48 protein-coding genes are annotated in these 56721 nt (G+C 71.9%); 18 read left to right on the top strand and 30 right to left on the bottom strand.

All coding sequences use genetic code 11. The annotated features are described in order from the left end of the window. Positions 1-95: 95 nt before the first annotated feature. On the top strand, positions 96-701 hold the full coding sequence (locus tag ABD999_RS25900) for a TetR/AcrR family transcriptional regulator (protein ID WP_271277943.1): 606 nt from the start codon (positions 96-98) through the stop codon (positions 699-701). 8 nt (positions 702-709) lie between these two features. Here ABD999_RS25900 and ABD999_RS25895 read toward each other — a convergent pair whose 3' ends face one another. From ABD999_RS25895 to ABD999_RS25870, 6 genes are read right to left on the bottom strand one after another with little or no spacing between them, the layout of a single operon-like run. Further along, positions 710-1468, bottom strand: coding sequence for an SDR family NAD(P)-dependent oxidoreductase (locus tag ABD999_RS25895; RefSeq protein ID WP_148033529.1), 759 nt, complete (start codon positions 1466-1468; stop codon positions 710-712). 2 nt (positions 1469-1470) lie between these two features. After that, positions 1471-3747 carry a tetratricopeptide repeat protein gene (locus ABD999_RS25890; RefSeq protein ID WP_271277944.1) on the bottom strand — a complete coding sequence of 759 codons (2277 nt, stop codon included), beginning with the start codon at positions 3745-3747 and terminating at the stop codon, positions 1471-1473. Between the two features lie 19 nt (positions 3748-3766). Beyond that, positions 3767-4522 carry an SCO6745 family protein gene (locus tag ABD999_RS25885; protein WP_246639585.1) on the bottom strand — a complete coding sequence of 252 codons (756 nt, stop codon included), beginning with the start codon at positions 4520-4522 and terminating at the stop codon, positions 3767-3769. Positions 4523-4572: 50 nt separating this feature from the next. Further along, on the bottom strand, positions 4573-5379 hold the full coding sequence (gene dapF, locus ABD999_RS25880) for a diaminopimelate epimerase (RefSeq protein WP_148033531.1): 807 nt from the start codon (positions 5377-5379) through the stop codon (positions 4573-4575). Positions 5380-5397: 18 nt separating this feature from the next. Beyond that, positions 5398-6291, bottom strand: coding sequence for a tRNA (adenosine(37)-N6)-dimethylallyltransferase MiaA (miaA, locus tag ABD999_RS25875; RefSeq protein ID WP_271277945.1), 894 nt, complete (start codon positions 6289-6291; stop codon positions 5398-5400). Between the two features lie 48 nt (positions 6292-6339). Continuing rightward, positions 6340-6873 carry a methylated-DNA--[protein]-cysteine S-methyltransferase gene (locus ABD999_RS25870; RefSeq protein WP_246639586.1) on the bottom strand — a complete coding sequence of 178 codons (534 nt, stop codon included), beginning with the start codon at positions 6871-6873 and terminating at the stop codon, positions 6340-6342. Here ABD999_RS25870 and ABD999_RS25865 point away from each other — a divergent pair. Further along, positions 6851-7750, top strand: a complete 900-nt coding sequence (locus ABD999_RS25865; RefSeq protein WP_148033533.1) for a ribonuclease Z — start codon at positions 6851-6853, stop codon at positions 7748-7750. The genes ABD999_RS25870 and ABD999_RS25865 overlap by 23 nt on opposite strands. Positions 7751-7768: 18 nt before the next feature. On the opposite strand, the gene ABD999_RS25860 is transcribed toward ABD999_RS25865, so the two are convergent. The 3 genes from ABD999_RS25860 to miaB form a co-directional block, all read right to left on the bottom strand. After that, on the bottom strand, positions 7769-8515 hold the full coding sequence (locus ABD999_RS25860; RefSeq protein ID WP_271277946.1) for an isocitrate lyase/PEP mutase family protein: 747 nt from the start codon (positions 8513-8515) through the stop codon (positions 7769-7771). Between the two features lie 141 nt (positions 8516-8656). Continuing rightward, a complete protein-coding gene (locus tag ABD999_RS25855; protein WP_271277947.1) occupies positions 8657-9244 on the bottom strand; it encodes a prolipoprotein diacylglyceryl transferase in 588 nt (195 codons plus the stop codon). A gap of 898 nt (positions 9245-10142) precedes the next feature. After that, positions 10143-11627, bottom strand: a complete 1485-nt coding sequence (gene miaB, locus ABD999_RS25850) for a tRNA (N6-isopentenyl adenosine(37)-C2)-methylthiotransferase MiaB (RefSeq protein ID WP_219544155.1) — start codon at positions 11625-11627, stop codon at positions 10143-10145. 173 nt (positions 11628-11800) lie between these two features. Here miaB and ABD999_RS25845 point away from each other — a divergent pair, with 173 nt between their 5' ends. The 5 genes from ABD999_RS25845 to ABD999_RS25825 are packed head-to-tail and all read left to right on the top strand — an operon-like array spanning position 11801 to position 16924. After that, a complete protein-coding gene (locus ABD999_RS25845; protein ID WP_378525167.1) occupies positions 11801-12520 on the top strand; it encodes an amino acid ABC transporter ATP-binding protein in 720 nt (239 codons plus the stop codon). 18 nt (positions 12521-12538) lie between these two features. After that, on the top strand, positions 12539-13423 hold the full coding sequence (locus ABD999_RS25840; RefSeq protein ID WP_148033538.1) for a glutamate ABC transporter substrate-binding protein: 885 nt from the start codon (positions 12539-12541) through the stop codon (positions 13421-13423). Between the two features lie 58 nt (positions 13424-13481). Next, positions 13482-14150, top strand: a complete 669-nt coding sequence (locus tag ABD999_RS25835) for an amino acid ABC transporter permease (RefSeq protein WP_219544157.1) — start codon at positions 13482-13484, stop codon at positions 14148-14150. Continuing rightward, positions 14147-15040, top strand: a complete 894-nt coding sequence (locus tag ABD999_RS25830) for an amino acid ABC transporter permease (protein ID WP_219544158.1) — start codon at positions 14147-14149, stop codon at positions 15038-15040. The genes ABD999_RS25835 and ABD999_RS25830 overlap by 4 nt, the downstream gene beginning before the upstream one ends. Before the next feature lie 36 nt (positions 15041-15076). Further along, positions 15077-16924, top strand: coding sequence for a S9 family peptidase (locus tag ABD999_RS25825; RefSeq protein WP_271279536.1), 1848 nt, complete (start codon positions 15077-15079; stop codon positions 16922-16924). A 4-nt stretch (positions 16925-16928) separates the two neighbouring features. Here ABD999_RS25825 and rny read toward each other — a convergent pair whose 3' ends face one another. From rny to recA, 5 genes are all read right to left on the bottom strand, one after another. Continuing rightward, positions 16929-18545: a ribonuclease Y gene (rny, locus tag ABD999_RS25820; protein WP_246639587.1), complete on the bottom strand. Its 1617-nt coding sequence runs from the start codon at positions 18543-18545 to the stop codon at positions 16929-16931. A gap of 303 nt (positions 18546-18848) precedes the next feature. Further along, positions 18849-20147: a TolB family protein gene (locus ABD999_RS25815; protein WP_271279535.1), complete on the bottom strand. Its 1299-nt coding sequence runs from the start codon at positions 20145-20147 to the stop codon at positions 18849-18851. Then, a complete protein-coding gene (locus ABD999_RS25810) occupies positions 20144-20644 on the bottom strand; it encodes a SigE family RNA polymerase sigma factor (RefSeq protein WP_271279534.1) in 501 nt (166 codons plus the stop codon). Before ABD999_RS25810 ends, ABD999_RS25815 begins: the two co-directional genes overlap by 4 nt. Positions 20645-20861: 217 nt before the next feature. Beyond that, entirely contained in the window at positions 20862-21338 is a 477-nt protein-coding gene (gene recX / locus ABD999_RS25805; RefSeq protein ID WP_333485739.1) for a recombination regulator RecX, read from the bottom strand. A gap of 2420 nt (positions 21339-23758) precedes the next feature. After that, positions 23759-24856, bottom strand: coding sequence for a recombinase RecA (gene recA, locus ABD999_RS25800; RefSeq protein ID WP_148033544.1), 1098 nt, complete (start codon positions 24854-24856; stop codon positions 23759-23761). A 221-nt stretch (positions 24857-25077) separates the two neighbouring features. Between recA and ABD999_RS25795 the strand changes: the two genes are divergently transcribed. After that, a complete protein-coding gene (locus ABD999_RS25795; RefSeq protein ID WP_148033545.1) occupies positions 25078-25344 on the top strand; it encodes a hypothetical protein in 267 nt (88 codons plus the stop codon). Here the strand turns inward: ABD999_RS25795 and ABD999_RS25790 are convergent. Together ABD999_RS25790 and ABD999_RS25785 are read right to left on the bottom strand one after the other, a co-directional pair. Next, on the bottom strand, positions 25336-25530 hold the full coding sequence (locus tag ABD999_RS25790; RefSeq protein ID WP_148033546.1) for a DUF3046 domain-containing protein: 195 nt from the start codon (positions 25528-25530) through the stop codon (positions 25336-25338). The two genes, ABD999_RS25795 and ABD999_RS25790, sit on opposite strands and share 9 nt — an antisense overlap. Before the next feature lie 375 nt (positions 25531-25905). Next, complete coding sequence (locus ABD999_RS25785) at positions 25906-26394, bottom strand: VOC family protein (protein ID WP_148033547.1); 489 nt, start codon at positions 26392-26394, stop codon at positions 25906-25908. Positions 26395-26480: 86 nt separating this feature from the next. Here ABD999_RS25785 and ABD999_RS25780 point away from each other — a divergent pair, with 86 nt between their 5' ends. Then, positions 26481-30971 (top strand): ATP-dependent helicase, encoded by a 4491-nt coding sequence (locus tag ABD999_RS25780; RefSeq protein ID WP_425571067.1) that lies wholly within the window; start codon positions 26481-26483, stop codon positions 30969-30971. Between the two features lie 4 nt (positions 30972-30975). Here the strand turns inward: ABD999_RS25780 and ABD999_RS25775 are convergent, their stop codons facing one another. From ABD999_RS25775 to ABD999_RS25765, 3 genes are all read right to left on the bottom strand, one after another. Beyond that, complete coding sequence (locus ABD999_RS25775) at positions 30976-32061, bottom strand: carboxylate-amine ligase (protein ID WP_148033548.1); 1086 nt, start codon at positions 32059-32061, stop codon at positions 30976-30978. Between the two features lie 69 nt (positions 32062-32130). Next, a complete protein-coding gene (locus ABD999_RS25770; protein ID WP_271278661.1) occupies positions 32131-32787 on the bottom strand; it encodes a M15 family metallopeptidase in 657 nt (218 codons plus the stop codon). A 23-nt stretch (positions 32788-32810) separates the two neighbouring features. Beyond that, entirely contained in the window at positions 32811-33956 is a 1146-nt protein-coding gene (locus tag ABD999_RS25765) for an ROK family transcriptional regulator (protein ID WP_271278671.1), read from the bottom strand. A gap of 138 nt (positions 33957-34094) precedes the next feature. Between ABD999_RS25765 and ABD999_RS25760 the strand changes: the two genes are divergently transcribed. The 4 genes from ABD999_RS25760 to ABD999_RS25745 are packed head-to-tail and all read left to right on the top strand — an operon-like array spanning position 34095 to position 38788. Beyond that, a complete protein-coding gene (locus tag ABD999_RS25760; RefSeq protein ID WP_148033550.1) occupies positions 34095-35420 on the top strand; it encodes an extracellular solute-binding protein in 1326 nt (441 codons plus the stop codon). Positions 35421-35426: 6 nt separating this feature from the next. Next, positions 35427-36431, top strand: coding sequence for a carbohydrate ABC transporter permease (locus ABD999_RS25755; protein ID WP_271278662.1), 1005 nt, complete (start codon positions 35427-35429; stop codon positions 36429-36431). Then, positions 36431-37282, top strand: coding sequence for a carbohydrate ABC transporter permease (locus ABD999_RS25750; protein WP_148033552.1), 852 nt, complete (start codon positions 36431-36433; stop codon positions 37280-37282). Before ABD999_RS25755 ends, ABD999_RS25750 begins: the two co-directional genes overlap by 1 nt. Before the next feature lie 60 nt (positions 37283-37342). Beyond that, positions 37343-38788 (top strand): glycoside hydrolase family 3 protein, encoded by a 1446-nt coding sequence (locus tag ABD999_RS25745; protein WP_271278663.1) that lies wholly within the window; start codon positions 37343-37345, stop codon positions 38786-38788. A 15-nt stretch (positions 38789-38803) separates the two neighbouring features. Here the strand turns inward: ABD999_RS25745 and ABD999_RS25740 are convergent, their stop codons facing one another. Then, positions 38804-39985, bottom strand: a complete 1182-nt coding sequence (locus ABD999_RS25740) for an ROK family transcriptional regulator (protein WP_148034846.1) — start codon at positions 39983-39985, stop codon at positions 38804-38806. Positions 39986-40075: 90 nt separating this feature from the next. On the opposite strand from ABD999_RS25740, the gene ABD999_RS25735 reads away from it, so the two are divergent. Next, complete coding sequence (locus tag ABD999_RS25735) at positions 40076-42028, top strand: endonuclease/exonuclease/phosphatase family protein (protein WP_271278664.1); 1953 nt, start codon at positions 40076-40078, stop codon at positions 42026-42028. An 8-nt stretch (positions 42029-42036) separates the two neighbouring features. Beyond that, positions 42037-42486 (top strand): RrF2 family transcriptional regulator, encoded by a 450-nt coding sequence (locus ABD999_RS25730; RefSeq protein ID WP_148033555.1) that lies wholly within the window; start codon positions 42037-42039, stop codon positions 42484-42486. 45 nt (positions 42487-42531) lie between these two features. Here ABD999_RS25730 and ABD999_RS25725 read toward each other — a convergent pair whose 3' ends face one another. Beyond that, a complete protein-coding gene (locus ABD999_RS25725; protein ID WP_271278665.1) occupies positions 42532-43734 on the bottom strand; it encodes an MFS transporter in 1203 nt (400 codons plus the stop codon). Between the two features lie 81 nt (positions 43735-43815). Between ABD999_RS25725 and ABD999_RS25720 the strand changes: the two genes are divergently transcribed. Next, positions 43816-44400 (top strand): TetR/AcrR family transcriptional regulator, encoded by a 585-nt coding sequence (locus tag ABD999_RS25720; protein ID WP_271278666.1) that lies wholly within the window; start codon positions 43816-43818, stop codon positions 44398-44400. 7 nt (positions 44401-44407) lie between these two features. Here ABD999_RS25720 and ABD999_RS25715 read toward each other — a convergent pair whose 3' ends face one another. Further along, entirely contained in the window at positions 44408-44545 is a 138-nt protein-coding gene (locus ABD999_RS25715) for a hypothetical protein (protein WP_271278667.1), read from the bottom strand. Between the two features lie 193 nt (positions 44546-44738). Here ABD999_RS25715 and ABD999_RS25710 point away from each other — a divergent pair, with 193 nt between their 5' ends. Beyond that, positions 44739-45518 carry a DNA-formamidopyrimidine glycosylase family protein gene (locus tag ABD999_RS25710; protein WP_271278668.1) on the top strand — a complete coding sequence of 260 codons (780 nt, stop codon included), beginning with the start codon at positions 44739-44741 and terminating at the stop codon, positions 45516-45518. Here ABD999_RS25710 and ABD999_RS25705 read toward each other — a convergent pair. The 6 genes from ABD999_RS25705 to ABD999_RS25680 all read right to left on the bottom strand — a co-directional run bounded on the left by ABD999_RS25705 (position 45515) and on the right by ABD999_RS25680 (position 52004). After that, positions 45515-45871, bottom strand: coding sequence for a helix-turn-helix domain-containing protein (locus ABD999_RS25705; RefSeq protein WP_148034847.1), 357 nt, complete (start codon positions 45869-45871; stop codon positions 45515-45517). The genes ABD999_RS25710 and ABD999_RS25705 overlap by 4 nt on opposite strands. Before the next feature lie 274 nt (positions 45872-46145). Continuing rightward, the gene (locus ABD999_RS25700; protein WP_148033560.1) at positions 46146-46637 is read right to left on the bottom strand and encodes a CinA family protein; all 492 of its coding nucleotides are present in this window, start codon (positions 46635-46637) and stop codon (positions 46146-46148) included. A 5-nt stretch (positions 46638-46642) separates the two neighbouring features. Continuing rightward, entirely contained in the window at positions 46643-47215 is a 573-nt protein-coding gene (pgsA, locus tag ABD999_RS25695) for a CDP-diacylglycerol--glycerol-3-phosphate 3-phosphatidyltransferase (protein ID WP_148033561.1), read from the bottom strand. Continuing rightward, positions 47212-48624, bottom strand: coding sequence for a 30S ribosomal protein S12 methylthiotransferase RimO (gene rimO, locus ABD999_RS25690; RefSeq protein ID WP_148033562.1), 1413 nt, complete (start codon positions 48622-48624; stop codon positions 47212-47214). The genes pgsA and rimO overlap by 4 nt, the downstream gene beginning before the upstream one ends. Positions 48625-48669: 45 nt before the next feature. Next, positions 48670-49419 (bottom strand): helix-turn-helix domain-containing protein, encoded by a 750-nt coding sequence (locus tag ABD999_RS25685; protein WP_261808763.1) that lies wholly within the window; start codon positions 49417-49419, stop codon positions 48670-48672. Between the two features lie 74 nt (positions 49420-49493). After that, on the bottom strand, positions 49494-52004 hold the full coding sequence (locus ABD999_RS25680) for an FtsK/SpoIIIE family DNA translocase (RefSeq protein ID WP_219544176.1): 2511 nt from the start codon (positions 52002-52004) through the stop codon (positions 49494-49496). Positions 52005-52206: 202 nt separating this feature from the next. Here ABD999_RS25680 and ABD999_RS25675 point away from each other — a divergent pair, with 202 nt between their 5' ends. Continuing rightward, positions 52207-54633, top strand: a complete 2427-nt coding sequence (locus tag ABD999_RS25675; protein ID WP_271278669.1) for a SpoIIE family protein phosphatase — start codon at positions 52207-52209, stop codon at positions 54631-54633. On the opposite strand, the gene ABD999_RS25670 is transcribed toward ABD999_RS25675, so the two are convergent. Together ABD999_RS25670 and ABD999_RS25665 are read right to left on the bottom strand one after the other, a co-directional pair. Further along, positions 54634-55575, bottom strand: a complete 942-nt coding sequence (locus tag ABD999_RS25670; RefSeq protein ID WP_271278670.1) for an aldose epimerase family protein — start codon at positions 55573-55575, stop codon at positions 54634-54636. Beyond that, the gene (locus ABD999_RS25665) at positions 55572-56543 is read right to left on the bottom strand and encodes a LacI family DNA-binding transcriptional regulator (protein WP_148033567.1); all 972 of its coding nucleotides are present in this window, start codon (positions 56541-56543) and stop codon (positions 55572-55574) included. Before ABD999_RS25665 ends, ABD999_RS25670 begins: the two co-directional genes overlap by 4 nt. Between the last annotated feature and the right edge of the window lie 178 nt (positions 56544-56721).

The raw sequence follows: 56721 nt of genomic DNA, 5'->3' as shown, positions 1-56721 counted from the left end.
CCGGACTACGCAACGAACATAAAGCCCAGCGATCGGCAGGACAAGAGCGTCTCTCAGCAGAGACGGACCGTCTCGTCTCCTGCTAGGATCGGCCCGTGCAGCGCAGAACCACACCTGACACGGGCCGCCGCAGCGAGGCCTCCCGCCGCGCCATCCTCGACGCCGCCTTCGCGCTGGCCGGCGAGGTCGGCTACGCCAAGCTCAGCATCGAGGGCATCGCCGCCCGCGCGGGCGTCGGCAAGCAGACGATCTACCGCTGGTGGCCGTCCAAGGGCGCGGTGCTCTTCGACGCCGTGCTGAGCCTGACCGAGGGGCGGGAGGGCGCTGAGGGCATGGCGCTGCCCGACACCGGCGACCTGGAGGCCGACCTCAAGCTGGTGCTGCGCGCCACCGTCGACGAGTTCGCCGACCCGGCCTACGACCGGCCGCTGCGCGCGCTCTCCATCGAGATCACGAACGACCCCGCGCTGGCCGCCCTCTACGCCGAGCGCCTGGAGGGGCCGATGAACGAGCTGAAGAAGGCCCGCCTGCGCGCCGCCCAGGAGGCCGGGCAGCTGCCCGCGGATCTCGACCTGGACGTGGCGGTCGACCTGATCTGGAGCCCGCTGCTCAGCCGCTGGCTGCACCGCTCCGGCCCGCTCACCCACGCCTACGCCGACGCCGTGGTCGAGACGGCGCTGCGCGGCATCTACGCGCGCTGACGGGCGCGTCAGGTGATGAGCACGCCGCCGTCGACCGGCAGCGCGACGCCGGTGATGTAGGAGGCCGCGTCGCTCGCCAGGAACACCGCCGCCGCCACGAGCTCGGCCGGGTCGCCCGCCCGGCCCATCGGCACCCGCTGCTCCAGGACCCGCTCCAGATAGCCGGGCGGATACTGATCGGTCATCTCGGAGGCGAAGAACCCCGGCACCAGGCAGTTGACCCGGATGCCGCGCCGCCCGGTCCACTGCTGCGCGAGGTCTCTGGTGAGGCCCTCCACGCCCGCCTTGGACGCGCTGTAGGCGGCCTGCGGGAGCCCGGCGGTGGTGCCGCCGAGCACGCTGCCGATGTTGACCACCGACGAGCCGGGCCGCATCACCCGCGCGCACGCCTGCGCCATCCAATAGGTGCCGAGCAGGTTGACGTCGATCACCTGCCGGAACTCCTCCGGCGTCTCACGCAGCGCGGGCACGGCGGTGCCGACCCCGGCGTTGTTGATCAGCACGTCGACCGCGCCGAACTCGGCCATCGCGGCCTCGGCCAGCGCGCCGCAGTCTTCGGCCCTGGCCACGTCGGTGGCCACCGCCAGGCACCGGCGGCCGGTCTCCTCGACCAGCCGCCGCGTCTCTCCCAGCCGGTCGGCGCGGCGAGCGCCGATCACGACGTCGGCCCCGGCCTCGGCGAACCCTCTGGCGAAGGCCACGCCGAGCCCCGAGGACGCGCCGGTGACGATGGCGACCTTGCCGTCGAGCCCGAAACGCCGCAGCATGACTAGAGTCCGTACTCCTTGACGATGCGCTCGTGCCGCTCGACCTCGACGTCGACCTCGCGGGCCAGGTCGAGCCAGGCCAGCGGGTGGGACCAGCGCTCCGTGGCGTCGTCGAGCAGGGCGTCGACCTCGACCGGTGAGACGCCGGGCGGCACCGCCACCCAGCCGAACACGCCGGGGAGCTGCTCGCCGCTCGTCGGGTGGTTGACCTGGTAGTTCTCGTCGCTGTAGACCCACATGGGCCAGCCGCGCTCGGCCATGACCTCGGTGAACTCGGCCCAGTCGCTCTCGCTCGGCGCGGCGCCGTCGAAGAAGTAGCTCGTGTAGCCGCCCGGCCGCAGGATGCTCACCGCCGCGAACGGCGGCACGAAGTTCTGCTGCTCCTCGGGGTCTTCGGGGAGCGGCTCCAGCAGCTGCGGGTCGAACACCACGAGGTCGCCGGCGTTGTAGTCCATGCCGCGCGGCTGCGGCAGCGCCAGCCGGGCGGTGGCGGGGCCGGTGCGGATGGACAGCACCTGGCGGCGGCCGCCGTCGGGCGCGGGGAGGATGACCCGGATCAGGCCCATCTCCTCCTCGATCGGCCCTTCGGTGGACTTGATCGGCATGCCGATCCTGGCGGCGCCCTTGCGGACGGCCGCCCAGTCCTCGGCGGCCGTGGCCATGACGATCATGCGCCAGACGTCCTCGTCGGCGAGCTCGTCGAGCACCTCCAGCAGCGCCTTGGCGCCCTTGACGTTGTCGTCGAGCTGCTGGGCGGCGGTGGCGACGATGCGGCGGGCGTCGACCCCGGCGCCGGCGGCGACGGCGTGCTCGGCGTTGTCGAGGGCCTCGGGCCAGCGCTCGCGGGCGGTGTGGAGGCGGGCCAGCGCGAGGTGCTTGGCGGCGTGCGGCAGCATGCCGGCCAGCTGCTCGAGGCGCTCGTCCTGGCGGGCCTCGATGAGGAGCGTGGTGAGGTAGCCGATGTCGTCGGGCTCGGCGGTGGCGATGTCGCCGGAGTCGACGAGCATCTTCCAGTAGATGTCGGCGCCGGACGCGGGGTAGCCGAGGAAGCCGAGGGTGGTGGTGTGGCGGCGGGTGGCCTCGAGGTCCTCGCCGGACAGCGGGGCGAGCCAGCCGATCCAGCGCTCGGGGTCGGCGTTGTAACCGTCGGCGGCGTCGAAGTAGGCGACGCGCTCCTCCAGCGGGCCTGGCGCCTCGGGCTCGGCGGTGGCGTCGGCGGCGGCGCGCAGCGCGGCGACGCGCTCGGCCACGCCGGCGTCGGCGCGCAGCTCGGCGGCGGCGGACTCGGCCAGGTCGGCCAGTGCCCTGGCCTGCCAGACGCCCTGCCGGGCGACGGCCAGGTCGCCCGCCACGAGGGCGAGCTCGACGCGGGAGCGGTAGCCGCCCATCATGCCGAAGTAGTCGATCCACTGGCGCAGCACGCGGCCGAGCTGCCAGGTGTTGGTGATCTGGGCGGAGCCGGAGAGCTTGTAGACCGCCTGGGCCCACTCGACGAACACTCGCGGGTGCTCGCCCACCACGTCGAGGTCGGGCAGCGCGTCGACGGCCTCGGCGAGGCGGTCGAGCTGCGCCAGGACGAGCGCGCGGCGCACGCCGTCGCGGTGGTCCTTGGCGACCGGGTCGTCGGCCTGGAAGCCGGCGGCGGCCTGCAGCGCGGTGAGCGCGTCCTCGGCGCGGCCCGCGGCGAGGAGCGCGCGGGCGCTCTCGGCGCCGAGCTCCCAGCTCGCCTCGCGGCCGGCGGCACGCAGCCGCTCGACGGCGGACTCGATGTAGGTGACGGCCTCCCCGGCGCGGCCGGCGTCGACGAGCGCGGCGGCGTACTGGGTCACCAGTCCGGAGAAGGCGGGCCCGGCGGGGTCGGCGCCCTCGATGGCCGGGGCCAGCAGCTCCAGCCGCCGGTCGGCGTAGCCGGGACCGTCGGTGTTGGCCCACGCCACGGCGAGCGCCTCGACGGCCGCCGGGGTGGCCGGGCAGTCACGGACGTCTTCGCGCTGGGCGAACGCGAGCAGCTGCTCGGCGTCCTCGATCGCGACCGCGCCCTGGACGCGGTCGCCGATGCGGCCGACGAGGTGCCAGTAGCGGGAGTAGAACTCCAGCCAGGGCTGCCCCAGGGCCTCCGCCTGCTGAGCGATGGCCGGGGCCATCACGTCGAGCTGCGGATATCGCCCTTCGTAGGCCTGCGCGGGCAGGTCTCCCAGAGCCATGGCGAGGCCCACGTTGCCCGCCTCGGAAAGCTGCTGCTGGGTTTCGCCGACCCACGCCCAGATGTCCACGTCCATGGGCAGTCAGTCTGCCAGGTCAACGAGCGTCCCCCAAACGCAGAAGCGCGATGAGCTCGTCCGATTCGTCGTCGTTTAGCACGGAAAATACCGGTGCCATCAGGTCGTCGGTGGCGTCCTCGGCGGCGGCCCGGCGTGCGACGACGTCAGGTCCGGGGGTCGGATAGGGCTCCGGCCACTGGAAGAACTGGGCGATCATCTCGCCGCTCCGGTGGCCGAACGGCGTCGCGTCGTGGTCGGCGGCCAGCGTGGCCTCCAGAGGGCTCAGCCCGGCGGCGAGCACCGCGTTGGCGTGCAGCCCGCCCCGCAGCTCGCGGACCACGTGCATGAGCTGGACGGCCCGCGCGGGCGGATCGCCGGCGAGCGGCACGGCCCGCCACCCGGCGAACAGCGGCGCCCCGACCGGTGAGGCCGCCTCGACGACCTTCTCCAGCAGCTCGGCGATCCTGGCGCAGCCGTCGTAGCCGCCGAGCTTGCGCCGCCCCCAGTCCTGGCAGGCCCCGGCGGCCAGCTCGACGGCCTGGTCCACGGGCATCTTGCGGCCGCCCTCCCAGCTCTGCCTGACGTGCTCGGGCGGGAAGAAGACGGCCACCGAGGTGACCACGTCGGCCTCGCACTCGCCGAGCACCCCGCAGCGGCCGCGGAAGTAGAACTCGCGAGGCCCCAGGCCGTGCTCGTCGCAGACGGCCTTGGCCTCTCGGGAGATCATGAAGCCGCCGCCGTACTGCCCGATGGGCGCCTTGACCTGGACGGCTGTGGTGCGCGGGTCTGCCATCTCCACCCCTCTCGGTTCGGGAAACAGACCCAGCATCCCCTAGGAGAACATCATTCTGCAAGCATCAGCTCGCCGGAGGCCACGATGACCGCCGGGCCCCGCAGATAGCTGGTCTCCTCGTCGAGCACCACGGTGAGCGTGCCGCCCGTCACCTCGATCGTCCACGTGCCGGTGGTCTCGCCGGACAGCGCGGCGGCCGCGACCGCGGTGGCGACCGCGCCGGTGCCGCAGGAACGGGTCTCGCCGGAGCCCCGCTCGAAGACCCGCATCACCGCGCGGCTGGGGCCGACCGCGTTGAACAGCTCGATGTTGACGCCGGCCGGGAACACCGCGGGGTCGAAGGTGGGCTGGTGGGTGAGGTCGAGCTGGACGACCGGGTCGCCGATCGAGCAGGCGAGGTGCGGGTTGCCCACGTCGACGTGGACGCCCTCGTACTCGTGGCCGCCCACCGTGGTGACGCTGGAGCCCAGCACGGCGGGCTTGCCCATCTCGACGGTGATCTCACCGTCGGGCTCCACCCGGACCAGGCGGGTGCCGCCCCGGGTCGCGATGGCGAACTCGCCCGGACCCTCCAGCCCCGCGTCGACCAGGTAGCGGGCGAAGACCCGGCTGCCGTTGCCGCACATCTCGGCCATGCCGCCGTCGGCGTTGCGATAGTCCATGAACCACTCGGCCTGCTGCCCCGCCACCTCGGGAACCTGCTTGGTGCGCACCACGCGGAGCACGCCGTCGGCCCCGACGCCGGCCCGCCTGTCGCAGATGCGGGCCACGAGTGTGGCGGGCAGGTCGAGCTCCCCATCGGGATCGGGAAGGATGACGAAGTCGTTCTCGGTGCCGTGCCCCTTGAGAAAGCGCATTACCCGATTTTATCCGGACTACTGTCCGGCTATCAGCGCCAGGGACCGGTCGAGCAGGCCGGGATCGTCGTACGGGAGCCAGCGCACCCGCGGATCGCGCCGGAACCACGACTCCTGCCGCCTGGCGAACCGCCGCGTCGCCCGCACCGTCTCGGCGAACGCCTCCTCCTCGCTCCACTCTCCCTCCAGGTGGCGGATCACCTGGGCGTAGCCGAGCGCCCGGCCGGCCGTGCGGCCCTCCGCCAGGCCCCGCCCGAGCAGCTCGCGCACCTCGCCGACCAGCCCCGCCGCCCACATCCGCCCGACCCTGGTCTCGATCCGCTCGTCGAGCACCGGCCTGGGCACCTCCAGCCCGATCTGCACGCTGGGGTAGATGGCCTCGTAGGACGGCATGGTGGCGGAGAACGGCCGGCCGGAGTGCTCGATCACCTCCAGCGCCCGCACGATGCGCCGGCCGTTGCTCGGCAGGATCGCGGCGGCGGCGGCCGGGTCGAGCTCGCGCAGCCGCGCGTACAGCGGCCCGGCGCCGCGCTCGGCCAGCTCGGCCTCCAGGCGGGCCCTGATCTCCGGGTCGGTGCCGGGGAACTCCAGGTCGTCGATGGCCGCGCGCACGTAGAGCCCGCTGCCGCCCACCAGCACCGGCACGGCGATGGCCTCGATCAGCGGCCTGACCAGCTTCTGGTACTCGGCCACGCTGGCCGTGACCGTCACGTCCCAGACGTCGAGCAGGTGGTGGGGCACGCCGCGCCGCTCGGCCTCGGTGAGCTTGGCGGTGCCGATGTCCATGCCGCGGTAGAGCTGCATGGAGTCGGCGTTGACGCACTCCCCGCCCAGCCGCAGCGCAATGTCGACGGCGAGGTCTGACTTACCGGCCGCGGTGGGCCCCACGACGGCGATGACTGGGTGACGCACGCCTACCAGTGTGGCCTGCCCAGGTCAGCGGTCGCGCCCGGCACCACGTCACAGGTCGAGCAGCGTGGGCTGCAGGTAGCCCTCGTGGGTGAGCAGCCAGCGCTTGGTCTCGACGCCGACCCCGCCGCTGAACCCGCCCAGCCCGTTGCCCGCGACCACCCGGTGGCACGGCACCACGATCGGCAGCGGGTTGGACCCCATGATCGAGCCGATCCCGCGCGCGGGCACGCCGGTGCCGCTGCGCGCCGCCAGCTCGCCGTAGGTCACCGCGGTGCCGTACGGGACCTCGTACAGGGCCTGCAGCACCTCGCGCCGCACGCCCGACGTCAGCCGCCAGTCGATCGGCGTCTCGAACCGCCGCGAAGCACCGGTGAAATAACCACTCAGCTCCTCGACCACGGAACCCGTACGATCCGGGTCATGGACCTCAGGCAGGCCGAGGCGGTCGCGCATCCGGTCACGGACGCCCCACCCCGACGCCACCAGCCCGTCCTCGGTGACGGCCAGCACGAAGGGCCCGACCGGCGTCGGCACCTCCGCGAACGCGACGGTGGTCGTCATGTCGTCTCGTGAACTCGTCATCCTCGGCACCTCCAGCGCGGTCCCCACCCGACACCGTAACCACAACGGCTACCTGTTGCGCTGGGACGGACAGGGTTATCTGTTCGATCCCGGCGAGGGGACCCAGCGGCAGATGCTGCACGCCGGGGTGAGCGCCAGTGACGTCCACTGGATCTGCCTGACGCACTTCCACGGCGACCACTGCCTGGGCGTGCCGGGCGTGATCCAGCGCATCGCGCGCGACAGGGTGCGCCACCCGGTGCGGGCCGTCTTCCCCGCCTCCGGCGCTGACTACTGGCGCAGGCTGCGGCACGCCGCCGTGTTCGCCGACACCGCCGTCATCGAGGAGCACCCGGTCTCCGGCGAGCTGGCCTCCACCGGCCCGCTGACCGCCCGCCGCCTGTCCCACCCGGTCGAGTCGTACGGATACCGCGTCCAGGAGCCGCCCGGCGTGCGCATGCTGCCCGAGCGGCTGGCCGCCCACGGCATCCGCGGGCCCGAGGTGGGCGAGCTGCAGCGCACCGGCTCCGTGCGCGGCGTGACGCTGGCCCGGTGCAGCGTGCCGAAGCCGGGCCAGGCCGCGGCGTTCGTCATGGACACCCGGCTGTGCGACGCGGTGTTCGAGCTGGCCGACGGGGTCGACCTGCTCGTCATCGAGGCCACGTTCCTGTCGGGCGAGCAGGCGCTGGCCAAGGAGTACGGGCACCTGACCGCGTTCGAGGCGGGGCTGGTGGCCGCCCAAGCGGGGGTGCGGCGGCTGGTGCTCACGCACTTCTCCGAGCGCTACACGTTCGCGGACGAGCCCGTTTTCCTGGAAGAGGTGCGGCGCTCCTTCGACGGGGAGGTCTTCCTGGCGCGCGACCTGATGCGGGTCCCGGTGCCGCGGCGCCGCCGCTGACACGCTCTCGTCCTGTGGTCACTCGTAGGGGCTGCGGCCCTCGCTCACGGCGCCGATCATGCCCACGGCGTACGCGTGAGCCGCCCGGTGCAGGCCGTGGCCGTAGCTGACCCGGGCCACGCCCAGCTCCGCCAGCCTGGCCAGGCTCGGCGCGCCCGGCTTGAACAGGATGTTGACCGGGCCGTCCACCTCGCCCACCAGCGCCCCGATCTCGTCCTCGGCCGACAGCCCGATCGGGTAGACGCAGTCGGCGCCCGCCTCCAGGTAACGCCGGGCCCGCGCGACCGCTTCGGCGCGCCCGCCGCCGTCGCGGACGATGTAGGTGTCGATCCTGGCGTTGACGACGAGCGCCGGTCCCGCCGCGGCGCGCACCGCCGCCAGGAAAGCGGCCTGCTCGTCCGGATCGACCAGTTCTCCGGTACGGGGGTCGGAATCCTCCAGGTTGCAGCCCGCGGCGCCGGTCTCCAGCAGCCGCCCGGCCAGCTCGGCCGGGTCCAGCCCGTATCCGCGCTCCATGTCGGCCGTCACCGGCACGTCCACCACCCGGACGACGCGGGACACGGCGGCCAGCATCTCGGCCACCGGCGTCGCCTCGCCGTCCTCGTAGCCCAGCACGCGCGCCACCGCGGCGCTCCCGGTCGCCACCGCCGGGAAGCCGGCCTCCCGGACGGCCGTCGCGGACGCGGCGTCCCAGGCGTTCGGCAGGATCAACGGCTTTCCCGGCACGTGCAGGGCACGCAGTGCCGCCGCCTTCTCAATGGTCATGGCCGGAACCATAGGAAGGCGGGGCCGGTGGCTGTAGGTCCAATGCCCGCGAGAACCGGCAAGCCACTTCAGGTTTCTCAGAAGGCGCGGGGTGCGTCCGGAGGGTGAACGGCCGCGTCCCGCGCCACCGTGCTCGTGGTGTCAGCAGCCGCTCTTGGCGCACTGGCCGCCGACGGTGCCGGCCGGGCCGTCCGCCGGGTTGTCGCCCTCGTCGGAGGGCGGCGGCTTGGCCGCGGTCGTGGGCTTCTTGCCGCTGTCGCCCTGCTTCGCGGCGGTTTCCTGCTTGGCGCCGTCGCCCTTGCTCGCGGTGCTCTTGTCCGACGAGCCGGCGCGGGTGTCGCGGGTGTCGCCCGACGTGTCGCCCGATGTGTCGCCGACGGAGGCGTCGCCCATCTCGGCGGCCTCCTCCTCGGGCAGGCCGGTGTCGGCGTCGCCCATGGTGGCCTCGTCGGCGGCCGCCTCGTCCTGCAGCGGCTCGCCCTCGCTGCCGGTCTCGCCGGCGCCCTGCTCGGGCCCCGCCTGCCGGCTCTGCTGGGTGGGCGTGCCCGTCTCTCCGGACCCGGCGGTCAGCGCGTAGCCGACGCCGCCCACGGCCATCGCCGCCACGAGTACGGACGCGGCGATGACGGTGATCTTTTTCTTCCTGCTCGGCCTGTTCCTGGCGGCCCGGCGGCCCTCGCCTGGCCCGTTGAGGATCTCAAGACGATCCGGCTCGGTCGGATCTTGCATGGTGTTACAGCTCCCTGCGGTCGTATCGGGAAAGCTCTCCGGCTTCCGCGGGCGATGGACCACACTAGCCGCAACAGCCGAATGCTCGCGCAACAATCACAAAGGAATCACGACTTGTCCCCCCAAGGTCCTATTCGCCCAGGTCGACGCCACCGCCTCGCCCCCGTCGCCGCGGTCACCGCCGTCCTGGCCATCGCCACGGCGGGAATTCTCCTCGCGTTCACCGGCCCGCGAATGCACCCTCGCAAATCCGCCCCGGAAATCGATCAGGAAAGCCCGCTTTTCGATCAATCCCGCCGCACGCCCCCACCCACGTGGACGCCCATTCCACCGCCCCATTCAGACAGCCCAGAACCCCCGGCTCCCGTGACGAGCATCACCAGCGAAACCCCCTGGCTCCACCCGATCCCCCCACCAAGGGCAACACCCTCGTCCCACCCAGGAGACGCCACCAGGCGTCCGGCAGACGTCCCAGAACGCCAGTCCCCCACCCGAGATCGCCAAGGCCCCCGTGCCCAACCCCGCACCCACCGCCCCGAACCCCGGGAACGTTCCAGCACCCACACACCGAACGACAACACCAGCACCGGCGAGGCGGTCACACTCACCACCGCCCCCTCACCCACCCCCAAGCCCCAGCCCAAGGCTCAGACCCCACCAGGACTCCCCGCCCCTGACCCCTGCGCAACCTTCCACGACTTCCGCCGCGAAGCCTGCTACGAGGCCCTCAAGAGCCTAGGAAACTGATCACCCAAGGCGAGCCCGCAACTCAGGAACTACGGCGGGCAGAGCAGGCCGAAGGCTTGCTATCGGCGCCCAGCCCGAGGGGTTTCCCAAAAAGCCCTTAAGGTCTTGATCTTTTACGGCGCGACCCACCCGAGCCAAGCCCACCCGACGATCAGCGAGCGGAACAGCCCGAAGAAGAAGGAGAAGTCGCCGGCCGGCCGATGGTAGGCATACCGAGGAGCACTCCGGACGGCTGAGGAGCCACACGCGCCTGCCAGGCGTCACCCGCCCGGGTGCGGCGCAGCTCGCGGACCGCCCCGTCGGCGACCAGGTGGTGCGGGGCCGCGTACGTGACCTCGACCGTGACCATGTCGCCCGGACGCGGCGTCTCCTCGCCCACGGCGAAGTGGACCAGGCGGTTGTCTGGCGCGCGGCCGGAAAGGCGGCGGGTGGCCTCGTCCTTGCGGCCTTCGCCCTCGGCGACCAGGATCTCCAGCGTGCGGCCGACCTGCTTCTTGTTCTCCGCCCAGGAGATCTCCTCCTGGAGGGCGACCAGCCGCTCGTAGCGCTCCTGGACGACCTCCTTGGGGATCTGGTCGTCCATGGTGGCGGCGGGGGTGCCCGGCCTGATCGAGTACTGGAAGGTGAAGGCGTTGGCGAAGCGGCTCTCCCGTACGACGTCGAGGGTCGCCTGGAAGTCGTCCTCGGTCTCGCCGGGGAAGCCGACGATGATGTCGGTGGAGATGGCCGCGTCGGGCATGGCGGCGCGGACCCGCTCGATGATGCCGAGGTAGCGCTCGGCGCGGTAGGAGCGGCGCATGGCCTTGAGCACCCGGTCGGAGCCCGACTGGAGCGGCATGTGGAGCTGGTGCATGACGTTGGGCGTCTCGGCCATGGCGGCGATGACGTCGTCGGTGAACGCGGCCGGATGCGGCGAGGTGAACCGGACCCGCTCAAGGCCCTCGACGTCGCCGCAGGCGCGCAGCAGCTTGCCGAAGGCGAGCCGGTCGCCGAACTCGACCCCGTAGGTGTTGACGTTCTGGCCGAGCAGGGTGACTTCGAGGACGCCCTGGTCGACGAGGGTGCGCACCTCGGCGAGGACGTCGCCGGGCCGGCGGTCCTTCTCCTTGCCGCGCAGCGACGGGACGATGCAGAAGGTGCAGGTGTTGTTGCAGCCGACCGAGATGGCCACCCAGGCGGCGTAGGCGGACTCGCGCCTGGTGGGGAGCGTGGAGGGGAAGACCTCCAGCGACTCCTTCAGCTCGACCTGCGCCTCGCCCTCGATGCGGGCGCGCTCCAGCAGCACGGGCAGGGAGCCGATGTTGTGGGTGCCGAACACCACGTCGACCCAGGGCGCCTTGCGGACGATCTCGCCCTGGTCCTTCTGCGCGAGGCAGCCGCCGACGGCGATCTGCATGCGCGGGTTGCGGACCTTGGCGGGCCGCAGATGGCCGAGGTTGCCGTAGAGGCGGTTGTCGGCGTTCTCGCGGACGGCGCAGGTGTTGAAGACCACGACGTCGGCGGTCTCGCCTTCGGTCACGGCGACGTAGCCGGCGCCTTCCAGCAGGCCGGACAGCCGCTCGGAGTCGTGCACGTTCATCTGGCACCCGTACGTGCGGACCTCGTACGTGCGGGGGCTCTCCTGGGTCACAGTCATGGCATGAACAAGGGTAGTCGTTATGAGCCCTGCGCCAGCCGTACGCTTTCAAAAGACCAGCTTGACTGCCTGATGTGATCGGATCGGTACCGCCTGGTTAGTGACCAGCGTCCTTCGTGCCTCTACCGTTTGGGTCCATGACGGAGAACGGGGACGCCACTCCACTCGTGCAGATGGAGCACGTCAACAAGCACTTCGGGGCGCTGCACGTCCTGAAGGACATCAACTTGACCGTCTCACGTGGCGAGGTCCTGGTCGTCATCGGCCCGTCCGGCGGCGGCAAGTCGACGCTCTGCCGGACGATCAACCGGCTGGAGACGATCGACGACGGCAGGATCGTCTTCGACGGCCAGGTGCTGCCGGCGGAGGGCAAGGCGCTGGCCAGGTTGCGCTCCGACGTCGGGATGGTGTTCCAGTCGTTCAACCTGTTCGCCCACAAGACCATCCGGGAGAACGTGACGCTGGGCCCGGTCAAGGTCCGCCGCCAGGCCAAGGACGCCGCCGACAAGCGCGCCATGGAGCTGCTGGAGCGGGTCGGCATCGCGGCCCAGGCGGACAAGTATCCCGCCCAGCTCTCCGGCGGCCAGCAGCAGCGCGTCGCCATCGCCAGGGCGCTGGCCATGGACCCGAAGATGATCCTGTTCGACGAGCCGACCTCCGCGCTGGACCCCGAGATGGTGCAGGAGGTGCTCGACGTCATGATCGGGCTGGCGCGTGACGGGATGACGATGATGGTCGTCACCCACGAGATGGGCTTCGCCCGCAGGGCCGCCAACCGGGTCGTGTTCATGGCCGACGGGCAGGTCGTCGAGGAGAACACCCCTGACGAGTTCTTCACCAACGCGCAGACCGACCGGGCGCGTGACTTCCTTTCGAAGATCCTCACGCACTGACTAACGAGGCAGGTACACATGCACATGCGTCGAATGGGAGCGGTGCTCGCCGCGTTCGCCATGGCGGGCGCGCTGACCGCTTGCGGCGGCGATGACGCTGGAGGCGGCGGCGACGGCGGCGGCTCCTACGCCACCGTGATCGACAAGATCAAGGGTGGCGGCACCGTGGTCGTCGGCACCAAGTGGGACCAGCCGAGCCTGGGTCTGAAGACCGGGCCCGAGCCGGAGGGCTTTGACGTCGACGTTGCCAAGGCCGTGCTCAAGGAGCTCAACGGCGGCACCGACGTCAAGGTCGAGTGGAAGGAGTCGGCCTCGTCCAACCGCGAGCCGTTCCTGCAGAACGGCACCGTCGACATCATCTTCGCCACCTACTCGATCACCGAGGAGCGCAAGGGCAAGGTCACCTTCGGCGGCCCGTACGTGATCTCGCACCAGGACATCATGGTGCGCAAGGACGACACGTCGATCAACACCCCGCAGGACCTCAAGGGCAAGCGCATCTGCAAGGCCGCAGGCTCCAACTCCTACAAGCGCATCACCGACCCGCCGCCGGACGGCGAGCTCGACATCGACGCCACCACCGTCGACGCGGCGAACTACTCGGAGTGCGTGCAGAAGCTCAACGGCAGCAACCTCGACGCCGTCACCACCGACGACCTGATCCTGGCGGGCTTCGCCAAGCAGGCGGGCGGCAACTTCAAGGTGCTGGGCCAGGGCTTCACCGACGAGAAGTACGGCGTCGGCCTGAAGAAGGGCGACACCGCGACCTGCGAGGCCGTCAACACCGCGATCAAGACGCTGTGGGACAACGGCCAGATGAAGACCATGCTGGACAAGTGGTTCGGCGGCATCGAGGGCCTGCCGCTCTCGACCGAGGCACCGCCGGCCGAGGGTTGCGCCTGATCATGTCGTAGGCGGCGGCCGGGATCCCGGCCGCCGCCCTCCTATGCGGTGGAGCACGATGGACGAACTAATCAAGTACGCGCCCGTCCTCGCGGAAGGCTTCCTGGAGAACGTCAAGCTCTCCCTCGTGGCCGCGGTCGCCTCCCTCATCCTGGGCACGATCCTCGTGGGGATGCGGGTCTCGCCGACGCCGGTGCTGCGTGCGGCCGCCACCGTCTACGTCAACGTGGTGCGCAACACGCCGCTGACGCTGGTGCTGGCGTTCTCCGCGCTGGGCCTGAGCGACCAGCTCGGCCTGGTGTTCTCCCAGGAGCCGAGCGTCAACTCGTTCTGGATCGTCGCGATGGGCCTGTCGTTCTACACCGCGTCGTTCGTGTGCGAGGCGCTGCGGGCCGGCATCAACACGGTGCCCCTGGGCCAGGCCGAGGCGGCGCGGTCGATCGGGTTGTCGTTCTTCCAGTCCCTGCGGCTGATCATCCTGCCGCAGGCGTTCCGGGCCGTCATCGCCCCGCTGGGCAGCGTGATGATCGCCATGATCAAGAACACCACGGTCGCGACGGCCGGCGGCTACCTCGCCGACGCGGCCGCCACCATGAAGGAGGTCTTCGACACCACCGGCGCGTCGATCCCCATCTTCATCGGGATCGTCATCGCGTTCATGGCCCTGACCATGCCCATCGGCTACTTCACCGGTTGGTTGTCCCGACGTCTGGCGGTGGCCCGATGAACCTTTCCGTCCTGTTCGACACCCCGGGCCCGCGCGGGCGGGTGCGCAACCACCTGCTCACCGCGGTCAGCGTGCTGGTCGTGGGCGGCATCGCCTACTGGGTCTATCTGGGCTTCGACGCCAAGGGCCAGTTCGAGGGGAAGATCTGGGAGCCGTTCCTCGACCCCTACACCTGGCAGACGTGGATCCTGCCCGGCCTGGCCGGCACGCTGCGGGCCGCCGCGCTGGCCGCGGTGCTCGCGCTCGCGTTCGGCGCGATCTTCGGTCTGGCGCGGCTGTCCGACCACGCCTGGATCCGGATCCCGGCCGGGCTGGTGGTCGAGGTCTTCCGGGCCATCCCGCTGCTGCTGCTGATCTTCTTCATCTTCTACTTGGCGCCGACCGTGATGGGCGGCGGCGACTACGCGTTCATGGCCGTGGTGCTCGGCCTGACCCTCTACAACGGGTCGGTGCTGGCCGAGGTCGTCCGGGCCGGCGTGCTCTCGGTGCCGAAGGGCCAGGCGGAGGCCGCGTACGCGGTCGGCATGCGCAAGAACCAGGTGATGCGGCTGGTGCTGCTGCCGCAGGCGGTCACGGCCATGATGCCGGCGATCGTCAGCCAGCTCGTGGTGCTGCTCAAGGACACCGCGCTCGGCTACATCATCGCCTACGTCGACCTGCTCAACACCGGCTTCAAGATCCTGCCGGCGGTGTTCTTCGGCTCGCTGATCCCGGCGGCCATCGTCATCGGCATCATCTACGTCGGGCTCAACATGGCGCTCAGCTACCTGGCCCACTGGCTGGAACGCCGCAGCAGGCGCAGCCGCAAGACGGCGGCGCCCCCGGTGGCGCCCCCCGGCGCGGAGGCGATCGGCCTGCGCTCCGGCGGCGGGCTCGACAGCACCGACTGACCCACGAGCGGCGGGGATTTCCGGCAGGATGCGGGTATGCCCGCCGCTCTGTGGCCCTCACCCATCTCCACCTCCGACGTCGCCCGGGCGGCGGCTCGTCCGGCCTGGCCCGTCGTGTCCGGCGGCGCCGCCTGGTGGACGGAGGACCGCCCCGGCGAGGGCGGGCGCACCACGATCGTGCGCCTCACCGCCGACGGCGCCCGGACCGAGCTGCTGCCGCCGCCGTGGAACGCCCGCACCCGCGTGCACGAGTACGGCGGCCGCCCCTACGCCGTCACGCCCGGCGGCGACGTCGTCTTCACCGAGCTGACCGACCAGCGGCTCCACACCCTCGACCGGTCGGGCGAGATCAGGCCGCTCACTGCCGAGGGCGACCGCTACGCCGACCTGATGGTCCGCGACGACCAGGTGTGGTGCGTCCGCGAACGCCACCTCGACGGCGGCAAGGTCTCACGGTCGATCGTGTCCGTCCCGCTGGCCGGGGGCGAGGCCGCCGAGCAGGTCACGGGCCACGACTTCTACGCCTTCCCCACACTCTCCCCCGACGGCCGGCTGCTCGCGTACGTGTGCTGGAACCACCCCCGGATGCCGTGGCACGGCACCGAGCTGCGCGTCACCCGCCTGTCCGACGGCGAGACGTGGACCGTGGCCGGCGGCCCCTCGGAGTCCGTCCTGGCGCCCCAGTGGTGCGACGACGGCCGTCTCTACCTGATCTCCGACCGCTCCGGCTGGTGGAACCTGTACGCGGCCGACATCGGCGGCGGCGAGCCGGAGCCGCTCTGCCCGCGCGAGGAGGAGTTCGCCTGGCCGCTGTGGTATCTGGGCGGCCTCCCGTACGCGGTCCTCGCCGACGGCCGGCTCGCCGTCCTGCACGGGCGCGGCGACCTGCGGCTCGGCGTGCTCGACCCGCTCACGGGCGTCCTCACCGACCTGGACACCCCGTTCCCGGGGTGGGCGCCGACGCTGGCCGCCGACGGCACCTCCGTCCTCGGCATCGGGTACGGCCCGGCGACCCCGATGTCCGTGACCCGGGTGACCACGGCCATCGGAACCCCCGGCGGGATCGAGGTGCTGGCTGCTGACCCCGGCGGGCTGCCAGACCCGGCCTACCTGCCGGAGCCTCGGGCGGTGACGCTGCCGGGCGAGGACGGCCGGGAGGTGTACGCGTTCCTGTATCCGCCCGCGCATCCGGACCACGCCGCCGACGGACCTCACCCGTACGTGATCTTCGTGCACGGCGGGCCGACCGCGCACGCCACCACCGCGCTCGACCTCGGCAAGGCGTTCCTGACCTCGCGCGGCATCGGCGTGCTCGACGTCAACTACGGCGGCTCCACCGGCTACGGCCGCGCCTACCGCGAGTCGCTGAAGGGGCAGTGGGGGCTGGCGGACGTCGCCGACACCGTGGCCGCCGCCCGCTGGCTGGCCGCCGAAGGGCACGCCGACCCCGGCCGGATCGCCGTCAGGGGCGGCAGCGCGGGCGGCTGGACCGTGATGGCGGCCTGCTGCCGGTCCGGCGCGTTCGCCGGCGGCGTCTCGTACTACGGGGTGAGCGCCCTGGGCCCGCTCAACGCGCACACCCACGACTTCGAATCCCGCTATGTGGAGTGGCTCGTCGGCCCCGAGGACCCCCAGCTGTACGCCGAACGCGAACCGCTCGCCCTGGCCGGCGGCGTCTCCTGCCCGATGCTGCTGCTCCAGGGGCTCGACGACCCGGTGGTGCCGCCGGAGCAGTCGGCCGCCTTCGCGGAAACGCTGTCGGAACGCGGCATCCCCTGCACCTACCTCGCCTTCGACGGCGAGGCGCACGGCTTCCGCCGCACCGAGACCCGCTCCACCGCGCTCGCCGCCGAGCTCGCCTTCTACCAGCAGATCTTCCGGTGAGAGGTCAGCGCGCGAACTCGGTCGCCCGCGACTCCCGCACCACCGTGATCCGGATCTGCCCCGGATAGGTGAGCTCCTCCTCCACCTGCTTGGCCACGTCGCGGGCGATCACCTGCGCCTGGATGTCGTCGATCGCGTCCGGCTTGACCATCACCCGGATCTCCCGCCCGGCCTGCATGGCGAAGACCTTCTCCACGCCGTCGTAGGACTGCGCGATCTCCTCCAGCCGCTCCAGCCGCTTCACGTACGCCTCCAGCGACTCGCGGCGGGCGCCGGGACGGCTGCCGCTGATGGCGTCGGCCGCCTGGGTGAGCACCGCCTCGACGGTGCGCACCTCCACCTCGTTGTGGTGCGCCTCGATGGCGTGCACCACGTCCTCCTGCTCGCCGTAGCGGCGCGCGATCTCCGCGCCGATCAGCGCGTGGCTGCCCTCCACCTCGTGGGTGAGCGCCTTGCCGATGTCGTGCAGCAGCGCGCAGCGCTTCATCAGCGTCTGGTCGAGCTTGAGCTCGGCGGCCATGATGCCGGCGATGTGGGCGGACTCGATGAGGTGCTTGAGCACGTTCTGTCCGTAGGAGGTGCGGTAGCGGAGCTGGCCGAGCAGCAGCACCAGCTCCGGGTGCATGTCGGTGAGGCCCAGCTCGACCAGCGCGTCCTCGCCGGCGCGGGCGCACAGTTCCTGCACCTCGGCGCGGCTGCGGTCGTGCGCCTCCTCGATGCGCTGCGGGTGGATCCGGCCGTCGAGCACCAGCTTCTCCAGCGTGAGCCGCGCCGTCTCCCTGCGGACCGGGTCGAAACACGACAGAAGCACCGCTTCTGGGGTGTCGTCGATGATCAGGTTGACGCCGGTGGTCGACTCGAACGCCCGGATGTTGCGGCCCTCGCGGCCGATGATGCGGCCCTTCATCTCGTCGCCCGGCAGGTGCAGCACGCTGACGACCGACTCCGCGGTCTGCTCGGTCGCCATCCGCTGCACCGCCAGCGTCACGATCTTGGTGGCGCGCTTCTCGCCCTCGCGGCGCGCCTCGCCCTCGATCTCCCGTACGATCAGCGCCGCCTCGCGCTTGGCCTGGTGTTCGATGTCGCGCACCAGCTCGGCCCTGGCCTGCTCGCCGGTCAGCCCGGCCACCCGTTCCAGGATGACCCGCCGCTCCTCCTCCACCTTCAGCAGCTCGGCCCGCCGGTCGGCCAGCTCGATCTCCGTCTCGGCGAGCTTGCGGTCGCGCTCGGCCTGCCGCCTGGCCTCCTCGTCGAGCCGCTGCTCCCGCTCGGCCAGCCGCTGCTCCCTGCGCTCCAGGTCGGTGCGGAGCTCCTTGAGCTCCGACTTCAGGATCCGGCTCTCCTCCTCGACCTCCCGCCGCATCTGCGCCGCGCTCTCCGCCGCCGCCTCGGACCTGCGCAGGATCTCCTCGGCGTCGGACTCGGCCCTGTCGCGGATCTGGCCCGCCTCGGTACGAGCCTGCTCCAGCTCGTCGTGCACGGCCTCCAACTGCTCCGGCGTGGGCTTGGCGCCTCTCGGGACGCCTCCCGAGGTGCGCCTGACGACGATGAAGAGGGCTGCCATCATCCCGCAGGTCAGTACGAGCACCGCCACCGACAGCACCACGACAAGCGGCCCCATGTACGCCCCGCCCTCCTCGCGTCGTCAACACCCACAAACGCGGCCCTCGCACGGGAGGGTCACGGGCGCGGCACGGAAAGCCCCGGGACAGCTATCAAGCACAGGCCGACCTCGTGCCGACCGCAACAGCCGGCACCTCGTCCGCCTCGATCAACCAAACTCGCTCGTCCGTCGTTCACCGGTATGGCAATCCGCACTGCGCGGAGTAACTCCTCACTGCCGTCGAGGTTATGCGTCGAACAGGTCACGAGCAAGCAAACGACTTACCAAGCGTGTCTTACCCGACACCCCCGTCTTCCCTCGTCAGTCCATCCGGTCCAGGTTGACGATCTGATATTCGCCGGGCAACCGGTGAGCGACGAGCGGGCCCTGGGCGGACCTGAGCCGGACGACGCTGACGCCTCCTTCCTCGCTGGGCGCGTGCTCCAGGTGCGCCGACCTGCCGGTCCGCACGTCGTACAGAACCTGCCCGTCCGTGAACCGGGCCAGAGGTCCGGTCGTGAACCGGTCGGCGGCCAGCTCCGCGTGGGCCCCCGGCGGCAGGTCGCGTTCGTCCGAGCCGTCGCGCAGCCGGTGGAAGCCGCTGCGGTCCCGGCGGATGCCCGCGCAGTGGGTCACCCCGCAACGGACGTACTGCTCGCCCGGATGGACGACGGCCGTGCTCGTCTCGCCCGTCTCGGCGTTGAGCAGCCGCTGGAAGCTGGGCTCGTTGTCCGGCGTGTACTCGCCCGGCGTGCCCACCCACGGCCAGCGCAGGATGTGGTGCCGCTCCGCTCCCGGCACCGGCGTGGGGGCGCCGCCCCTGATGGGGACGGTGTAGACGCCGCCGTTCGCTCCCAGCGAGAAGGCCAGCCGGTCACCCGCCACGGCGAAGGCGTCGGACCGGCCGCGGATCGTCTCCGTCATGCGGATCTCCCGCGGCTCGCCGCCTCGGAGGGGCACCCACCAGAACCGGGAGGCGCCGCTGTCGCCGAACGCCTCGAAGTAGACGCGGTCGCCGACCACCTGGAAGCCGTCGGCGTGCTTGCCCATGGAGGTGCGGATATCCGTGATCTTGCGGGCCTTCCGGGTCTCGACGTCGTAGGCGTAGATAGCGTTGGCCTGCTCGTGACCGGCCCAGGTCTCCACCAGGATGGTGTGGTCGTCGATGAACGCCCGCGGGTGATACTCGCGGCCGTTCGGAAGCTTGTCCGGGATCCGCCACACCGCGTCCGGCCAGACCTTCTCCAGAGCGGGCGGGATCTTCGCCGGCGGCTGCCGATCCCTCTCCAGCGGCCCGCTTGGCGTCGCCTCGGACTCCCCGGACCGGTCCCCCTGGAACGGCCCGCCGGACGTCGCCTCTGGCTCCCCGGCATCCCCCGTGATCTCGATTTCCGACCGCCCCGACGCCGGGCCGGAGTCGTTCCCGGCACCCCGTACCACCGCCCCGACACCGCCCGCGATCACCACCACCGCCACGGCCGCGATCAGCGCATGCCCCCGCGCCCGCCGCTTCCGCGACCGCGTCACCATCCGCCCCCACAGATCGGACGGCGCGCGCGGCGCGCGCTCCGCGGCCTTACCCAGCGCCCGGCGGAGGCCGTCCTCCAGCTCCGTGCTCATGACGACCTCCCGTTCGCCGATGCGGATCGGGCCACGACGGCCCGCAACTTGCCCAAGCCGAGCGAGGCGTGACTGCGCACCGTCCCCTGCGAGATCCCCAGCACCCGGGCGATCTCCGCGTCGGTCAGCTGCTCGTAGTAGCGCAGCACCAGCACCACCCGCTGCTTACGCGGCAGCCCTTCCAGCGCCCGCCACAGCCCGTGCTCGCCATCGGACGGTGGCGCGTCCACGTACGACTCCTCCGGCGGATCCCACGCCAGCTGCTCCCGCCGGCGTAACCGCCAGACGCTGATGTGCAGCCTGGCCATGATCACCCGCGTGTAGCTCTCCGGGTCCTGCTTCCGCCGCACCCTCGGCCAGGCCCGGTGCAGCCTGATGAGGGCCTCCTGCGTCAGGTCGGCCGCATCGTGCGGGTTGCCGCTGAGCACGTACCCGTAACGCAGCAACGCGTCGGCCCGCTCAGCGACGAACTCCGCGAACCACGACTCGTCGTCCAAATGATCTTCACCTTCTTCGTAGCCTCCCTCTCCAGACGGCCACACAGGTGAATTCGTTGAACCGCGACGAATCTCCCGGCGACTCGGTACGGGGCCACGCAAGAAACCCTGCCGGGCTCCAGCCCCCGCCCAGGACCTGTACCACTGCCGGAGACCACCTTCGCCGAGGTCATCCGCCGCCAGGGCCACGAATACGCGACCTCGACGCACCACCGGCCTACGGGTACTCGTCCTCGACCTCGACGCCCTCCTGCTCCAGAGCTTCCCGGATCACCCGGAACGACAGCCCCGGCGGATAGCCCTTTCTCGCGAGCATGCCGGCCAGGCGGCGGGTGCGGACCTTGGAGTCCAGGGAGCGAGTGGAGGGCAGCTTCCGCTCCACGAGGCGCCGGGCGGTCTCCTCCTCCTGATCCGGATCGAGCCGCTCGACGGCGTCCTTCACCGTCTCTTGGTCGACCCCGCGATGCCGCAACTCGTTGGCCAGAGCCCGCTTGGCCAGGCCCCGGCCATGGTGCCGGGAGTCGACCCAGGCCTCGGCGAACGCCTCGTCGTTGATGAGCCCCAGCTCGGTGAACCGGTCGAGCACCGACTCCGCCACCTCGTCGGGCACCTCCCGCTTCCGCATCGCCTCGGCCAGTTGCGCCCGCGTCTTGGGCGCCATGGTGAGCAGCCGCAGGCAGATCGCCCGCGCCACCGCCTCAGGATCGGCCGGCGGCGCCGCCGCCGCTCCCGAACCGGCATCCGGCCCATCAGCCGACCACCCACGCCCGGCCTTCCGCCCGGACCGCCTCCCCTTACGCCCCTTCTTCGCCTTCTCCCCGGAACCCGGCTCCACCCCCGGCGTCGCCCAGAACTCCGTGCCCGCAGCCGACTCCCCCACACGAGTTCCGGTCCCTGCATCCGACACCCCGGCAGAAGTCCCGGTCCCTGCGTCCGACACCCCCACAGAAGCCCAGGTCCCCCTGTCCGATGCCCCGCCCGGAGCCCTGATTCCCCCATCCGCCGACACCGCGTCGCCCGGCACCTCACCATCCCCTACCGACGCCGCACCACCATCCGACACCTCACCCGAGGCATCCTCCAGCGGGACCGCACCACCTCTCAACGCCTCACCAGAGGCATCCCCCGACAGAACTGCACCGCCGCCCGTCGCCTCACCGGACGCATCCTCCAGCGTGACCGCACCACCGCTCAACGCCTCACCAGAGGCATCCCCCGCCGGAATCGCACCGCTGCCCAGCGGCTCAGCTGACGCCGTGCCACGGCCTGGCATCCCATCGGACGCGGTGTGGGAAGCCGCCGCGTCACCGCCCTGCCCATCGAGGGCAGCGTCTGGAGAAAGAGAGGACTCCCCACCTCCGTCGGGCCTCTCCTCCTCTGCGGTCTGCCCAGGCCGCGAGGCGCTCACGACGGACGTGCCGCTCATCCCGGACGTGACCTGCGGCGTGTCATGCGAATCCGCATCGTCCCGGTCGGCCTCCTCATCGTGGAACGCAGTCCGGGGGTCAGCGGCTGCAGCGTCGGAGCCTGCGGGGGGAGGAAGCATGTCATCGGAGTTCACAACGGATTCCCGCTGACGACGGCGCTGCTCGCGCCACTCTTCAGGCGAAGGCCAACCACCGCTCCCACCACTCGTCGCCGGAGAAGACCTCTTCCTCGAAACCCCCTGATCAGTCAACCCATCGCCTCGCCGGAAAACCGAACCGGCCCGCTCCCCGCCCGAGCGCCCACCGCCGCCTCGTCTTTCAGCAGCAGCACCGCCACCGGCCCGTTCCCCAGACGAAGCACCATCAGCCCGCACCCGATCGAAAGCATCATCGGCCCTTACCGGGTTGTAAGGACCATCGACCCGCACCACATCGGAAGAGCCGTCGGACCGTTCATCACGGGAAGCACCATCGCCCCGAGCCTCGCTTAAAGGACCGTCAGACCGTTCCTCACCTGAACCACCATCGGCCCGCACCCCGCTGAAAGCACCATCGACCCGCACCACATCGGAAGAGCCGTCGGACCGTTCATCACGGGAAGCACCATCGCCCCGAGCCTCGCTGAAAGGACCGTCAGACTCCCCGCGGGCAACACCATCGTCCCGAGCCTCACTGGAAGGACCGTCAGACTCCGCGCCCGAATCACCATCGGCCCGAGCCCCACTAGTAAGTCCGTCACCCGGCTCCGCTGCGGAAGATCCGCTGACGGCTCCCGATGTGAAGCCAGGCACGGAAAGATCCTCCCGGGAGACCGCCCGCCCTCCCCCCGGCTGAGCCTCCAGAGAGCCCCCCTCGGACACTAGAGACTCCCGCCGCGCCTCCGAGGACGGCCCCTCGTCAACCCCCTCCGACGTGAAGGATCCATCCACAGGTCGCCCCGCCGTATCCGGATCCCGCCGGAACTCCTCTGGGGACAACCCCATGGGCGCCTGCTCGCGGACAGCTTCAGACCGCCCCACTCCGCGCCTCTCCACGGACAGCTCTTCACCAACCTGCCCCCGTACGAAGAAGTTTCCCCCAGGCTGCCCCGAAGCGTCCCGATCGTCCCGTCGCTCTTCCGGGGACAGCTCTTCACCAACCTGTCCCCGTACGGAGGAGTTGCCCTCAGACTGCCCCGCAGCGGCCGGATCGTCCCGTGGCGCCTCCGGGGAAGCCTCCTCGGCGGCCCGCTCCCGTACGGAGAAGCCGCCCGCCGCTCGACCTGCCCGCCCCTCCAGGGACAGATCGTCACCAACCTGCCCCCGCACGGAGGAGTTGCCCGCAGACCACCCCACCGCGGCCTGTCGCCCCTCCTGGGACACCTCCTCAGCGGCCCGCTCCCGCACGGAGAAACCACCAGCCGCCCGCCCCTCCAGGGACAGCTCTTCACCGGCCCGCTTCCCGGATTCACCCTCAGCAGGGGTCGGATCGCCCCAGAAGGGGTGGCTTTGCTGGGGTTCGCCCGCGGGCCGTGTCCACCAGGTGTCTTCAGGCGGCGGCTGCTCCCCCGGGGCGCGGCCGCCGAAGAAAGGGTGGCGCCCGCCGGGTGGGGCGCCCTCGGATGAGGAGCGCCGGGGTTTGCGGCGGGATGAGGCCGGGGCGCCCCGGTCGTGGGGCGCCGGATCCGTGTCACTCATGCGCCGACCGATCAGACGTCACCAGGCTTCGGCGTGGACTTGGAGCCGCGGCCGGAGGCGGCGGGCGCCTTGGCGGGCGCGGGAGGCGCGGGGGCCTCGGCGGGCTCGTCGAGGCGCGGGCCCACACCCAGCTTGTCCTTGATCTTCTTCTCGATCTCGTTGGCCATGTCGGGGTGGTTGCGCAGGAAGTTGCGCGCGTTCTCCTTGCCCTGGCCAAGCTGGTCGCCCTCGTAGGTGTACCAGGCGCCGGACTTGCGGACGAAGCCGTGCTCGACGCCCATGTCGATGAGGCCGCCCTCGCGGGAGACGCCCACCCCGTAGAGGATGTCGAAGTCGGCCACCCGGAAGGGCGGGGCCATCTTGTTCTTGACCACCTTGACGCGGGTCCGGTTGCCGACCGCTTCGGTGCCGTCCTTGAGGGTCTCGATGCGGCGGATGTCGAGGCGGACCGAGGCGTAGAACTTGAGCGCCTTGCCACCGGTCGTGGTCTCGGGGCTGCCGAACATCACGCCGATCTTCTCGCGGAGCTGGTTGATGAAGATGGCGGTGGTGCCGGTGCTGCTGAGCGCGCCCGCGACCTTGCGCAGGGCCTGGGACATCAGGCGGGCCTGGAGGCCGACGTGGCTGTCACCCATCTCGCCCTCGATCTCGGCCTTGGGCACCAGGGCGGCCACCGAGTCGATGACGATGATGTCGACGGCGCCGGACCTGATCAGCATGTCGGCGATCTCCAGCGCCTGCTCGCCGGTGTCGGGCTGGGAGACCAGCAGGGCGTCGGTGTCGACGCCGAGCTTCTTGGCGTATTCGGGGTCGAGGGCGTGCTCGGCGTCGATGAACGCCGCGATGCCGCCGGCCCGCTGCGCGTTGGCCACCGCGTGCAGCGCGATGGTGGTCTTGCCGGAGGACTCCGGACCGTAGATCTCGACGATCCTGCCGCGCGGCAGGCCGCCGATGCCGAGCGCGACGTCGAGGGAGATCGACCCGGTCGGGATCACCTCGATGGGGGCTCGGGCGTCATCGCCGAGGCGCATGACGGAACCCTTGCCGAACTGCCGCTCGATCTGGGCGAGGGCGGTCTCGAGGGCCTTCTCGCGGTCGTTGATAGCCATGGGAGCTCCCTCTTGAGGGTTGTGGTCGGAATCAGTCGAGTGAAAGCTACGGTCTGCCACCGACATTTTCCCGGAAGCGGTCGTGGAAGACGTGGCCCGGCGAGCCCATCGTAGCCGAACGGCTGTTCGATCACACGCACGTCCGCGAGGAAGTCCGCCCGCGCCCGGATGCGTTCCCGCAGCCTGGGGAGACTCCTGGGAAGAGGGCAGGAGGTGACCACGTGGCGAGCTCGTACACCAGCGAACGGCGCGCTCATCTGCAGGGCCTCGCCGAGGTGCTCCCTCGCCACGGGCTGGTGAGCCGGATGGTGGGCGAGGAGGAGCCGCTGTTGTGGGTGTGGCATCCGCACACGAGCAGGCAGACCCTGGTCTTCGCCACGCCGTCGGAGCGGGGCTGGCTGTTTCTGTGGGCGCCCGGCGGCACGGGCGGCGCCGACGACCTCGATCGCACGGCGCGCGCTCTGAGGGAGACGCTGGGCTCAGCGTAGCCGCGGGGAGACGTCCTCGACCTGGCAGACGGCCCGCCAGACGGTCTTGGCGCTCTCGCCGTCGGCCAGCGCCTGCACCACGGTGCGCCCGCCGAGCGGCGCGATCACGTAGTCACGCGCCCACGACTCGGCGTAGGTGTCGCCGAAGTGCAGGCGCATCCTTCTCCAGAACTCAGTCAGGCGCATCACTCAAGTATGGATCGGCCCCGGGAGTGGGTAGGACGCAACGGGAACGTGAACGACCTGCGTATCACCCGCCTTCGAACCACGGCATCGGCATGTGCCGGAGACCCGGAAGGGAGGAAGCGCGGATCCCCCCGCCGGCTGAGGCAGGCGGTCCCCCTCCGCGCGACTCTGATGGCGAAGACCGCGAAACCCTCACCCCCCAAGTCAGTCAAGGCCAAGGCCAACAGGGCGAAGCGCCGCCACTTACTGTCATTGCGGCGCGAGGCCGTACGGAAGGAGAAGGCGGAGAGGTCCGAGCGGCATGCCGGGATCCGGCAGGAGCCGCGGGCGGGCCGTCCGCGCACGCGCCGCGCGTCGCGGCGTTAGGTCACGGCGTCACAGCACGCGCGCGCCGTACATCTCACCGAGATGGTCGGCGAGCAGCTCCAGCCGGGCGCCGTCGGGGTCCTTGAAGTAGATGGAGGCGCCGCTCTCGATCTGGTGCGGCACGCCGGCCATCTCCAGCTTCCCGCGCAGCCGCTCCCAGGTGGCGGGGTCGACGGAGATCGCGATGTGGTGGAGGCCGCCGAGCACCTCCTGGTAAGGGCCGAGGTCGAGGCCGGGGAGGTCGAAGAAGGCCAGCAGGTTGCCGTTGCCGAGGTCGAAGAAGAAGTGGCTCGAACCCTTGTAGTCGCGGTTCTCGAAGATCTCCGTCAGCGGGAACTCCAGCAGCTCCTGGTAGAACTTGACGGTGCGTTCCACGTCCGACGACAACAGGGCGATGTGGTGCAGGCCGCGCGCGCTGGACGAGGGCCGGCGCGCTAAGAGGTAGCGCCGCCTGATCTCCTCGCGGCGGGCCTCGACGGCCGCGTGGTCGATGGTCACGGTCGGTGTATGTCCGCCCGCGCGCCCGCTCAATCACGCGGCGCGGCCGCAATGCGTTTTCTGTCGGTGGCGCGAGGCAGTATGTGCTGGTGAGCTCGCTCGACCGCTTCAGCAAGGTGACCAGCAGCTGGTTCTCCGGGGCTTTCGCCGCGCCCACCGCCGCCCAGGATGGCGCGTGGGAGTCGATCGCCCGCGGTGACAACACGCTGGTCGTGGCGCCGACCGGGTCCGGCAAGACGCTGGCGGCCTTCCTGTGGTCGCTCGACCGGCTGGCGGCCGAGCCGCCCGCGAAGGGCACGCGGGTGGTGTACGTGTCGCCGCTGAAGGCGCTGGCCGTCGACGTCGAGCGAAACCTGCGCGCTCCGCTGGCGGGGCTGAAGCAGACGGCGCGGCGGCTGGGGCTGCCGGTGCCGGAGATCTCGGTGGCGATCCGTTCCGGCGACACCCCCGCCGAGGACCGCAGGAGGTTCGCCGCCAAGCCGTCCGACATCCTCATCACCACACCCGAGTCGCTGTTCCTGCTGCTGACCAGCCAGGCGCGGGAGGCGCTGCGCGGCGTGGAGACGGTGATCGTCGACGAGGTGCACGCGGTGGCCGCGACCAAGCGGGGCGCCCACCTGGCGCTGACGCTGGAGCGGCTCGACGCGCTGCTGGAGCGGCCCGCCCAGCGGATCGGCCTGTCGGCGACGGTGCGGCCGGTGAGCGAGGTCGCGGCGTTCCTCGGCGGTCCGCGGGCGGCGACGGTGGTGCAGCCGCCGGCCGACAAGCGCATCGAGGTCGAGGTGGTCGTCCCGGTCGAGGACATGACCGAGGTGGAGGGGGGCCCGCGCGCCGCCGAGGCGGAGGAGTTCGCGCCCGACCCGGCCACCCGGTCGATCTGGCCGCATGTCGAAGAGCGGCTGTTCGACCTGATCGCGGCCCATGACTCGACGATCGTGTTCGCCAACTCGCGGCGGCTGGCCGAGCGGCTCTGCACCCGTCTCAACGAGCTGGCGCTCGCCCGCCGCGGGGGCGAGGTCGACCTGTCGGTGTGGGACCGCCCGCCGGCCGAGATGATGGCGCAGGCCGGGGCGAGCAAGGGCGTCGGCCCTGAGGTCGTGCGCGCCCATCACGGCTCGGTGTCCAAGCAGGAGCGGGCGCAGATCGAGGAGGCGCTCAAGTCGGGGCGGCTGCCCGCCGTGGTCGCCACCTCCAGCCTGGAGCTGGGCATCGACATGGGCGCGGTCGACCTGGTGGCGTGCGTGGAGGCGCCGCCGAGCGTGGCGAGCGGGCTGCAGCGCATCGGCCGGGCCGGTCACCAGGTGGGCGCGGTGTCCAAGGGCGTGATCTTCCCCAAGTACCGCGGCGACCTGGTGCAGACGGCCGTGGTGGCCGAGCGCATGAAGAGCGGCCTGATCGAGGAGCTCCGCTATCCGCGCAACCCGCTCGACGTGCTGGCCCAGCAGATCGTGGCGATGACGGCGCTCGACGAGTGGACCGTCGAGGAGCTGGAGACCGTGATCAGGCGCGCGGCCCCGTACGCGACCCTGCCCAGGAGCGCGCTGGAGGCGACGCTCGACATGCTCGCGGGCCGCTACCCGAGCGAGGAGTTCGCCGAGCTGCGCCCGCGCGTCGTGTGGGACCGGGTGACGGGCACGCTGCGGGGCCGGCCCGGCGCGCAGCGGCTGGCCGTCACCAACGGCGGCACGATCCCCGACCGGGGCCTGTTCGGCGTGTTCCTGGTCGGCGAGCGGGCCTCGCGGGTGGGCGAGCTCGACGAGGAGATGGTCTACGAGTCGCGGGTGGGCGACGTGTTCGTGCTGGGCGCGTCGTCGTGGCGGATCGAGGACATCACCGCCGACCGGGTGCTGGTCTCGCCCGCTCCCGGCCAGCCGGGCAAGCTGCCGTTCTGGCACGGCGACACTCCCGGCCGCCCTGCCGAGCTGGGCCGGGCCATCGGCGCGTTCCTGCGCGAGCAGGCCAAGGACGACTCGCCGGAGCGGCTGCGCGAGGCCGGGCTCGACTCCTACGCCGCCGGAAACCTACTGTCCTACCTGCGCGAGCAGCGCGCGGCCACGGGTTACGTGCCCGACGACAAGACGCTGGTGGTGGAGCGGTTCCACGACGAGCTGGGCGACTGGCGGGTGGTGATCCACTCTCCTTACGGCGCGCGGGTGCACGCCCCGTGGGCGCTGGCCATCAACCGGCGGCTGCGCGAGCGCTACGGCGTCGACGTGCAGGCGGTCCACTCCGACGACGGCGTGGTGCTGCGCATCCCCGACACCCTGGCCGAGCCGCCGTCCGACGTGGCGGCGTTCGACGCCGAGGAGATCGAGCAGATCGTGACGGAGGAGCTGGGCGGGTCGGCGCTGTTCGCGTCCCGGTTCCGCGAGTGCGCGGGGCGCGCGCTGCTGCTGCCGCGCCGCGTGCCGGGAAGGCGCAGCCCGCTGTGGCAGCAGCGCCAGCGGGCCGCCCACCTGCTCGGGGTCGCCTCACGATACGCGTCGTTCCCGATCGTGCTGGAGACGATGCGCGAGTGCCTGCAGGACGTCTTCGACGTGCCGGGGCTGGTCGAGCTGATGCGCGACATCGCGGCCCGGCGGGTGCGGGTGGTCGAGGTGGAGACGGGGCAGGCGTCGCCGTTCGCGGCCTCGCTGCTGTTCCACTACGTGGGCGCGTTCATGTACGAGGGAGACGCGCCGCTGGCCGAGCGGCGCGCGCAGGCGCTGGCGCTGGACACGTCGCTGCTGGCCGAGTTGCTGGGCCAGGCCGATCTGCGCGAGCTGCTCGACCCTGACGTGATCTCCGACACCGAGCGTGAGCTCGCCAGGCTCGATCGGCCGCTGCGTGACGTGGAGGCCCTGGCCGACCTGCTGCGCTCCCACGGGCCGCTGCTGGCGCCCGACGTGAGCGTGCGCGGCGGCGACCCGGCCTGGCTGGAGGAGCTGGAGCGGGCGCGGCGGGCGATCAGGGTGCGCGTCGCGGGCGAGGAGCAGTGGGCGGCGGTCGAGGACGCCGCCAGGATGCGCGACGCGCTGGGGACGCCGCTGCCGGTGGGGGTGCCGCACGCGTTCCTGGAGCCGGTGGCCGACCCCCTGGCCGACCTGCTGGCCCGCCACGCCCGCACCCGGGGCCCGTTCCACGCCTCGACCGCGGCCGGCCGGTTCGGGCTCGGCGTGGCCGTGGTGGCCGACGCGCTGCGCAGGCTGGCCGTGTCCGGGCGGGTGGTCAACGGCGAGTTCCGGCCGGGCGGGCGGGGCGAGGAGTGGTGCGACGCGGGCGTGCTGCGGATGCTGCGCCGCAGGTCGCTGGCGCGGCTGCGCAAAGAGGTGGAGCCTGTCCCGCCGGAGACGCTCGCGGTGTTCACCCCGGCCTGGCACGGCATCACCGGCGGCCCGCGCGGCGGGCGGGAAGGCGGCGCGCGGGCCATGGACTCCCTCGTCCGCGCCATCGAGCTGCTGCAGGGCGCGGCGGTGCCGGCCTCGGCGCTGGAGACGCTGGTGCTGCCGTCGCGGGTGCCCGGCTACCACCCGGGGCTGCTCGACGAGCTGACCGCGGCCGGCGAGGTGGTGTGGGCCGGGCAGGGGTCGCTGCCGGGCGGCGACGGCTGGGTGGCCCTCTACTTCGCCGACACCGCGCCGCTGCTGCTCCCGGAGGCGGGCGAGATCACGGTGACGCCGGTGCACGAGCGCATCCTTGAGGAGCTGAGCGGGGGCGGCGCGCTGTTCTTCCGTCAGCTCGCCGACCGGCTGGGGCTGCTCGACGACCAGGCGGTGGCGACGGCGCTGTGGGACCTGGTGTGGGCGGGGCGGGTGTCGGGCGACACGCTGGCGCCGATGCGGGCCGCGCTCGGCTCGGGTCGGCCCGCCCACCGGCCGGCGACCCGCAGGCGGCGGGCGGTGCTGCCGAGCCGCAGCGGGCCGCCCACGGTGGCGGGGCGCTGGTGGCTGCTGCCGGAGCCGGCCGCCGAAGCGACGCTGCGGGCGCAGGCGCAGGCGGAGGTGCTGCTGGAGCGGCACGGCGTGGTGACGCGCGGGGCGGTCACCGCCGAGCGGCTGCCGGGCGGGTTCTCGCCGGTCTACCAGGTGCTGCGCGCCTACGAGGAGAGCGGGCGGTGCCGGCGCGGCTACTTCGTCGAAGGGCTCGGCGGGGCCCAGTTCGCGCTGCCTGGGGCGGTCGACCGGATGCGCGCGATGGCGCCCTCCTCCCCCGACGGCCCGCCCGGGGAGGAGCGCCGGGCCGTGGTGCTGGCCGCGGCCGATCCGGCCAACCCCTACGGGGCGGCGCTGCCCTGGCCGGCGCATCCCGGCGAGGTGGCCCACAAACCGGGCAGGAAGGCCGGGGCGCTGGTGGTGCTGGTCGACGGGCGGCTGGTGCTCTACGTCGAGCGGGGCGGCAAGACGCTGCTGTCGTTCGCCGACGACGACCGGCTGCGGCCCGCCGTCGACGCGCTGGCGCTGGCCGTACGCGACGGCGTGCTGGGCAAGCTGACGGTGGAGCGGGCCGACGGCGAGCCGATCGTCGACTCGCCGCTGGGGGCCGCCTTGGAAGAAGCCGGTTTCCACCCCACCCCGCGCGGTCTCCGGCTGCGTGCGTAGGGCGTCAGGCGACGGTGGCCTCGATGAGGTCGTCGACCACCTCGGTGAGGTCCTGCTCGCGGGCGTGCACGCGGCGCTGCCGTTCGGCGCCGGAGCCCTTGTCGAGCAGGCGTTCCAGCCCGTCCTCGACGTAGGGCAGGTCGCCGGCCTCCGACAGGGCGTCGCTCACGTGGGCCAGGAGGCGGCGGGCCATCAGCGGGGCGGGCACGAGCGTGCCGTGGCGGACGTCGAGGCTGTCGCCGGTGAGCCCGTCGCGGGCGGCACGCCAGTAGGCGGCGCGCACCACCTCCGACGGGATCGGCAGGCCGCGGTCGCCGCGGGCCACGTCGGCCAGCGCCCTGACGACGAGGCCGCGCACCAGCCCGATGATGGTGAGGCTGTCGTTCACGTCGAGCGGCACGTCAGCCACCCGCACCTCGACCGTGGGCAGCCGGGGTGAGGGCCGGGCGTCCCAGAAGACGGTCTTCGGGTCCATGAGGGCGCCCGACTCGGCGAGCGCGCGCACGGCCAGCTCGTAGTCGCCGAAGGTGGGGAAGTACGGGGGCGCCCCGGAGACGGGCCACCGGCCCCAGCTGATCACCCGCCAGGAGGCGTAGCCGGTGTCGCGGCCGACGAAGAACGGCGAGTTGGCGGCCAGCGCGATCAGCGTGGGCAGCCAGGGCCGCAGGTGGTTGCCGACGTAGACGGCGTGCTCCTCGTCCGGCACGTCGACGTGCACGTGCAGGGCGCAGATGCTGATCTCGTCCTGCAGCGCCCTGTAGAGGCTGCGGCCCTGCTCGTAGCGGGCGTCGTCGCTGAGCGGCGGCGTCATGACGTTGCCGAGCACCGGGATGCCGCTGGCGACGACGGCGAGCCCGCACGAGCGGGCGGCCCCGGCGACCTCCTTGCGCGCGGCCCGCAACTGGGCGCCGAGCTCGGCCAGGTCGGCGGAGGGCGCGCTGCGGGCCTCCACCTGGAACCTGGTGATCTCGTGGGCCACGTCGAGCACGTCCGTGGCGGCGGCGAGGACGTCGGCCGCACGTGGGGTGACGTGGCGGGTGTACGGATCGACGACGAGGTACTCCTCTTCGATCCCGATCAGCGGAACCATGCCCACACCTCGCAGGAAGTCGGGGGAGCCTCCGCACGATTTGTGCCCGCCTGCCGCCTTCCGGAATCGCTACATGCTTACTGGCCCGTAGCAAGCGGCGGGGGCGCCGGTGGTCAGGGCCCAGTAGCGGTCGCCGTGGGACCAGTGCCACCACTCGGTGGGGTAGTTGACCAGCCCGGCGGGCTCCAGGGCCGCGGCCAGGAGCTTGCGGTGGGCGCGGGCGTCGGCGGAGATGTGCGGGGCGGCGGTGTAGCAGGCGCCGTCGCTCTCCTCGGGGTTGTCGTTGACCTGGGTGCCCATGTCGTACTCGGCGCCGTCGGGGTCGCAGAGGGTGAGGTCGACGGCGGCGCCGGCGGTGTGCGGGGCGACCTCGACCGGGGAGACGTAGCGGCTGGCGGCGACGTGCGCCTCCTGCTCGGACATGGCGGGGAAGGCCGCGCGCAGCTCGTCGCGGTATTCCTCGAAGTAGCGGCGCTGGGTGGCGACGGGCCGGTAGCCCTCGACGATCATCAGGTGGTATCCGCCGGGCAGGAGCCGCTCGGCCCGTTCGAGCCTGGCCAGCAGCCCGGCCCGCAGGTGGGCGTAGGCGCCGGCGGCGTCGGCGAGCCGGGTGTCGACCCGGAGCCGGCCGCGCGCGTCGGCCAGGGGCTCGCCGTTGTCCTGCACCGGGATCGCCGCCACGCGGGGATGGGAGATGAGCACGATGTCACTCGGTGGCTGCCACATGTGCAGTGATTCTCACACACGTGTCAGACGGTGTCGGAGAACACCTGTTCGCGGGCCTGTTCGAGAGCGGCCACCAGGGCACCGCGGAGCACCGGGTTACCGGGGACCCCGCCGGCGGCGACGCGGGGCGGCGCGGGGCAGATGCGGGCGACGGCGTCCTGGACCTTGGCGGCCAGCCCGGCGCCGCCCGCGCGGCCGATGTCGCCGCTGAGCACGATCAAGCCGGGATCGAGGACGACGGAGACGGCGGCCGCGCCGACGGCGAGCCGGTCGGCGAGCTCGTCGAGGTAGTCGTCGCCGCCGTTGCGCACCTGGTCGGGTACGCCCGCGCCGGGCACCTGGTAGGTGCCGGCCAGGTTCTGGAGTGCGGCGGTGCCGACGAGACGCTGGAAGGACCCGGAGTTGGGGTGCTTGACGTCGGAGGGCAGCGGCTCGCCGGGCACGGGCAGCCAGCCGATCTCGCCCGCGCCGCCGGTGATGCCGCGGTGCAGCCGGCCACCGAGCATGACGCCGAGGCCCTGGCCGACGCCGGCCCACATGACCACGAAGTCGTCGACGCCGGCGGCGGCACCGTAGCGGTGCTCGGCGAGGGCGACCAGGTTGACGTCGTTCTCGATGGTGACGGAGGCGCCGAGGCTGCGGCGCAGCCCTGCCAGCACGCCGACGTGCCAGGTGGGCAGGTCGAGTGAGAAGCGGACGTCGCCGGTGCGCGGGTCGACCATGCCCCTGGTGCCGATGACGAAGGCGCGCAGCCGCGACAGGCTGACGTCGGCGACGGCGCAGGCCCGCTCGACCGCGGCCTGGACCGTACGGACCGGGTCGCCGTCGAACGGGTTGACCGTGACCTCGACCACGGTCCGGCCTGTGATGTCGGCCACGCCGACGGTGACGCTCTCGGGCAGCACCTCCAGCCCGGCGACGTAGGCGCTGGAGGGTCGTACGCCGTAAAGTGCGGCGTTGGGTCCCCTGCCGCCGGCGCGTTCCCCTGCCACCTCCACCAGGCCCCTGTCCTCCAGCCTGGCGAGCAGCTGACCTGCGGTGACCTTGGACAATCCGGTACGTTCTCCGAGTTCGGCCCTGGTGAGGGGGCCCTCGGCGAGGAGGAGTTCGAGCGCGGAGCGGTCGTTCAGCCTGCGCAGCAGCCGAGGCGTCCCGGGGTTCCGGCTCATCTTCATGCCCCTCTCGTCACGATCGGCTAACAGACGGTTTTTTTTAAGAAAGTTTCTTGTTAGTTTAACACCTGTCGTTCGGCATTGACGATCAGCCTGGTGCGGACCGTAGGCCAGCACCCGGGAAGGGAGAACCCTGTGAGGATCGCGAAGATCACAGCCACTACGGTCACCACGGCCGCCCTGGCCCTGGGCGTGGCCGCCTGTGGCGGCGGTGAGGCGCCCGCGGAGCCCAGCGCGGCGAGCACCGCCGAGGCTAGCGGCCCCGCGTTCGCGGGCAAGGAGCTCACGCTCTGGCGCCTCGGTGACAGCAACCCCGACGCGCAGAAGTACACCGATGAGCTGGTGGCCGCCTTCCAGCAGGAGACCGGCGCCAGCGTGAAGGTCGAGTGGATCCCGTGGCCCCAGGTGAACGACAAGTTCACCGCCGCCGCGGCCGGAGGCGCCGGCCCCGACGTCACCGAGATCGGCAACGACCAGGTCCCGCTCTGGGTGAGCCAGGAGGCGCTCGCCCCGGTCACCGACATCGTCGGCTCCGGCGACCAGGCCGGGATCCCGAAGAACCTGATGGGCATGGAGACCATCGACGGCGAGACGTACGCCGTGCCGTGGGGCGGCGGCACCCGCGCGGTGCTCTACCGCAAGGACTGGTTCGAGGAGCTCAAGATCGAGGTCCCGAAGTCCTGGGACGAGCTCGTGGCCGCGGCCAAGAAGGTCCAGGCGGAGAAGGGCTCGGACGTCGACGGCTTCGCCTTCAACGGCGGCTCCGACGCCAACCACCTGCTCGGCTCGCTGGCCTGGACCTCGGGCGGCGAGTACGCGGTCAAGGAGGGCGACAAGTGGGTCGGCAAGCTGACCGACCCCGCCTTCAAGGCCGGTTTCGAGCAGTACACGTCCCTGGTGACGGACGGCCTGTCCAGCAAGTCGCGGCTCACCCAGAACAGCTCGGACATCCGCACCCGCTTCTCCAACGGCAAGGTCGGCATGTACCTGACCGCGTCGTGGGACCTCGCCACGATCGAGGAGGAGAGCAAGGGCAAGCTCAAGGGCGACAAGCTCGCGTTCTTCCCCCTGCCGAGCAAGGACGGCGGTGAGGCCCAGGCCTTCCTGGGCGGCAACGACATCGCCGTGTGGGGCACCGCCAAGGAGCCCGAGGCGGCCAAGGAGTTCGTGAAGATGGCGACCAACAAGGACTGGGGCGTCCGGTACGCCACCGAGGGCGGCCTGCTGCCGGTCTACCCGGAGGCGCTCGCCAAGCTGGCCGAGGACCCGGCGCAGGCGCCGTTCGCGGCCGCGTTCGCCAAGGCCAAGGCCTTCCCCGCGGACCCGAACTGGACCGAGGCCAACGAGACCAAGGCCGTGCTGCAGAACGCCGCGCGCCAGGTGATCGAGGGCAAGGCCACCGCCGACGAGGCGCTGGCGGCGGCCAACACCGAGCTCGAAGACATCCTCAACCAGTCCTGACAGGCCATGACGAACACGCCGACACTCGCCCGGGGCGGCAGGCACGCCTCCGCCCCGGGCCGGGGCCCGTCCCGCAGGGGCAGGGGCAAGGGCCTGCCCGTCTGGTCCATCCCGTACGTCCTGCTGATCCCCGGCCTGCTGGTCATCGCGGCGCTGCTGCTCTACCCGATGGTCCAGGTGGCGATCATCGCCTTCCAGAAGGTGGGCCTGCCGCAGATCAGCGGGCGGCGGCCGGCCGAGTGGGTCGGCACCGACAACTTCACCCGCATCTTCGAGAGCCAGATCTTCTGGGACTCGCTGCGCAACACGGTCGTGTTCGCGGTCATCGCGGTCACCATGACGCTGGTGCTGGGCACCGCCGTGGGAGTGCTGCTCAGCAAGCTCGGCAAGAAGATGTCCACGTTCCTGGTGATCGGCATCATGTGCGCGTGGGCCGTGCCGCCGGTGGCGCAGGGCATCATCTGGCGGTGGCTGTTCGACGCCGAGGCCGGAATGATCAACTGGGCGCTGAACCTGCTGCCCGACTGGCTGTCCACGCTGGTCTTCGGCCGCGCCGACTGGACCGGCGAGCCGTGGCTCAACGACGCCTGGTCCGTCTACATGGTGCTGATCATCACGGTGGTGTGGGCGTCCTTCCCGTTCATCGCGGTGTCGGTGCTGGCCGGGCTCAAGGGCATCCCCTCCGACCTGTACGAGGCCGCGCGGGTGGACGGGGCGACCGGCTGGCGCACGTTCTGGCAGATCACGTTCCCGCTGCTCAAGCCGGTGTTCGCGGTGCTGACCGTACTGTCGATCATCTGGGACTTCAAGGTCTTCAGCCAGTTGTACGTGCTCATGAGCGGGCCGACGAACCGTGAGGCGTTCAACCTGTCCATGTACTCCTACACCGAGGCGTTCAAGGCGCCGCAGAAGATGGGCACGGGCTCGGCGATCGCGCTGGTGCTGACGGTCCTCCTGCTGGTCGTCACCGCCGTGTACATCCGGCAACTGGTCAAGCAGGAGGAGTTGTGATGAGCCCGCTGGCCAGGAAGCGCCTGGGCAAGGTGGCACTGAACGCCACGGCCCTCCTGGTGTTCCTGTTCGCGGTCTTCCCCGTCTACTGGATGGTGTCGACCGCCTTCAAGGCCAACGACCAGATCTTCACCACCGAGTTCATCCCGTTCCCCACCCATTTCACCTTCGAACACCTGCACCGGGTGCTGACCGAGGGCGTGGCGGGCAACTCGATCTGGGTCTACATGGGCAACAGCGCGGTCGTGGCGCTCGGCACCGTGCTCATCGGGGCGGTCTTCTCGCTGCTGGCGGCGACGGCGGTGGCCCGGTTCCGGTTCAAGGGCCGCACCGGCTTCCTGTTCCTGCTGCTGATCGCGCAGATGATCCCGGCCGAGGCGCTGCTCATCCCGCTGTTCCTGCAGGTCAAGACACTCGGCCTGTACGACCACCTCGCCGGTCTGATCCTGGTCAACGTGGGGCTGACCCTGCCCTTCGGCATCTGGATGCTGCGCACGTTCGTGGCCGCGGTGCCGAAGTCGCTGGAGGAGGCGGCCTGGATCGACGGGGCGTCCAGGTTCGTGACGTTCTGGCGGGTGCTCTTCCCGCTGGTCGCGCCGGGCCTGGTGGCGACCAGCATCTTCTCCTTCATCACCGCGTGGAACGAGCTCATCTTCGCTCTGGTGCTGATGAGCGAGTCCACCGGCTACACGATGCCCGTGGCCCTGCAGTACTTCTTCGGCCACAAGGGCACGGACTGGGGCGCCATCATGGCCAGCTCCACGATGATGACCATCCCGGTCGTCATCTTCTTCATGATCGTGCAGCGCCGCATGGTGACCGGCCTCATGGCCGGCGCCGTCAAGGGCTGATCGACACCACGGGCGCCTCCCCGTATCCGAGGCTGCCCGTTTTCCATCTGATGAGGAGCCATGAGTCGTAGTGATCGGGGGCTGCGCCGCCTCGCGGCCGGTACGTTGCTCGTCGCCTTCCAGGGCACCACGCCGCCGGGCTGGGTGCTGCGCGAGCTGGAGCGAGGGCTGGGCGGCGTCACGCTCTTCGGCTTCAACGTCGACGGCCACGAGCCGCCCGCCGCGCTCACCGCGGCGCTGCGGGAAGCGGGCGGCGAGCCGGTCGTCTCGCTGGACGAGGAGGGCGGCGACGTCACCCGGCTGGCCTACCACGAGGGCAGCCCGTACCCGGGGAACGCGGCGCTCGGCGCGGTGGACGACGCCGAGCTGACCCGGCAGGTCTACCGGGCGATCGGCGCGGAACTGGCCGCCTGCGGGATCAACCTGGACATGGCGCCGGACGCCGACGTGAACTCCGAGGCGGACAACCCGGTCATCGGCACCCGGGCGTTCGGCGACGAGCCCGGACTGGTCGCCCGGCACACGGTGGCCGCCGTCGAGGGCCTGCAGGCGGCGGGGGTCGCGGCCTGCGTCAAGCACTTCCCCGGCCACGGCGCCACCCGCGTCGACTCGCACCTGGCCATCCCGGTCGTGGACGTCACCCCGGAGGTGCTGCGCGAGCGGGAGCTGGCGCCGTTCCGCGCGGCCATCGAAGCGGGCACCAAGTCGATCATGACGGCGCACGTGTCCGTGCCCGCGCTGACCGGCGGCACGCCCGCGACGCTGTCACCCGCCGCGCTCACCGGCCTGCTGCGGGGCGAGCTCGGCTACGACGGCGTGGTGATCTCCGACGCGCTCGACATGCACGCGATCACCAAGAGCGTCGGACTGGCAGGCGGCGCGGTGCGTTCGCTGGCCGCCGGCGCCGACCTGCTCTGCCTCGGGCCGATACCCGGCCACGACGAGGTGCGCGAGGTGATCGACGCGATCGTGGCCGCCGTGGACGAGGGAACGCTGCCGCCGGCCAGGCTGGAGGAGGCGGCGGCCCGGGTGGAGGCGCTGCGTGCCTGGTTCGGCGCGCCGGGGCGCACCCTGCCCGAGCGGAACGGGGTCGGGCTGCGCGCCGCCCGCCGCGCCGTGCGGCTGGCCGGCGAGCCGGCGCCGCTGTCGCAACCGCTGGTGGTGGAGGTGGACACGCCGCCGACCATCGCCGTGGGCGACGTGCCGTGGGGGCTCGGGCGCTGGCTGCCGGAGGCGGAGGTCCTGCGGCTCGCCCCCGGCTCGGCCGACGTGCCGGCGCTGCTGGCCAAGGCCGCGGACCGGTCGCTGGTCGTGGTGGTCAGGGACGCGCACCGCCACCCGGACAGCCGTGCGCTGGTCTCCGCGCTGGTGGCCGCCCGGCCGGACGCGACGGTGGTCGAGATGGGGCTGCCGGTCTGGCGCCCGGACACGGCCGCCTACCTCGCCACGTACGGTGCGGCCAGGGCGAACGCGCAGGCCGCGGCGGAACTGCTCGCCGGGACCTGAGCCACCGGCCGCCGGTCAGGACGTGAGGAGCTCCTGGCGGGCCTGGTCGAGCGCGGCGAGCACGGCGCCGCGCAGCACCGGGTTCGGGTCGGTGACGGCGGTGGTGACCACCTGCGGGCGGACCGGGCAGACGCGGGCCACCGCCTCCTCCACCCGCGAGGTGAGCGCCTCTCCCCCGGCGTGACCGACCTCCCCCGCCAGCACCACCAGGCCGGGATCGAGGATCACGCAGACGGCCGCCACGCCCAGGGCGAGCCTGCGGGCTATCTCGTCGAGCAGGGGCTCGCCCTCGGCCCCGGCCGCCACCGCCACCTGGACGCACTGGCCGGCGCTGTCGGCCGCGAACCCGTACCCCTGCGCCAGCTCCGCCACCGCCTCCGCGCTGACCAGCGACTGCAGGCCGCCCGCCAGCGACGGCAGCCGTCCCGGCGCGGTGCGGATGTCCTCCGGCAGCGGCACGCCCGGCACGGGCAGGTAGCCGATCTCGCCCGCGCTGCCCGAGCGGCCGCGGTGGAGCCGGCCGCCGAGCATCACCGCCATGCCCAGGCCTCGGCTGGACCACAGCAGCACGAAGTCGTCGATGCCCCGCGCGGCGCCGTCGGCCCGCTCGGCGATGGCGGCGAGGTTGACGTCGTTCTCGATCGTCACCTCGCGCTTGAGGTCGCCCGCCAGGGCCTCGTGGATGCCTTCGTGCCAGCCCGGCAGGTCGAAGGAGAAGCGCACGTCGCCGCTGCGCGGGTCGACCACGCCGGGAGTGCCGATGACGACGCCGCGCAGCCTGCCCAGGCCGACCTTGGCGCTCCGGCAGGCCTTGGTGATCGCGTCGTGCACGGCGGCGACCGGGTCGGGGTGACTGTCGGGATCGACGGTGACCTGGGAGATCGTGCGGCCGTGGATGTCGGCGACCGCCGTGGAGATCAGCCCGGGACCGACCTCCAGCCCGGCGACGTAGGCGCTGGAGGGGATGACGGAGTAGAGCGCCGCGTTGGGGCCGCGCCCCCCGGCCTGCGCGCCGACCACCTCGACCAGCCCGCGTTCCTCCAGCCGGGCCAGCGTCTGGGAGGCGGTCACCTTGGACAGGCCGGTCAGCTCGCCGATCTGGCCGCGGGTCATCGGCCCGGAGGCCAGCAGCAGCTCCAGAGCGGCCCGGTCGTTGATCTCCCTGAGCAGTCTGGGCACACCAGGCCGTCGCTCCACGCTGAATCCCACCGTCACAATCGAAAAGGTTGTTGCAAGTTTAGCGCTCCCACCCTTGCTTATCGATGCAGGTGAACGCGAGGATTGCTCATGCTCTCCCTCCGCCACCAGGTCGCTCTCCTGGCGATCGGCGTCGTCCTCTTCCTCGACGTGCTGCGGGTGTTCCTCCCGTCGTTGATCACGCTGTTCGGACGGGCCGGGTCGACGGCTCCGGAGCTGATGGGCCTCTACGCGGCCGCCTGGTTCGTGCTCCCGTTCCTGGCGCTGCGGCTGAAGCCGCGCTGGGCCGTGCTGGGCGGCGCGGTCGCGCTGGTGCTGGCCCGCGTGCTCCTGCAGGCCGGCGTCTCGCAGTTGTACGTGGCCTCGGCCGGGGTGAGCGCCGGCCTGGTCTTCCTGTACGGATGCGCGCGGACGACGACCCGGGCGGCGGCGCCGGTGGGGATCATCGGCGGAGTGGCCTGCTCGGTGCTCGGCCACCTGCTGCTCGACGGGGTGGACCTGGTGTGGCGATCCGGGCTCCTGGCGTGGGCGGCGGTGCTGGGGCTGTGCGCCGCGTTCCTGGTGCTGACCCGTACAGCGGGCGCCGACCCGGCCCGCACGGATGCTGACACCCCAGCCCGCACGGAAGGCGCCGACCCGGCTGGTGACACCTCAGCCCGGGCGGGTGGCGACGGCGGGCTCGCGCCTGCCGGGACCTGGTTCCTGGTCGGGCCGGTGCTGCTGCTCGCCGGGATGGCGGCCACCGGCTACGCGAAGGCGGCCGTCGGGCCGAGCGTGATCGGCTGGGACGCGCTCCTTCAGGTGGCGGCGCTGGTGGCGGCGACGGTGCTGGCGTCGCGGGTGTCGCACTCCCCCGCCTTCGACGCCGCCGCGGCCGTGCTGCTGGTGTGCTTCACGGTGTTGCTGCTGCTCCCGTCGTCCGGGTCCACAGGGCTGGGGCTGAGCGGCGCCATGGTGCTGCTGTGGACGGGCCCGGTGCTCGCCGCCTCGGCGCAACGGCCGGCGGGCGGGCGGCAGGGGGTCGCGGTGCTCGGCGGCGGGCTGGTGTTCCTGGTGGCGACCTTCGGCTACTACGCCTCGTACGACCTGGACCTGGGCATACCCAACCAGGTCTGGCCGGTCACGGTCGCGGTGGTGGCGGCGGTCGTGGCCGTGCGGCCGGGGCGGCCCCGGCCGCTGGGTCCTCGGGTGCGGCGGCGGGTGTGGCCGGCCGTGGCGGTGGCGGCGGCGCTCATGGTGCTCGTGGCGGCCACCAGCTGGCGGCCGCCGCCCGCGAACCGTCCCCTGGGCGGAGACACGATCAAGCTGGTCGCCTACAACATCCGGATGGGGTTCGGCCTGGACGGACGGCTGTCTCTGGACGACATCGCCGCCTGGACCGCCGCCCAGAAGCCGGACGTGGTGCTGCTCAGCGAGGTGGACCGGGGCTGGCTGCTGAACGGCGGCCACGACGACCTGGCGAGGATCGCCCGCGGCCTGGGCATGCGCTACTACTTCGCCCCGGCCGCCGACAACGTGTGGGGCGACGCCCTGCTCACCAACCTGGTCGTACGCGGCATCCACTCCCATCGGCTGGGCGGGCACGACTACCCGACCGGCGCTCAGGCCCAGGCCATCGTGCTGGGCGTCGGGCCCGACGAGCTCGGCATCGTGAACACCCACCTGCAGGCCCCGGCCGGGCAGGCGCCCGAGGTCGCCGCCATGGTCAGGGCCCTGGCCGCCGGGAGGGACGCCGCCGAGGCGGGCCCGCGCTCGCGGGTGGGCAACAGCCCGATGAGGCCGGTGATCCTGGCCGGGGACCTGAACATCCGGCCCGGTGACCCGGAGATGCGGGTGCTGGAGGGGGCCGGGCTGTCGGACCCGCTGCTCGCGCTCGGCGACCCGCCCACCTCGCCCGCCGACGCCCCCACGGAGCGGATCGACCACGTGCTGATCAGCGACGGGCTGACCGCCGTATCCGCCGAGGCGCCGCGGGTGCCGTTCTCTGATCATCTGCCCGTGGTGGCCACCTTGCGTCTAACCAGTGTTGACCAACAGGGATAATCGATAACATGCGCCTTTCTGCTCGCGTCGACTACGCCCTCCGCGCCGCCGCCGAACTCGCCGCGGCCGGTGCCGGCCCCACCACCGTGGGCGAGCTCGCCAAGGAGCAGGACATGCCGCCCAAGTACTTGGAGAACATCCTCCTGCAGATGCGCCGCGCCGGGCTGGTCCGCGGCCAGCGCGGGCCCGAGGGCGGCTATGTGCTGGCCCGCCCGCCGGCCGACATCTCGCTCGCCGACGTCATCAGGGCCGTCGACGGCCCGCTGGCCAACGTGCGGGGCGAGCGGCCCGAACACGTCGGCTACCGGGGCCCGGCCGAGTCGCTGCAGCAGGTGTGGATCGCGCTGCGGGCGACCGAGCGCGGCATCCTCGAAGAGGTCACGCTGGAGCACGTCGCCTCCGGCCGCCTGCCCGACCGCGTCAGCCAGCTCGCCGCCGACCCCGCCGCCTGGGACTGACCGGCCCGCGGCGCCGCCGTCGCAGGCCCCGTACGGATACCCCGCTCAGGTCCCCGTGCGGCTGACCGTGCTGGTGACCGCCGGTCGGCCCAGCCGGGACGCCTGCCAGAAGAGCACCAGGGCGACCACCTCCACCACGGCCGCGGCCGCCGGGAGCAGGCCCGGCCCGTGCCACTCCAGCACGACACCGCCCAGCGCGCCCCCGCCGGACACGCCCACGTACACCGCGCTGCTGTTGAGCGCCAGCGCCTGCGGCCCGGCGGGACCGGCCAGGGCCAGCAGGCGGACCTGGGCGGGCGGCGGGATCCACCACGACACCCCCGCCCAGAGCGCGAGCAGCGGCAGGAGCGCGAGCAGGGCGAGCGGCCGCAGCCCCCACACGACCGTGAACGCGGCCATGACGGCGCCGAACCCGCAGATCCCCGCGATGAGCGCCCGGTCGGCCCCCCACCGGTCGCCGGCGCGCCCGCCGAGCTGCCCGCCCGCGAACCCGGCCGCCCCCGCCAGCACGAACACCCAGCCGACCTCGACGGGCCCGGCCCCCGCCAGCTCCCGCAGGAACGGGGCCAGGTAGGTCATCACCATCATGCTGCCGAGCACGATCGCCACGATCCCCAGCAGTCCGGCGACCACCTGGGGCCGGGCCAGCGGCGCCAGCCGGTCCCGCAGCGAGCCCTCGGCCGGGTCCGGCGCCACGCGCGGCAGCGTCCGGCGCACGGCCACGAGCGACACCAGGCCGAGCAGCGCGGCGAGCACGAACGTGGCCCGCCAGCCGAACGCGCCGCCCACCCAGGTGCCGATAGGCACGCCCAGCATCAGCGACCCGGTCAGCCCGCCCATGACCAGCGCCAGGTAGCGCCCCTGCCGCCCGGCCGGGGCCTGGGAGGCGGTGATGGCGTACGCGGCGGGCACGACGGCCGCCGCGGCCACCGCCGCCAGTACCCGCAGCCCCATCAGCACGGGGTAGGACGTGACCAGCGCCGCCGCCCCGTTGGCGGCGACGAACAGCAGCAGCGCCCCGGTCATCAGCCCGCGCCGCGGCCATGAGGCGGTCACCACGGACGCCACCGGCGCGGTCAGCGCGAACGCCAGCGAGAAGCCGGTCACCAGTTGCCCGCCCACCGCCTCGCTGACCCCGAGGTCGCGGGAGAGCGCGGGCAGCACCCCGGCGATCACGTAGTCGTCGGTGGCGAAGGTGAACATGGTGAACGTCAGTGCCGCCAGCCAGGCGGGCGCTCGTGTGGACATGGGAACCCCAAAATTAAGGCAACAGTTGTTACCGAGGTAAGGTAACAGTCGTCACCTCAATGACGTCAAAGGGATTATCCGATGGCCAGGACCGCCGATCCCGCCCGCCGGGAGGAACTCCTCGACCGCATCGTCGACTACCTGGCGGAGCGCGGCCTCTCGACGCTGTCCATGCGGCCGCTGGCCGAGCACCTGGGCAAGTCCACCCGCGTGCTGACCCACCACTTCGAGGACAAGGAAGAGCTGCTGTCGGCGACCATGCGACGCCTGGACGAGCGCCACCGGGCCTGGCTGCGCTCGCTGCCCGGCTGGGACGGCTCCGACAGCGTCGGCACGATCGTCCGCCGCACCTGGGAGTTCCAGCTGAGGGAGGAGAACCTGCCGATCGCCCGGCTGATCCACGAGATCGAAGGGCTGGCGGCGGGCGGCCGGCTCGCGGGTCTGGTGCCGGAACTGCTGGCGGACCGGTCGGCGTTCGTGGCGTCGCTGCTCCGCGATCGCGGCGTCCCCGAACGCGACGCGCTGCGCATCTCGACCCTGGTCAACTCCGCCTACACGGGCCTGCAGCTCGACGTCCTCACCACCGGCGAACGCGAGCGCGTCGACGAGGCCCTGCACCAGCTCGCCGACCTGGTCGACGAGTGGGTCGAGGCCGCCGCCCGCTGAGCGGCCGTCACGCCGCGCCCGGCCAGACATGGCGATGGCGCGAGGAGTAGGTCTCGAGCCGCCCGTCCACCACCCAGTAGTGGTGGGAGACCGCGATCCGGGACGCGAGGTCGTACTCCTCGAAACCCAGGTGCTCCGGGGTCACGGTGAACGGGTGCACGGTCTGGCCGGGCGGGAGCCGTCGCAGCTCGGGAACGTAGACCTCGACGACGAAGCTCGATGCCGTGGACGCGGACGCCCCGCCTGCTGAGCGGCAGCGCGATACGGCCGGTGCCCGGTCCGGCCAGCTCGGCGAGGAAGTCGACCGCCGGGCCGTCCAGGCTTCCTAGACTGGACGCATGCCCGAAGGTGATGCCGTCTACCGCACCGCCGCACGGCTGCGGGGGGCGCTCGACGGTCAGGTGCTGACCCGGTCGGAGTTCCGGGTGCCGCGCCACGCCACCGCCGACCTCACCGGGCGGACCGTGCTGGAGACCGTGTCACGGGGCAAGCACCTGCTCACCCGGGTCGAGGGCGGGCTCACCGTGCACACCCACCTGCGGATGGACGGCAGCTGGCAGGTCGCCCCGGCCGGCCGGAGCGTCCCCGGGGGCGACCGGGTGCGGCTGATCCTGGCCAACCGGCAGTGGCAGGCGGTCGGCATACGGCTGGGGATGGTGGACCTGCTGAGGACGGCCGACGAGGGCAAGGTCGTCGGGCATCTGGGCCCCGACCTGCTGGGCGACGACTGGGATCCGGCCGAGGCCGTGCGGCGGCTGAGCCGGGACCCGGACACGACCATCGGCGAGGCGCTGCTCGACCAGCGCAACCTGGCCGGGATCGGCACGATCTACCGCGCGGAGACGCTTTTCCTGCGCGGCGTATGGCCGTGGCGGAGGGTCGGGGACGTCGGGGACCTGGAAGGGCTCGTCACACTGGCTCAGAGGCTGCTGGCGGCCAACAGGCATCACGCGGGCACGGTGACCACGGGAGACCGCCGCCCGGCGCATCAGACCTGGGTCTACGGCAGGGCGGGAAGACCCTGTCGCCGCTGCGGGACCCGCATCAGCCGTGGCGAGATGGGGACAGGACCGCAGGAGCGGCTCATCATGTGGTGCGGCGGCTGTCAGCCGGGCTAGGCAGCCACCATGTCCTTGACTTCGGGGAAGACGGTGTCGGAAATCGATCCTGGGACCGAGTCGGGAACCGCGATGCGCTCGTGCTCGGGCGCGTCGGCCAGCACGGGAGCGGCCTGAAGCTCCGCCAGCGCGAACTGATCGGAGACCTCACGCAGGACCTGCGAGAGCGGAACCCCGAGCGCGCCGCAGATCGACGCGAGCAGCTCGGAGGACGCCTCTTTCTGGCCCCGCTCCACCTCGGACAGGTAGCCGAGTGAGACGCGCGCCAGCGTGGACACCTCTCGGAGTGTGCGTCCCTGCCGCACGCGCAACCGCCTCAGCACGTCTCCGAGCAGCTGACGCAGCAAAATCATCTGTCGCTCCCTCCCCGGAGTGGATGGCTTCACCACGCTCCGCGCGATCGAGTCGTGCCGCCCGTCTTTCTTCTTCGCTTCGTACATACTCCTCGCCGTCATTGCCGGGCGTCTCCGCCCCTGGCCCGCCGCTCGTGACTCATCAGGCCCGCCTGCCGGGCGCTCGCTGCTTGCAGTTGGCTCACGGACCTCACTCACAGCTCCACCGTACCCGCATCGACCGACACCGCGTCAGACCGTGCTTCGCATGTTCGCTGGGGACGTAACACGGTAATCATCCGGAATGTTCCCCTTTGTTGTCCTTAAGCACACTTGCTAGTAGATCAATAGCCTCGTCCATCGTCTCTACCCTGATACGTTCACGCGACCCCTTAAGGCTCAACCGTCGGCCCCACACCTGTCCGCCCGGTCCGCTCACCGCCGCGAAGACCGTGCCGACCGGCTGGCCGTCCTGCGGCTCCGGCCCGGCCACCCCCGTGACCGCCACCCCGTACGTGGCCTCGCACAAGCGCGCCACCCCGGCCGCCATCGCCGCGGCGACCTCCGGATGCACCGCCCCCTCGCGGCGCAGCAGATCCCCCGGCACGCCCAGCAGCCGTTGCTTCAGGTCGGTGGCATAGGAGATCACCCCGCCCTTGAAGACCCGGGACGACCCCGGCACCAGCGTGAACGTCGCCCCGATGAGCCCGCCGGTGAGCGACTCGGCCACGGCGACAGTGGCCTCCTGGCTCGCCAGCGACTCCAGCACCTGCGTGACCTCGGCCATGATCCTCACTCCCCGCGCGCACGCCTCGCCATCCCGCGCAGCCTGATCGCGCGGATGACGTAATCGACCCCCGTCGCCACCGTGACCACGAGCGCCGCCCCCATCACCGTCTCCCGCAGCGCCTCCGGCACCCACGGCACCAGGTAGAGCGCGATGGCGGCGATCTGCAGGACGGTCTTGACCTTGCCGCCGTAGCTCGCCGGGATGACCGCCAGCCTGATCAGCACCAGCCGGAGCAGCGTGATGCCCAGCTCACGGCCGAGGATCACGATCGTGACCCACCACGGCAGCTCGCCCAGCAGCGACAGGCACACCAGCGCGGCCCCGGTCAGCGCCTTGTCGGCGATCGGGTCGGCGATCTTGCCGAAGTCGGTGATGAGGCCGTAGCGCCTGGCCAGCTCACCGTCGAGATGATCGGTGAACGACGCCACCGCGAAGACCGCCAGCGCGGCCAGCCGCCAGCCCATGCCCGGCAGGAACAGGCAGACGACGAAGAACGGGACGAGCGCCAGCCGCAGGACCGTGAGGACGTTGGCGATGTTCCACGGACTCACCGCGCGGCGCTCGTCTCTGGTCATGGACCGGCGGCCTTGATCCGAGCGATGAGGTCGACGCCCTCGGCGTCGACGACCATGGCGCGGACGAGCTCGCCCGGCACCAGGCCGATGCCCTGGACGGTGACCGATCCGTCGACCTCGGGACCCTGGTGGGCGGCCCTGCCCTCGTAGCCGCCGTCGCCGAGGTCCTCGTCGATGAGCACGTCGACCTCGGTGCCGATCCGGTCCTCGGCGCGCTGCGCCGTCAGCTCCTCGGCCAGCTCGGTGAGCACCCGCACGCGCTCGTCGACGACCTCCTGGGCCAGCTTGCCGTCGAAGCCCGCGGCTTCGGTGCCGTCTTCGTCGGAATAGCCGAACACGCCGATGACGTCGAGCCTGGCCGCCTCCAGGAAGGAGACGAGCTCGCCGAACTCCTCCTCGGTCTCGCCGGGGAAGCCGACGATGAAGTTGGAGCGCACCCCCGCCTCCGGCGCCCGCTCGCGGATGCTCTCCAGCAGGCCGAGGAAGCGCTCGGGATCGCCGAAGCGGCGCATCCGCCGCAGCACCCCGCCGCTGGCGTGCTGGAAGGACAGGTCGAAGTAGGCGGCGACGCCGTCGGTGCCGGCGATCACGTCGATCAGCCCCGGCCGCAGCTCGGCCGGCTGGAGGTAGCTCGCCCGCACCCGGGAGACGCCCTCGACGGCCGCCAGCCTCGGCAGCAGCTTCTCCAGCGCCCGCAGGTCGCCCAGATCCTTGCCGTAGGACGTGGAGTTCTCGCTCACCAGCACGAGCTCGCGCACGCCGCGGTGGGACAGCCAGTCGGCCTCGGCCACCAGCTCGTCGGGGTGGCGGGACACATAGGCGCCGCGGAAGGCGGGGATGGCGCAGAACGTGCAGCGCCGGTCGCAGCCCGAGGCGAGCTTGAGCGAGGCCACCGGGCTCTCGTCGAGCCGCTTGCGCAGCACCCGCGGGCCGCTCGCGGGCGCCAGCCCGTCGGGCAGGTCGCCGTGGCCGGGGATGGCGCCGCGGGGGGCGGCGGCCCGGTCGACCGGCGTGATGGGCAGCAGGAGGCGGCGGTCACGCGGCGTGTGCGGCGTGAGCGCGCGCCCGGCGAGCACGTCGTCGAGACGCCCGCCGATGTCGGTGTAGTCGTCGAAGGAGATGACCGCGCTGGCCTCGGGCAGCGCGTCGGCGAGCTCGTTGCCGTAGCGCTCGGCCATGCAGCCCGCGGCGACCACCTTGGCCCCCGAGTCGGCGGCGGCCAGCAGGGTGTCGATCGAGTCCTTCTTCGCCGACTCGATGAAGCCGCACGTGTTGACCACGACGACATCCGGGTCGTCGTCGTCGAGCTGCCAACCGGCAGCCTCGAGTCGCGCGGCCAGCTCCTCGGAGTCGACCTCGTTGCGGGCGCAGCCCAGCGTGATCAGCGATGCGGTTCGGCGGGATGACATGGTGACACTACGGTATCGGCAGTTGGCCACCACACGATGCAGGGGTTACCGAGCTGGTGGTTTCCCCGGGCCGAACGACCGGCGCACCTTCTCCCCCCGCTCCCCCACAGCGCCCAGGTTCTTGCCGTTGACCTGCACCGACACGGCTCCGGCGTCACCCACCTCGAAGTCGATCCGGCTCTGCGCCCGCCAGGTGGCGCTGCTGCCCGCCTTGAGGCTGCCGTCGAACAGCCGGCGCCCCTTGGCGTCGCGCACCGTCATGCGGGCCCGCCGCTTCGCCTCGACCGTGACCTCGACCGTGTTCTTGCCCGCCATGGCCACGGCGGACGGCCCCTCGGTGAACGGCGAGTTCGGCGGCACGGTGGCCGCCGGCCGCTCCCCGCGGGCGGTGCGGACCTGGTCGGACGCGCCGCCCAGGACCTTGACCACGCCGAACACGACCACCACGGACAGCGCGACCGCCAGCGCCGGGGCCCAGCCGGGCCCCCGCCGCTCGGACATCTTGATGATGCGGTCGGCCTGGAACACCGCCGCCGCCCGCACCGGCTGCGGCGCACCGCCGTGCAGCTGGTCGTAATGGTGCACCACGGCCTCGGGATCGAGCCCCACGGCCGCCGCGATGGTCTTGACGTGCCCCCTGATGTAGAAATCGCTTCCGGACTCGGCGAACTCGTCACGCTCGAGCGCGTTGATGATCGCCTCTCGGATACGCGTGATCTTGCTCAGCTGCTCGACAGTCAACCCCGAAGACTGCCGAGCCGCCGCCAATATGGCTCCGATGCTCTGCTCCTGCACGACAACCGCCTCCCCACGACGGAGCGTAGTTGCTCCTATTCAAGCAGTAAGTGGCAGGGAAGTGGCCATTGGGGTCATTCGCCACGCAGGTCGGCTAGCAATCCGGGCAGATCATCTGGTTTCACCAGCACCTCGCGAGCCTTGGAACCCTCGCTGGGACCGACCACTTCGCGGCTCTCCAGCAGGTCCATCAGCCGCCCGGCCTTCGCGAAGCCGACGCGCAGCTTGCGCTGCAGCATCGAGGTCGAGCCGAACTGGGTGGTGACGATCAGCTCGGCGGCCTGGATGAGCAGGTCGAGGTCGTCGCCGATGTCCTCGTCGATCTCCTTCTTGGCGCCGGCCGCGACGGTCACGTCATTGCGGTACTCCACCTGCATCTGCTGCTTGCAGTGGTTGACGATCTCGGCGATCTCCTTCTCGGAGACGAACGCGTTCTGGATCCGGATCGGCTTGCTGGCCCCCATCGGCAGGAACAACGCGTCACCCTGGCCGACCAGCTTGTCGGCGCCCGGCTGGTCGAGGATGACCCGCGAGTCGGTCAGCGAGGACACCGCGAACGCCAGCCGGGACGGCACGTTGGCCTTGATCAGGCCGGTGACGACGTCCACGCTCGGCCGCTGGGTGGCGATGACCAGGTGGATGCCCGCCGCGCGGGCGAGCTGGGTGATGCGGACGATGGAGTCCTCCACGTCGCGCGGCGCCACCATCATCAGGTCGGCCAGCTCGTCCACGATCACCAGCAGGTACGGATAGGGCTGGTAGACGCGCTCGCTGCCGGGCTGCGGGACGAGCTTGCCGGCCCGTACCGCCTTGTTGAACTCGTCGATGTGGCGGAACCCGCTGGCCGCCAGGTCGTCGTAGCGGCGGTCCATCTCGCCCACCACCCATTCGAGGGCCTCGGCGGCCTTCTTCGGGTTGGTGATGATCGGGGTGATCAGGTGGGGGATGCCCTCGTACACGCTCAGCTCGACCCGCTTGGGGTCGACGAGCACCATGCGCACCTCGTCGGGGGTGGCGCGCATGAGGATCGAGGTGATCAGCCCGTTGACGCAGACGGACTTGCCCGCGCCGGTGGCGCCGGCGATGAGCAGGTGGGGCATCTTGGCCAGGTTGGCCACGATCGTGCGGCCCTCGACGTCCTTGCCCAGCCCGACGATCATCGGGTGGTGGTCGGCCTGCGCCACCTGGGCGCGGAGCACGTCGCCGAGCGCGACCAGGTCCTTGTCGGCGTTCGGGATCTCCACCCCGATCGCCGACTTGCCGGGGATCGGGGACAGGATCCGAACATCGGCCGATTTAACGGCATAGGCGATGTTCTTGGTCAGCGCGGTGACCTTCTCCACCTTCACCGCGGGCCCCAGCTCGATCTCGTAGCGGGTCACGGTCGGCCCTCGGGTGAACCCGATCACCTGGGCGTCGATGGTGAACTGCTCCAGCACGCTGGTCAGCGCGTTCACCACGACCGTGTTGGCCTTGGTCTGCGGCTTGGGCGCGGTGCCCTGCTTGAGATGCTGCAGGTCAGGCAGTTGGTACGGGCCCGCCTGCGGGGAGAGCACGAGCTGCTCGACCTTGCGCGGCGCCGGGGTGGGCTGCGGCGGCTCCGGCTGCTTGACCGGCGCCGGCGGCGGCTCCTCCTCGTCCATGAGCCCCGGGACGATCTCCGGCGAGTGGTCCTCGCGCTTCTCCTTCTCCGACAGGACGGGCGTGTCGTACGGTTTGACCGACTCCTCGCCCTCGGCGGCGGGCTTCTTCGGCCGCCCGCGCTTCTTCGGCTGCGGCGCGGGCCTGCCCTCCGGCGTCTGGCGCTCGAAGAGCATGTGGCGCAGCTCGGCCAGCCGCTCCGGGATGCGGTGGACGGGCGTGGCCGTGATCACCAGCACGCCGAACCCCGACAGGATCAGCAGCAGCGGGATCGTGATCCACGGCGGCAGGATGCTCATCGGCGGCGCCGACACGATGAACCCGATCATGCCGCCCGCCTGCGACACCTTCTCCATCGTGTTGTTCGCGTCGCCCGCGGGATAAGGGGTGCCGTTGGCGACGTGGATCACCCCGAGGACGCCGACGAGCAGCGCGCTCCACCCGATCACCATCCGGCCGGTGTCGGCGTTCTGGTCGGGGTGGCGCAGGTAACGCCAGGCCAGCAGGCCGAACAGCAGCGGCAGCGCCCACGCCAGCGAGCCGAACACGGCGTGCACGACGGTGTGGACGACCTCGGAGACGCCGCTCCTGGTGTCGCGCCAGGTCATCGCCGCCAGCACGATGGCGCCGGCGAGGACCGCCAGCCCCACGCCGTCGCGGCGGTGGACCGGGTCGAGCTCTCTGGCGTTCTTGCCCAGGGCGCGGGCGGTGCTGCCGATGCCGTTGGCGAGCAGCATCCACAGGCCGACGACCAGCTTGCCGATCATGGTGAAGACCCAGCTGATCGGGTCCTGATGGGTCATCGGGGGTTTACGGGCCGGCCCCGCCCCCTTCGCCCTGGGCCGCCCCGTGGACGCGGCGCCCCGTTTCGCGGGGGTCGAGCGAGACGAGGGCGACCGCTTCGCCGGACCCTTCGATGCGCTTTTCGGCGTACGGGTGGCCATGTTGCCAAAGGTACGTCGGATACCCCCGAGAAAGCACCGGGACGCGCCGGGCCACCGCCGGATCGTGTCGAAAGACTTCCCCGGCACCAGCCGGCTGGTGACCAACCTCGGCCTTCTTCCCAAGTGCAGGGAGCGCGGGCTCCCGGTCTGCCACCCTGAGAGTGACCGAACTGCCACATCGAGTGATGTTCTAGGACGCACAGTGGAGACGACCCGGGTGTCGAGCACCTCCTTCGACGGCACTCCCCATGCCCCGGCGGCGGCGCGACGGTTCGTCCGCCAGGTGCTCGGCGAGTGGAGCCTGAGCCATCTGGCGGAGGACGCCGTGCTGCTGACCAGCGAACTCGTCACCAACGCGGTGGTGCACGTCGGCACCGGCGTCGAGCTGACCTGCCGGTTGGACGCCGAGGCGGTGCCGCCCAAACTCGAGATCGAGGTCGACGACCAGCAGCCCGGCCGGACCGTCCTGGACGTGCCGCCTCCCGCCGAGGAGATGGCCACCTCCGGGCGCGGCCTGGCGCTGGCGGGCATGCTGGCCGACGCCTGGGGCGTCACGTACACCAGGAGCGCGAAGCGGGTCTGGGTGCGGATGGAGCTCGCCGACGCCCAGGAGCCGTGCCCGCCCTCGATCCCGGCGCCGCGCGAGCCCGTGGACGCGCTGCGGGTGGCGGTGCTGGTCGCCGACGCGGGCGGGCGGGTGATCTCGTGGAACGCCGACGCCGAGGCCCTGCTCGGCTGGACGGCGCGGCAGGCGGCGGGCCGGCCGCTGGAGGACCTGGTCGACTGGGACGGTCACGGCCCCGACGCGCCGGCCCTGTCCGACGCGCTCGCGCTGGGCCGCTGGCGCGGGGAGTCGCGGATGCGCCACCGCGACGGGCGGCTGGTCCCCGTCTACGTCTCCCACCTGCGCACCGGGGGCAGGCCGGAGCACCGGAGGGCGATCTGGATGGTGGTGGGCGGCGACCACGGGTTCGTGCTGGCCTCGCCGCCCTCACCCGCCAGGCGGGAGGCCGGCCGGCGCATCAAGGACCTGCTCGACCGCGACCGCCCGCTCGCCGAGCTGCTCGACACGATCGCGCGGATCGTCCAGCTTTCCAGCGCCGGCGACGCCGCGTACGTGCTGCTGCGCGCCGACTCCGGCAACAGGTTCGGGGTGGCGGCGGGGGCGGGTGAGGCGGCGGGGCTGGTGGGCGTGGTCGCGGCGGGCGTGTTCGCCCCCGACCGGCGCGCGCCGGCGGTGGTGGACGACCTGCTCGCCGCCGACGTCGAGCTGGCCCAGCGGCTGCGGGCCAGGTCGCTGGCGTGCGCGCCTCTGGTGGTGGCGGGCGAGGTGATCGGCCACCTGGCGGTGACCGCCGCCGAGCCGGGGCGGTTCGACCAGGACCTGGCCGCGAGCCTGCGGCACATCGCCGACCAGGTGGCCGGCACCGTGCAGCGGGAACGGCTGGCCGAGCAGGACCGGGCGCACCGGGGTCGGCTGTCGTTCCTCGCCGAGGCGGGCGAGCTGCTCGCGGGCGTGCACGACGAGGAGCTGCTCGCGGCGCTGGCCGCGCAGCTCGTGGTGCCCAAGATCGCCACCTGGGCGGCGGTCTACCTGACCGACCTGGCGGGCATGACGCGGCTTGCGCACGTGTGGCACCGGGAGGAGCGGCACAACGCCGAGCTGCGCACGTCGCTGCCCGCCCTCCCGCGCACGCCGCTGAGCGAGGTCACCTGGCCGGTCGGCCGCGGGAACGTGCTGTCGTTCCCGCTGCTGACCCAGGGCAGGGCCCATGGCACGCTGGTGATCGGCCGGAGCGAGCCGACGCTGCCGCTGGAGCTGGCCGAGCTGCTGGCCGACCTGTGCCGCCTGATCGCGCTCAACCTGCACACCGCGATGCTCTACACCCGCCAGGCCACCACCTCCAAGGCGCTGCAGCGCAACCTGCTGCCGGTGCGGATGGCGCCGATGCCCGGCCTGGAGTCCGCGGTCGTGTACGAGCCGGCCGAGGAGGGCGCGCACGTCGGCGGCGACTTCTACGACCTGTTCACCGTGGCCGACCACTGGTGCTTCGCCCTCGGCGACGTCTGCGGCAGCGGGCCGGAGGCGGCCGCCGTCACCGGGCTCGCCAGGCACGCCGTGCGGCTGCTCGCGAAGGAGAACTACACCGTGGCCGACATCCTGGACCGGCTCAACCGGACGCTGCTGGAGGAGGACGAGGAGGGCCGGTTTCTCAGCCTGCTGTGCGGGGAGCTGACGCCGCTGCCGCGGGGCGGGGCGCGGTGCACGATCGCCTCGGCCGGGCACGTGCCGCCGCTGCTGCTGCACACCGACGGCGAGGTGGAGCAGGTGGCCTCGCCGCAGCTGCTGCTCGGCGTCGAGCACGGCGTGCGGTTCTTCGTGGAGTCGTTCGAGCTCGCGCCCGAGGAGGTGCTGCTGTGCGTCACCGACGGGGTGACCGAGCGGCGCGACGGCAAGCGGCTGCTCGACGACGACGACGGGCTGTCCAGGCTGCTGTCGGGCTGCACCGGGCTGAGCGCCCACGCCGTCGCCGAGCGGGTGCGGCAGGCGGTCCACTCCTTCGCCGGCGCCCCGTCGAGGGACGACGTGGCGCTGCTGGTGCTGCGGGCTACGCCGGCTCTCCCCTGATCAACCCGGGAAGCGGTAGGTGGTGGTGGAGGCGCGGACCTCGCCGGGGCGCAGCACGGTCGAGGGGAACGCCGGCTGGTTGGGCGAGTCGGGGAAGTGCTGCGTCTCCAGGCAGAACCCGGCGTGCGGGCCGTATGGAGTGGCGTCGCCGTCGAGCATGCCGCCCGCGTAGAACTGGACGCCGGGCTCGGTGGTGGTGACCTCCATGGTGCGTCCGCTGCCCGGCTCGGTCACGGTGATGTCGCCGTTCAGGACGAAGCAGTGGTCGTAGGCGCCGTCGAAGCGCTCGCCGATCGCGTGGGGGGTGGTGAAGTCGAACACGGTGCCCTTGACCGGGGCCGCCTCGCCGGTGGGGATCTTGTCGCCGTCGACGGGCAGGTAGTGGTCGGCCGCCATGCGGACCAGGTGGCCGAGCACGTCGCCGCCGCCGGCCAGGTTGAAGTAGGAGTGGTTGGTCAGGTTGACCACGGTGGGCGCGTCGGTCTCGGTGGTGTAGTCGATGCGCAGCGCGTCGCCGTCGAGCGTGTAGGTGACGGAGGCGGCGAGCGTGCCAGGGTAGCCCTGGTCGCCGTCGGGGCTGACGAGCGCGAGCGTGATGGCCGAGCCGGTGACGTCGCGGATCGTCCAGACCTTGCTGTCGAAGCCCTCGGTGCCGCCGTGGAGGCTGTTGGGCCCGTTGTTGACGGGCAGGTGGTACTCGACGCCGTCGAGCGTGAAGCGGCCGCCCGCGATGCGGTTGCCGTAGCGGCCGACCACGGCGCCGAAGTAGCGGCTGCGGGTCAGGTAGTCGTCCAGGGTCGGCAGGCCGAGCACCACGTTGACGCCGTCGACCTCAAGCGTTTGCAGGATGGCCCCGTACGAGAGCACCGCCGCGCGCAGGCGCCCCGAGGTCAGTTCGTGGCGCTCGACGCGCTCCCCCGAGGGCAGCGTTCCGAAGTTCATGTGTGGGCCTCTCCCGTAGATTCGCGGACGATCAGGCTCGTCTCCAGCACGGTGACGCCGCTGGTGGCCTCGGAGTCGACCGAGCCGAGCAGCAGGTCGACGGCGATGCGTCCGGCGGCGGCGGTGGGCATCGCGATGGTGGTCAGCTTGGGGCGGCTCAGGCGGCCGGGCACGATGTCGTCGACGCCGATCACGCTGATCTCCCCGGGCACGTCGACCCCCCGCTCGGCCAGCCCTTCGATCAAGCCTATGGCGACCAGGTCGTTGTAGGCGAGCACCCCGGTGGCGCCGGAGGCGATCACGTCGGTGACGGCGGCCAGGCCGCCGAGCTCGGTGGGCGGGTTGGGGCCGAGGAAGGTGACGTCGGCCTCGCTCATGGCGGCGGCGGCCGCCTGCATCTCCTTGCTGGTCCAGGACCCGCTGGGCCCGGTCACCAGGGCGAGCCTGCGGTGGCCGAGGCCGGTGAGGTGCTCGACGGCGAGTCTGACCCCGCGCCCGACGTCCATGAGCACCGTCGGCATGCCTTTGACCCTGCGGTTCACCACGACGAACGGCACCTCTTCGCGCAGTCGCTCGATCGTCTTGTTGGTCAGCCGGGGGCTGCACAGCAGCACGCCGTCGACCTGCTTGGTGAGGGTCTGGATCAGCTCCTCCTCGACCTGCGGGTCCTCGTCGGTGTCGGCCACGAACACGTGGTAGTCGCGGAGCCTGGCCTGCGCCTGGGCCGCTTTGATGAGCGGCGGGAAGAACGGGTTGGCGATGTCGGCCACGATCAGGCCGATGTTGTGGGTGCGCCCCGTGGTCAGCGCGCGGGCGGCCCGGTTGGGCCGGTAGCCGAGATCCTCGGCGACGGCGAGCACGCGGGTGCGCGTGACGGGGTTGACCAGATGGGGGGCGGAGAAGGCGCGCGACACCGTGGAGACGTGTACGCCTGATGCCTCCGCCACGTCACGAATGGTCACCGCCACGCTGGGCCTCCGAGCATGCCAAGTACATTAATGCAAGCGCTTGTATCGCTGTCAACGGGCCTCTTTCGCGAGGGCCGAGCGCCGAAAACTCATGCTACCGCGCATGAGGCCAGCGGCGACACCGCAGGCTGAGACGAGTCGGCTTGACGTTCTGCCGACGGCACCTCAATACTTTTTG

The sequence above is a fragment of the Nonomuraea ferruginea genome (assembly GCF_039540635.1).
Classification (GTDB): domain Bacteria; phylum Actinomycetota; class Actinomycetes; order Streptosporangiales; family Streptosporangiaceae; genus Nonomuraea; species Nonomuraea ferruginea.
Note: the sequence above shows the minus strand (reverse complement) of the source record. Positions and strands in the feature narration are given on the sequence as shown.

What these genes read in the sequence shown, in the direction of transcription:
- ABD999_RS25855 (WP_271277947.1), bottom strand. Translation starts at nt 9,244, where the DNA reads ATGCAAGATCCGACCGAGCCGGATCGTCTTGAGATCCTCAACGGGCCA.
- ABD999_RS25730 (WP_148033555.1), top strand. Translation starts at nt 42,037, where the DNA reads ATGCGCCTTTCTGCTCGCGTCGACTACGCCCTCCGCGCCGCCGCCGAA.
- ABD999_RS25865 (WP_148033533.1), top strand. Translation starts at nt 6,851, where the DNA reads ATGTCGTCTCGTGAACTCGTCATCCTCGGCACCTCCAGCGCGGTCCCC.
- ABD999_RS25815 (WP_271279535.1), bottom strand. Translation starts at nt 20,147, where the DNA reads ATGAGCACGGAGCTGGAGGACGGCCTCCGCCGGGCGCTGGGTAAGGCC.
- ABD999_RS25750 (WP_148033552.1), top strand. Translation starts at nt 36,431, where the DNA reads ATGAGCCCGCTGGCCAGGAAGCGCCTGGGCAAGGTGGCACTGAACGCC.
- ABD999_RS25790 (WP_148033546.1), bottom strand. Translation starts at nt 25,530, where the DNA reads ATGCGCCTGACTGAGTTCTGGAGAAGGATGCGCCTGCACTTCGGCGAC.
- ABD999_RS25825 (WP_271279536.1), top strand. Translation starts at nt 15,077, where the DNA reads ATGCCCGCCGCTCTGTGGCCCTCACCCATCTCCACCTCCGACGTCGCC.
- ABD999_RS25765 (WP_271278671.1), bottom strand. Translation starts at nt 33,956, where the DNA reads ATGAGCCGGAACCCCGGGACGCCTCGGCTGCTGCGCAGGCTGAACGAC.
- rimO (WP_148033562.1), bottom strand. Translation starts at nt 48,624, where the DNA reads ATGTCATCCCGCCGAACCGCATCGCTGATCACGCTGGGCTGCGCCCGC.
- ABD999_RS25860 (WP_271277946.1), bottom strand. Translation starts at nt 8,515, where the DNA reads ATGACCATTGAGAAGGCGGCGGCACTGCGTGCCCTGCACGTGCCGGGA.
- ABD999_RS25870 (WP_246639586.1), bottom strand. Translation starts at nt 6,873, where the DNA reads ATGACGAGTTCACGAGACGACATGACGACCACCGTCGCGTTCGCGGAG.
- ABD999_RS25670 (WP_271278670.1), bottom strand. Translation starts at nt 55,575, where the DNA reads ATGAACTTCGGAACGCTGCCCTCGGGGGAGCGCGTCGAGCGCCACGAA.
- ABD999_RS25770 (WP_271278661.1), bottom strand. Translation starts at nt 32,787, where the DNA reads ATGTGGCAGCCACCGAGTGACATCGTGCTCATCTCCCATCCCCGCGTG.
- ABD999_RS25755 (WP_271278662.1), top strand. Translation starts at nt 35,427, where the DNA reads ATGACGAACACGCCGACACTCGCCCGGGGCGGCAGGCACGCCTCCGCC.
- ABD999_RS25830 (WP_219544158.1), top strand. Translation starts at nt 14,147, where the DNA reads ATGAACCTTTCCGTCCTGTTCGACACCCCGGGCCCGCGCGGGCGGGTG.
- ABD999_RS25890 (WP_271277944.1), bottom strand. Translation starts at nt 3,747, where the DNA reads ATGGACGTGGACATCTGGGCGTGGGTCGGCGAAACCCAGCAGCAGCTT.
- pgsA (WP_148033561.1), bottom strand. Translation starts at nt 47,215, where the DNA reads ATGACCAGAGACGAGCGCCGCGCGGTGAGTCCGTGGAACATCGCCAAC.
- ABD999_RS25845 (WP_378525167.1), top strand. Translation starts at nt 11,801, where the DNA reads ATGGAGCACGTCAACAAGCACTTCGGGGCGCTGCACGTCCTGAAGGAC.
- recA (WP_148033544.1), bottom strand. Translation starts at nt 24,856, where the DNA reads ATGGCTATCAACGACCGCGAGAAGGCCCTCGAGACCGCCCTCGCCCAG.
- rny (WP_246639587.1), bottom strand. Translation starts at nt 18,545, where the DNA reads ATGGGGCCGCTTGTCGTGGTGCTGTCGGTGGCGGTGCTCGTACTGACC.
- ABD999_RS25720 (WP_271278666.1), top strand. Translation starts at nt 43,816, where the DNA reads ATGGCCAGGACCGCCGATCCCGCCCGCCGGGAGGAACTCCTCGACCGC.
- ABD999_RS25840 (WP_148033538.1), top strand. Translation starts at nt 12,539, where the DNA reads ATGCACATGCGTCGAATGGGAGCGGTGCTCGCCGCGTTCGCCATGGCG.
- ABD999_RS25835 (WP_219544157.1), top strand. Translation starts at nt 13,482, where the DNA reads ATGGACGAACTAATCAAGTACGCGCCCGTCCTCGCGGAAGGCTTCCTG.
- ABD999_RS25775 (WP_148033548.1), bottom strand. Translation starts at nt 32,061, where the DNA reads ATGGTTCCGCTGATCGGGATCGAAGAGGAGTACCTCGTCGTCGATCCG.
- ABD999_RS25895 (WP_148033529.1), bottom strand. Translation starts at nt 1,468, where the DNA reads ATGCTGCGGCGTTTCGGGCTCGACGGCAAGGTCGCCATCGTCACCGGC.
- ABD999_RS25885 (WP_246639585.1), bottom strand. Translation starts at nt 4,522, where the DNA reads ATGGCAGACCCGCGCACCACAGCCGTCCAGGTCAAGGCGCCCATCGGG.
- ABD999_RS25725 (WP_271278665.1), bottom strand. Translation starts at nt 43,734, where the DNA reads ATGTCCACACGAGCGCCCGCCTGGCTGGCGGCACTGACGTTCACCATG.
- ABD999_RS25680 (WP_219544176.1), bottom strand. Translation starts at nt 52,004, where the DNA reads ATGGCCACCCGTACGCCGAAAAGCGCATCGAAGGGTCCGGCGAAGCGG.
- ABD999_RS25735 (WP_271278664.1), top strand. Translation starts at nt 40,076, where the DNA reads ATGCTCTCCCTCCGCCACCAGGTCGCTCTCCTGGCGATCGGCGTCGTC.
- dapF (WP_148033531.1), bottom strand. Translation starts at nt 5,379, where the DNA reads ATGCGCTTTCTCAAGGGGCACGGCACCGAGAACGACTTCGTCATCCTT.
- miaB (WP_219544155.1), bottom strand. Translation starts at nt 11,627, where the DNA reads ATGACTGTGACCCAGGAGAGCCCCCGCACGTACGAGGTCCGCACGTAC.
- ABD999_RS25700 (WP_148033560.1), bottom strand. Translation starts at nt 46,637, where the DNA reads ATGGCCGAGGTCACGCAGGTGCTGGAGTCGCTGGCGAGCCAGGAGGCC.
- ABD999_RS25745 (WP_271278663.1), top strand. Translation starts at nt 37,343, where the DNA reads ATGAGTCGTAGTGATCGGGGGCTGCGCCGCCTCGCGGCCGGTACGTTG.
- ABD999_RS25705 (WP_148034847.1), bottom strand. Translation starts at nt 45,871, where the DNA reads ATGATTTTGCTGCGTCAGCTGCTCGGAGACGTGCTGAGGCGGTTGCGC.
- ABD999_RS25710 (WP_271278668.1), top strand. Translation starts at nt 44,739, where the DNA reads ATGCCCGAAGGTGATGCCGTCTACCGCACCGCCGCACGGCTGCGGGGG.